This window comes from Streptomyces sp. NPDC051987, assembly GCF_040680735.1.
In the GTDB taxonomy this organism is placed as follows: Bacteria; Actinomycetota; Actinomycetes; order Streptomycetales; family Streptomycetaceae; genus Streptomyces.
The window spans coordinates 1-57,671 of record NZ_JBFAXI010000037.1 but is presented as its reverse complement, the minus strand read 5'-3'; the positions used below and the strand labels follow the sequence as shown (position 1 = coordinate 57,671).

Annotated in this window: 49 protein-coding genes and 1 pseudogene (1 of these 50 running past the window's edge); 31 read left to right on the top strand and 19 right to left on the bottom strand. The window is 72.0% G+C overall.

Translation table 11 applies throughout. The features are described from left to right. The 6 genes from AB0M11_RS21225 to AB0M11_RS21200 form a co-directional block, all read left to right on the top strand. Nucleotides 1–236: the 3' portion of an STAS domain-containing protein gene (locus tag AB0M11_RS21225; protein WP_365707637.1), read on the top strand. The gene continues 178 nt to the left of window position 1, outside the view; the window shows 236 of its 414 coding nt (coding positions 179–414); its start codon lies off the left edge, out of view; its stop codon occupies nt 234–236. Between the two features lie 180 nt (nt 237–416). Next, nucleotides 417–938 (top strand): ATP-binding protein, encoded by a 522-nt coding sequence (locus AB0M11_RS21220; protein WP_365707635.1) that lies wholly within the window; start codon nt 417–419, stop codon nt 936–938. 249 nt (nt 939–1,187) lie between these two features. Then, complete coding sequence (locus AB0M11_RS21215) at nt 1,188–1,904, top strand: LPXTG cell wall anchor domain-containing protein (RefSeq protein WP_365707633.1); 717 nt, start codon at nt 1,188–1,190, stop codon at nt 1,902–1,904. 28 nt (nt 1,905–1,932) lie between these two features. Then, nucleotides 1,933–2,808 (top strand): hypothetical protein, encoded by an 876-nt coding sequence (locus tag AB0M11_RS21210; RefSeq protein WP_365707631.1) that lies wholly within the window; start codon nt 1,933–1,935, stop codon nt 2,806–2,808. A 38-nt stretch (nt 2,809–2,846) separates the two neighbouring features. Next, nucleotides 2,847–3,893, top strand: a complete 1,047-nt coding sequence (locus tag AB0M11_RS21205) for a hypothetical protein (protein WP_365707694.1) — start codon at nt 2,847–2,849, stop codon at nt 3,891–3,893. Nucleotides 3,894–3,895: 2 nt separating this feature from the next. Next, the gene (locus AB0M11_RS21200; protein ID WP_365707629.1) at nt 3,896–5,200 is read left to right on the top strand and encodes a hypothetical protein; all 1,305 of its coding nucleotides are present in this window, start codon (nt 3,896–3,898) and stop codon (nt 5,198–5,200) included. A gap of 110 nt (nt 5,201–5,310) precedes the next feature. Here AB0M11_RS21200 and AB0M11_RS21195 read toward each other — a convergent pair whose 3' ends face one another. Then, nucleotides 5,311–6,807, bottom strand: coding sequence for an oligopeptide:H+ symporter (locus tag AB0M11_RS21195; protein WP_365707627.1), 1,497 nt, complete (start codon nt 6,805–6,807; stop codon nt 5,311–5,313). 490 nt (nt 6,808–7,297) lie between these two features. Here AB0M11_RS21195 and AB0M11_RS21190 point away from each other — a divergent pair, with 490 nt between their 5' ends. Both AB0M11_RS21190 and AB0M11_RS21185 read left to right on the top strand, forming a co-directional pair. Continuing rightward, nucleotides 7,298–7,975 carry a response regulator transcription factor gene (locus AB0M11_RS21190; protein WP_365707625.1) on the top strand — a complete coding sequence of 226 codons (678 nt, stop codon included), beginning with the start codon at nt 7,298–7,300 and terminating at the stop codon, nt 7,973–7,975. A 44-nt stretch (nt 7,976–8,019) separates the two neighbouring features. Beyond that, on the top strand, nt 8,020–9,291 hold the full coding sequence (locus tag AB0M11_RS21185) for an ATP-binding protein (protein ID WP_365707623.1): 1,272 nt from the start codon (nt 8,020–8,022) through the stop codon (nt 9,289–9,291). 45 nt (nt 9,292–9,336) lie between these two features. Here AB0M11_RS21185 and AB0M11_RS21180 read toward each other — a convergent pair whose 3' ends face one another. Then, entirely contained in the window at nt 9,337–9,840 is a 504-nt protein-coding gene (locus AB0M11_RS21180) for a GtrA family protein (RefSeq protein ID WP_365707621.1), read from the bottom strand. Between the two features lie 217 nt (nt 9,841–10,057). Between AB0M11_RS21180 and AB0M11_RS21175 the strand changes: the two genes are divergently transcribed. The 4 genes and pseudogenes from AB0M11_RS21175 (at nt 10,058) to AB0M11_RS21160 (ending at nt 14,219) form a co-directional block, all read left to right on the top strand. Next, entirely contained in the window at nt 10,058–11,197 is a 1,140-nt protein-coding gene (locus AB0M11_RS21175) for a 5-(carboxyamino)imidazole ribonucleotide synthase (RefSeq protein WP_365707620.1), read from the top strand. Continuing rightward, a complete protein-coding gene (purE, locus tag AB0M11_RS21170) occupies nt 11,194–11,715 on the top strand; it encodes a 5-(carboxyamino)imidazole ribonucleotide mutase (RefSeq protein WP_365707618.1) in 522 nt (173 codons plus the stop codon). The genes AB0M11_RS21175 and purE overlap by 4 nt, the downstream gene beginning before the upstream one ends. A gap of 21 nt (nt 11,716–11,736) precedes the next feature. Then, nucleotides 11,737–12,912 (top strand): annotated as a pseudogene (locus AB0M11_RS21165) (dipeptidase); the annotation flags it as partial. Between the two features lie 209 nt (nt 12,913–13,121). Next, the gene (locus AB0M11_RS21160) at nt 13,122–14,219 is read left to right on the top strand and encodes a dipeptidase (RefSeq protein WP_365707616.1); all 1,098 of its coding nucleotides are present in this window, start codon (nt 13,122–13,124) and stop codon (nt 14,217–14,219) included. A gap of 81 nt (nt 14,220–14,300) precedes the next feature. Here AB0M11_RS21160 and AB0M11_RS21155 read toward each other — a convergent pair whose 3' ends face one another. Then, nucleotides 14,301–14,687 carry a VOC family protein gene (locus AB0M11_RS21155; protein WP_365707614.1) on the bottom strand — a complete coding sequence of 129 codons (387 nt, stop codon included), beginning with the start codon at nt 14,685–14,687 and terminating at the stop codon, nt 14,301–14,303. A 16-nt stretch (nt 14,688–14,703) separates the two neighbouring features. Continuing rightward, nucleotides 14,704–15,063: a VOC family protein gene (locus AB0M11_RS21150; RefSeq protein ID WP_365707612.1), complete on the bottom strand. Its 360-nt coding sequence runs from the start codon at nt 15,061–15,063 to the stop codon at nt 14,704–14,706. 117 nt (nt 15,064–15,180) lie between these two features. Here AB0M11_RS21150 and AB0M11_RS21145 point away from each other — a divergent pair, with 117 nt between their 5' ends. Next, nucleotides 15,181–15,687 carry a CGNR zinc finger domain-containing protein gene (locus AB0M11_RS21145; RefSeq protein WP_365707610.1) on the top strand — a complete coding sequence of 169 codons (507 nt, stop codon included), beginning with the start codon at nt 15,181–15,183 and terminating at the stop codon, nt 15,685–15,687. A 245-nt stretch (nt 15,688–15,932) separates the two neighbouring features. Here AB0M11_RS21145 and AB0M11_RS21140 read toward each other — a convergent pair whose 3' ends face one another. Then, a complete protein-coding gene (locus AB0M11_RS21140; RefSeq protein WP_365707608.1) occupies nt 15,933–17,276 on the bottom strand; it encodes a UDP-glucose/GDP-mannose dehydrogenase family protein in 1,344 nt (447 codons plus the stop codon). A gap of 178 nt (nt 17,277–17,454) precedes the next feature. On the opposite strand from AB0M11_RS21140, the gene AB0M11_RS21135 reads away from it, so the two are divergent. After that, complete coding sequence (locus AB0M11_RS21135; RefSeq protein WP_365707606.1) at nt 17,455–18,612, top strand: acyl-CoA dehydrogenase; 1,158 nt, start codon at nt 17,455–17,457, stop codon at nt 18,610–18,612. A 137-nt stretch (nt 18,613–18,749) separates the two neighbouring features. Then, complete coding sequence (locus tag AB0M11_RS21130) at nt 18,750–19,115, top strand: four-helix bundle copper-binding protein (protein ID WP_365707604.1); 366 nt, start codon at nt 18,750–18,752, stop codon at nt 19,113–19,115. 89 nt (nt 19,116–19,204) lie between these two features. Here the strand turns inward: AB0M11_RS21130 and AB0M11_RS21125 are convergent, their stop codons facing one another. Beyond that, nucleotides 19,205–20,506: an LCP family protein gene (locus AB0M11_RS21125; protein ID WP_365707602.1), complete on the bottom strand. Its 1,302-nt coding sequence runs from the start codon at nt 20,504–20,506 to the stop codon at nt 19,205–19,207. A 120-nt stretch (nt 20,507–20,626) separates the two neighbouring features. Between AB0M11_RS21125 and AB0M11_RS21120 the strand changes: the two genes are divergently transcribed. After that, nucleotides 20,627–21,175, top strand: coding sequence for an acyl-CoA thioesterase (locus AB0M11_RS21120; RefSeq protein ID WP_365707600.1), 549 nt, complete (start codon nt 20,627–20,629; stop codon nt 21,173–21,175). A gap of 148 nt (nt 21,176–21,323) precedes the next feature. Here AB0M11_RS21120 and AB0M11_RS21115 read toward each other — a convergent pair whose 3' ends face one another. After that, complete coding sequence (locus AB0M11_RS21115) at nt 21,324–22,745, bottom strand: LCP family protein (RefSeq protein WP_365707598.1); 1,422 nt, start codon at nt 22,743–22,745, stop codon at nt 21,324–21,326. Between the two features lie 249 nt (nt 22,746–22,994). Here AB0M11_RS21115 and AB0M11_RS21110 point away from each other — a divergent pair, with 249 nt between their 5' ends. Beyond that, nucleotides 22,995–24,029, top strand: coding sequence for a glycosyltransferase family 2 protein (locus AB0M11_RS21110; RefSeq protein ID WP_365707596.1), 1,035 nt, complete (start codon nt 22,995–22,997; stop codon nt 24,027–24,029). 54 nt (nt 24,030–24,083) lie between these two features. Here AB0M11_RS21110 and AB0M11_RS21105 read toward each other — a convergent pair whose 3' ends face one another. From AB0M11_RS21105 to AB0M11_RS21085, 5 genes are all read right to left on the bottom strand, one after another. After that, on the bottom strand, nt 24,084–25,664 hold the full coding sequence (locus AB0M11_RS21105) for an LCP family protein (RefSeq protein ID WP_365707692.1): 1,581 nt from the start codon (nt 25,662–25,664) through the stop codon (nt 24,084–24,086). A 183-nt stretch (nt 25,665–25,847) separates the two neighbouring features. Further along, a complete protein-coding gene (locus AB0M11_RS21100) occupies nt 25,848–27,506 on the bottom strand; it encodes an LCP family protein (protein ID WP_365707690.1) in 1,659 nt (552 codons plus the stop codon). Between the two features lie 231 nt (nt 27,507–27,737). Beyond that, nucleotides 27,738–29,450 carry an LCP family protein gene (locus tag AB0M11_RS21095; protein WP_365707594.1) on the bottom strand — a complete coding sequence of 571 codons (1,713 nt, stop codon included), beginning with the start codon at nt 29,448–29,450 and terminating at the stop codon, nt 27,738–27,740. 242 nt (nt 29,451–29,692) lie between these two features. Continuing rightward, complete coding sequence (locus tag AB0M11_RS21090; RefSeq protein ID WP_365707592.1) at nt 29,693–30,814, bottom strand: LCP family protein; 1,122 nt, start codon at nt 30,812–30,814, stop codon at nt 29,693–29,695. Nucleotides 30,815–31,111: 297 nt separating this feature from the next. Then, on the bottom strand, nt 31,112–31,867 hold the full coding sequence (locus AB0M11_RS21085; protein WP_365707591.1) for a TIGR03089 family protein: 756 nt from the start codon (nt 31,865–31,867) through the stop codon (nt 31,112–31,114). Nucleotides 31,868–31,996: 129 nt separating this feature from the next. Here AB0M11_RS21085 and AB0M11_RS21080 point away from each other — a divergent pair, with 129 nt between their 5' ends. Continuing rightward, nucleotides 31,997–33,493, top strand: coding sequence for a peptidoglycan recognition protein (locus AB0M11_RS21080; RefSeq protein ID WP_365707589.1), 1,497 nt, complete (start codon nt 31,997–31,999; stop codon nt 33,491–33,493). 161 nt (nt 33,494–33,654) lie between these two features. After that, the gene (locus AB0M11_RS21075; RefSeq protein WP_365707587.1) at nt 33,655–34,737 is read left to right on the top strand and encodes an NDP-sugar synthase; all 1,083 of its coding nucleotides are present in this window, start codon (nt 33,655–33,657) and stop codon (nt 34,735–34,737) included. Nucleotides 34,738–35,117: 380 nt separating this feature from the next. Here the strand turns inward: AB0M11_RS21075 and AB0M11_RS21070 are convergent, their stop codons facing one another. The 4 genes from AB0M11_RS21070 to AB0M11_RS21055 form a co-directional block, all read right to left on the bottom strand. Further along, nucleotides 35,118–36,128: a DNA-3-methyladenine glycosylase 2 family protein gene (locus AB0M11_RS21070; protein ID WP_365707585.1), complete on the bottom strand. Its 1,011-nt coding sequence runs from the start codon at nt 36,126–36,128 to the stop codon at nt 35,118–35,120. Nucleotides 36,129–36,211: 83 nt separating this feature from the next. Beyond that, on the bottom strand, nt 36,212–37,513 hold the full coding sequence (locus AB0M11_RS21065) for a coenzyme F420-0:L-glutamate ligase (RefSeq protein WP_365707688.1): 1,302 nt from the start codon (nt 37,511–37,513) through the stop codon (nt 36,212–36,214). A gap of 65 nt (nt 37,514–37,578) precedes the next feature. Beyond that, nucleotides 37,579–38,538, bottom strand: coding sequence for a 2-phospho-L-lactate transferase (gene cofD / locus AB0M11_RS21060; protein ID WP_365707583.1), 960 nt, complete (start codon nt 38,536–38,538; stop codon nt 37,579–37,581). A gap of 33 nt (nt 38,539–38,571) precedes the next feature. Continuing rightward, on the bottom strand, nt 38,572–39,072 hold the full coding sequence (locus AB0M11_RS21055; RefSeq protein WP_365707581.1) for a cysteine dioxygenase family protein: 501 nt from the start codon (nt 39,070–39,072) through the stop codon (nt 38,572–38,574). A 623-nt stretch (nt 39,073–39,695) separates the two neighbouring features. Between AB0M11_RS21055 and AB0M11_RS21050 the strand changes: the two genes are divergently transcribed. The 3 genes from AB0M11_RS21050 (at nt 39,696) to AB0M11_RS21040 (ending at nt 45,380) form a co-directional block, all read left to right on the top strand. After that, complete coding sequence (locus tag AB0M11_RS21050; protein ID WP_003975777.1) at nt 39,696–39,959, top strand: WhiB family transcriptional regulator; 264 nt, start codon at nt 39,696–39,698, stop codon at nt 39,957–39,959. A gap of 220 nt (nt 39,960–40,179) precedes the next feature. Beyond that, on the top strand, nt 40,180–43,887 hold the full coding sequence (locus AB0M11_RS21045; RefSeq protein WP_365707579.1) for a glycosyltransferase: 3,708 nt from the start codon (nt 40,180–40,182) through the stop codon (nt 43,885–43,887). Further along, the gene (locus tag AB0M11_RS21040) at nt 43,884–45,380 is read left to right on the top strand and encodes a DUF5719 family protein (protein WP_365707577.1); all 1,497 of its coding nucleotides are present in this window, start codon (nt 43,884–43,886) and stop codon (nt 45,378–45,380) included. The genes AB0M11_RS21045 and AB0M11_RS21040 overlap by 4 nt, the downstream gene beginning before the upstream one ends. Before the next feature lie 48 nt (nt 45,381–45,428). Here the strand turns inward: AB0M11_RS21040 and AB0M11_RS21035 are convergent, their stop codons facing one another. After that, nucleotides 45,429–45,881: a metallopeptidase family protein gene (locus AB0M11_RS21035; RefSeq protein ID WP_365707686.1), complete on the bottom strand. Its 453-nt coding sequence runs from the start codon at nt 45,879–45,881 to the stop codon at nt 45,429–45,431. Between the two features lie 278 nt (nt 45,882–46,159). Between AB0M11_RS21035 and AB0M11_RS21030 the strand changes: the two genes are divergently transcribed. From AB0M11_RS21030 to AB0M11_RS20995, 8 genes are all read left to right on the top strand, one after another. Next, nucleotides 46,160–46,582 (top strand): DUF3499 domain-containing protein, encoded by a 423-nt coding sequence (locus AB0M11_RS21030; protein WP_365707684.1) that lies wholly within the window; start codon nt 46,160–46,162, stop codon nt 46,580–46,582. Between the two features lie 413 nt (nt 46,583–46,995). Beyond that, nucleotides 46,996–48,363 (top strand): phosphomannomutase/phosphoglucomutase, encoded by a 1,368-nt coding sequence (locus AB0M11_RS21025; protein WP_365707575.1) that lies wholly within the window; start codon nt 46,996–46,998, stop codon nt 48,361–48,363. Between the two features lie 217 nt (nt 48,364–48,580). Then, nucleotides 48,581–48,751 (top strand): Trm112 family protein, encoded by a 171-nt coding sequence (locus AB0M11_RS21020; RefSeq protein ID WP_020940431.1) that lies wholly within the window; start codon nt 48,581–48,583, stop codon nt 48,749–48,751. A gap of 72 nt (nt 48,752–48,823) precedes the next feature. Beyond that, entirely contained in the window at nt 48,824–49,951 is a 1,128-nt protein-coding gene (locus AB0M11_RS21015; RefSeq protein WP_365707573.1) for an SIS domain-containing protein, read from the top strand. A 240-nt stretch (nt 49,952–50,191) separates the two neighbouring features. Then, on the top strand, nt 50,192–51,343 hold the full coding sequence (gene manA, locus AB0M11_RS21010; RefSeq protein WP_365707571.1) for a mannose-6-phosphate isomerase, class I: 1,152 nt from the start codon (nt 50,192–50,194) through the stop codon (nt 51,341–51,343). A 170-nt stretch (nt 51,344–51,513) separates the two neighbouring features. Next, nucleotides 51,514–52,494 (top strand): cation diffusion facilitator family transporter, encoded by a 981-nt coding sequence (locus AB0M11_RS21005; protein ID WP_365707569.1) that lies wholly within the window; start codon nt 51,514–51,516, stop codon nt 52,492–52,494. Nucleotides 52,495–52,801: 307 nt separating this feature from the next. After that, nucleotides 52,802–54,259 carry an adenosylhomocysteinase gene (gene ahcY / locus AB0M11_RS21000; protein WP_365707567.1) on the top strand — a complete coding sequence of 486 codons (1,458 nt, stop codon included), beginning with the start codon at nt 52,802–52,804 and terminating at the stop codon, nt 54,257–54,259. Nucleotides 54,260–54,451: 192 nt separating this feature from the next. Next, on the top strand, nt 54,452–55,078 hold the full coding sequence (locus AB0M11_RS20995) for a hypothetical protein (protein ID WP_365707565.1): 627 nt from the start codon (nt 54,452–54,454) through the stop codon (nt 55,076–55,078). Between the two features lie 43 nt (nt 55,079–55,121). On the opposite strand, the gene AB0M11_RS20990 is transcribed toward AB0M11_RS20995, so the two are convergent. Continuing rightward, on the bottom strand, nt 55,122–56,069 hold the full coding sequence (locus tag AB0M11_RS20990) for an RDD family protein (protein ID WP_365707563.1): 948 nt from the start codon (nt 56,067–56,069) through the stop codon (nt 55,122–55,124). Nucleotides 56,070–56,220: 151 nt separating this feature from the next. Between AB0M11_RS20990 and AB0M11_RS20985 the strand changes: the two genes are divergently transcribed. Continuing rightward, nucleotides 56,221–57,228, top strand: a complete 1,008-nt coding sequence (locus tag AB0M11_RS20985) for a stage II sporulation protein M (RefSeq protein ID WP_365707561.1) — start codon at nt 56,221–56,223, stop codon at nt 57,226–57,228. 138 nt (nt 57,229–57,366) lie between these two features. Here the strand turns inward: AB0M11_RS20985 and AB0M11_RS20980 are convergent. Continuing rightward, the coding region (locus AB0M11_RS20980; RefSeq protein ID WP_365707559.1) for a hypothetical protein at nt 57,367–57,671 on the bottom strand (305 nt) is incomplete at its 5' end.

Sequence of the window (57,671 nt, the reverse complement as noted above, 5' to 3'; positions counted from 1 at the left end):
GCTCACGCCTCGAGTTCTGTGACTCCACCGGCCTGAACGTGCTGCTCGGCGCACGCCTGCGGGCCGAGGCCGCCGGGGGCGGGGTGCACCTCGCCGGAATGCTGCCCGTCGTGGCCCGGGTCTTCGAGATCACGGGGGCCGAGGCGGTCTTCTCCGTCCATGACACCGTCGAGGCGGCGCTGGCCGACGAGGACGGCGGGGGCGACGGAGCCGGCGCGACCGGTGGCGAGGGCTGAGCCCCGGACCGGCGTCCGGAACCGGGGGGTGTTCCCGTGGATCGCTCGGGCAGGAGAGATCCTGGATCTGCCGGAGCACGGCCCGGCCCCGTTCGAGTCGATTGCGCCCTCGGGCCCGTACGAACTGCAGCAACGCGAAATTTTTCATGTGAACCGGTGAATCGGTGAGGTGAAGCGCTGATGAGCACCACCCGGCCTTACCCGCCGGGCGACCGCGGCCCGGAGCCCAGCGGCGCTTCGGGGGTGTCCGAGGAGGCGGCGTCGTCCGACGTGCTGCCGGCCTCGACGGGGGGTCGTCAGGTCCGCAGGCTGCGCCTCGACGGGGAGAGCGGGGTCGTGCCGCTCGCCCGCGACTTCACCCGGCAGGCGCTCTACGCGTGGGGGTGGCTGCCGGCCGAGAGCGCCGACCGCAGAGCCGCCGCGGAGGACGTGCTGCTCGTCGTGTCCGAGCTGGTGACGAACGCGTGCCTGCATGCGGAGGGGCCGGACGAGCTGTTCCTGGCCTGCGACAAGAAGGTGATCCGGGTGGAGGTGTCGGACCGGGGGGCCGGGCAGCCGGCGCCGCGGACACCGCATCGGGCGGGGCGGCCGGGGGGGCACGGGATGTTCATCGTGCAGCGGTTGTGTCTGGACTGGGGGGTCCTGCGGACGGCGGGGGCGGCCGGGAAGACGGTGTGGGCGGAGCTGGGGGCCCCGGCGTAAGGGGAGACGCGGCGTAGGGGGGGCGCCGAGTGGGTTGTGTGTCGGCTTGCGGTCGGTGGGGGCCGGTCGCGCCCGCGCGGCGGCAGCCGCATATCAGGCACAGCCCCGCGCCCCTTGCGAGGCGTTGCACAGGGTGCCTCGGTATCCCCACACTTCCGGCACGCCCTTTCTCTTCCCTCCTCATGAGCCCCGGCGTACCTTGACGGCCGAATCTGATACCTCGTCAGTAGCGAATGGGGTGGACCGACCGTGTCGTCGTACCCGAAACGTACCGCCGTGCTCGCGTCCGCCGCCCTCGCCGGATCGGCGGTGCTGTTCGCCGCCCCCGCGGCGCACGCCACCGTCGTCGACGTCGACTACAAGTGCGTGACGCCGATCGGCCCGAAGAGCGCCGTCTCGCCGATCGACATCACGAGCGTCAAGAGCGGCAGCGGCTACAAGATCACGATGTCCTGGCAGAAGGGCGTCTCCTCCAGCCCGGTCGAGCTCGGCAAGGGCGCGATGAACCCGAGCGCCACCATCAAGCTCGGCGGCGCCGACAGCGGCACCCTGAACGTCACCGGCGCCGCCAACCAGGCCGCGATCCCCGCCAACACCCCCATCAAGATCAACGACCTGAGCGGCACCTACACCCCGGAGAAGTCCGGCAAGGTGACGTTCACGGCGGGCACGCTCACCATCAAGGCGCTCGGTACGACGACCACCTGCACCCCCACCAACAACCCCGGCCCGTCGCTGACCCTGGACGTGACCGCGGCGGGCGGCGGGTCCAGCGGCTCCGGCGGTTCCGGCTCGTCGTCGTCCGGCAGTACCGGCAGCACCGGCAGCGACTCCGGCGGCACCCTCCCGAAGACCGGCCCCGAGGACTCCTTCGTCGCGCTCGGCACCCTCGGCGGCACCGTGCTGCTCGCGGGCGCCGCCGGCACGCTCTGGCTGACCCGGCGGAACCAGACCGCACGCCGCTGACCTCCGGGTCCGACAGCTGGAGCCGCCCATGCCGCCCGCCCAGTCAGCCGCCCGCGCCGCTCGGTCCGCCGCCCGGGGCCTCGGCCTCGGCGCGCTGGTCCTGCTCGCCGCCGCCCCGCGCGCGTCGGCCGCCGAGGGCTGGTCCCTCGCGCCCGCGGGCGGCGGCCGCCCCTCCTTCTACGCCGAGGGCGCCCCCGGGGCGGTCCTCCAGGACAGCGTGTCGGTGACCAACCCCGGCGGGCGCCCGGTCACGGTACGACTGGCCGGCACCGGCGTTCCCGTCACCTTCGCCGAGCCGACCGTCCGGGTGCCCGCCCGCACCCGTGCCGACGTCCCCTTCACCCTGACCGTCCCGGCCGGCGCGGCCCCCGGCGACCGCCCCGCCACGCTCGTCGCGAAGGACACCGGAGGCCGTACCGTCACCGCCCGGGTCCGCCTGCGCGTCGGCGGTCCCGCACTGTCCGCGCTGACGGTCGAACACCTCGCCGTCCACGGTGACCGCATCACGTACGAGCTGGTCAACCGGGGGACGACCGTGCTCGCACCGAAGCTCGCGGTGCGCGCGCACGGCATCTTCGGCCGCGTCCTGCTAGACCGGCCCCCGCGCACCCTCCCGGTCCGGCTCGCCCCCGGCACCCGCACCGCACTCAGCGAGCCCTGGCCCGGCCACCCCGCCCTCGACGCGGTCGACGTCCGGCTGACGGCGACGGCGGCGGGCGGCGCGCACGACACGGCGGACACCGAGGCACGGTTCGTGCCCTGGGGCGCGGTCGCGGGAGCCGGGGGCGCGCTCGTGGCGGGCGCCGCCGTGACGGTCGTACGACGGCGCGGGCGCCGGAGCCGTGCCGACCGGCCGGCCGAACCCCTGTCCGAGGAGGTCGAGTTGACGGGAGCAGCGAGGTGAGAGTGCGTGCGGTCCCGGTACTGGCGGTGCTGACGTCGCTGGCGGCGTTGTTCTCGCTGTTCCTCGTGCCCAGGGCGGCGGCCGCCGGCGGGCCGTCCGTCAAGGTCTCCACGTCCCAGGCGGGGACCGGCGGTTCGGTCACCGTCAGCGGCACCGGCTGGCGGCCGCACACCCTGCTGATGATGCTGGTCTGCGGCCAGTCGAGCCCGGCCCGGGGCGTGATCGGCGGCACCAACTCCTGCGCCAACGCCGACGGCCGCGCCGTCACCACCGACGCGAACGGCGGGTTCAGCAAGCGGCTCCCGGTCGCCGAACCGCCGGTGCCCTGCCCCTGCGTGGTGCACGTGGCCACCGTGACGGGCACCAGCGCCGACGCGGACGCCGCCTTCCAGGTCGCCGGACACCCCGTCAAGGCGCTGCCCGCCGAGCCCACCGGCGGCAGTCTGTCGATGCTCACCGACGCCCGCCTCGACGGCTCCTCGGGCCTGCTGACCTGGTTCGGCGCGCCCCCGTCCCGCACTCTCGTGTTCACCATCGGCAACGCGGGATCGAGCACCCTCCGGGATCCGGTCTTCCAGGTCGGCACCGCGCACAGCGTGTTCGCTCCCCAGTGGGACGAGCAGCAGTGGCACGGCACCCTCGCACCCGGCCGGAAGGCACAGGTCAGACTGCCCGTCGAGCTCGCCGCCGGGGCGCACGGCGACTACACCGTCTCCCTCCGGTACGACGGCAGGGTCCTCGCCGAGGAGCCCTGGGGCGTCGGGCGTCCCTGGGGCGTGACCCTCTTCTGGATCCTGCTCTGCGTGGTCGTACCGGCGGCCGTCTTCCGCATCGGGATGGCGGTCGTGGACCGGGTGCGGCCGCCCCGGGCCGGCGGCATCCGGCACCGGGGAGTGCCCCGCCCGGTCTTCCGCGCGCCGTGGCCGCGCGCCGGGGAGCCCGCGCCCTCGACGACCGCGACCGCCTCGACCCTGCCGTGGTTCACCCCGGACTCCGGTCCGGGCGCGACGGCGGGTCGGCTCTCCGCACCGCACGACGACAGCTCCACGAGTCCTCCGACCCCGACCACGAAAGGACCGACGTGATCATGCGAAGGAGAGTGACACCGGTACCGGCCAGAGCGGGCGCGGCGGCGGCCGCGCTGGTCCTCGCCGGGGCGGGCGTCCTGCTCGGCGCGGCGGCCGGAACCGCCCAGGCGGCCGAGGTGTCGTACGCCACCCACTGCGTACCGCCCGCCGGGGTCGCCGACCCGATCGACGGGACCACCAAGGTCGAGATCACCGCGCCCGCCACGGCGAAGGTCGGCGACACCGTCGACGTGACCTGGAAGTTCGTCCAGGCCGCGTCCAAGAACCCGGACATCATCGACCTGCCCGCGAACACGGTCCAGCCGTCCGGCACGCTGAAGGCGGGCGGTGCCCAGACCGCCGACGTCGCCATGCAGGGGCCGCGTGAGAACCCGGCGATCCCCAAGGGCGGCGACATGGTGCTGTCCGACATGACCGGCACGCTGAAACTCACCTCGCCCGGCGAGGTGACGCTCACGCCGGACGCGTACACGGTCAACGCGTACGGGACGAACACCGTGTGCACCCCGAAGGGCACGGTGGAGAAGGCGGCCACGATCCAGGTCACCGGCAGCGGTCCGAGCGACTCGGCGAGCCCTTCGGCCTCCGCTTCGGCCTCCGCTTCCGCCTCCGCCTCGCCGTCGGTCTCCGCGAGCCCGTCCGGGTCGGCGTCGGCCTCCGCCTCGGCGTCCCCCTCCGACGGCACCGGGCAGACCGACTTCACCGGCAAGCAGGTCGACGTCCCCTACGCCTGCAAGACCCCCATCGGCGACAAGAGCGCGACCTCGCCGGTGCAGATCAACGCCAGGAAGGACGGCGGCAGCTTCGATCTGACGGTGCGGTTCAACGGGTCGGTGATGGACAGCCCCGCCGACATCCCGGCGGGCTCGGTGAAGCCGTCGATGGAGGTGGTCCTGGGAGGAGCCGACAAGGGCACGGTCCATGTCGAGGGTCCCACCAACTCCTCCGCGATCAAGTCCGGCGACCCGATAAAGATCCCGGACCTGACGGGCACCTACAAGCCGGGCGCGAGCGGCACGTCGACGCTGTCGCCGGGCGTCCTGACGGTCAAGGCCCTCGGTACGACCACGACGTGCACACCGACCAGGACCGAGGTCTCCCTGACCCTGGACACGACGCAGCAGGCCGGCGGGGCGTCGGGCAGCACCACGTCGGGAAGCAGCGGCTCCAGCAGCAGCGGCGGCCTCGCAGAGACCGGCGACAGCAGCAACGGCGCTCTGAAGGCACTGGGTCTGGTGGCGGGAACGGCCGTCCTGCTGGGCGGCGCCGTGTTCACCTTCATGCCCAAGCGAAGGACGCGATGAGAAGGTCAGGGGCGCGAGGAACTGCGCGACCAGCCACATCCGGCGGATAGCCGGAACCCGACGAGGGCCACCCCATCCGAAGGATGCGGTGGCCCTCTGTCAGAAGACGATCAGTGCACGTCGCCCATGAGCTCCCGGACCTTCTTCCGGTACAGCCACACGGCCGCACCGGCGACCACGGCGAGCGCCGCCTGGAACGCCACGATCCCCGTCTTGTTCAGGTCGACACCGGCGATGGACAGCAGACCCGTCGTCGCGTCGCCCGCGGTGACCGCCAGGAACCACACGCCCATCATCTGGGACGCGTACTTCGCCGGCGCCATCTTCGTCGTCACGGACAGACCCACCGGGGACAGCATCAGCTCACCGACGGTCTGCACGAAGTAGATCCCGACCAGCCACATCGCCGCGGCCTTGTGACCGCCGTCGGCGATCGACAGCGGCGCGAGGAACAGGAAGAACGACGCACCGATCAGCACCAGACCACCGGCGAACTTCACGGCCGTGCTCGGTTCCTTGCCGCGCCGCGCCATCGCCAGCCACGCCCAGGCGAAGACCGGCGCGAGCGCCATGATCATGACCGGGTTGACGGACTGGTACCAGGAGACCGGGAAGTTCCAGCCGAAGATCGTGTTCTTCGCGGACGCGTCGGCGAACAGGGAGACGGTCGAGCCGCCCTGGTCGTAGATCATCCAGAAGACGGCGGCGGCCACGAAGAACCAGATGTACGCACTCATCTTGGACTGCTCGGCGCGGTCCAGGTCCTTGTCCCGCTTGATGCGGGCGATGACGACGACCGGGATCAGCAGACCGGCGATCGTGATCGGCACCAGCAGCCAGTTCAGCGTGTAGACGCCGGAGACACCGACGACGACGTAGAACACCGCGGCGACCGCGGCCCAGAAGCCGGCCTTCGTCAGCGTCGCCTTCTTCTCCGCGGCGGACAGCGGCGTCGGGACGATGTCCGAGCGCGAGCTCAGGTGGCGGGTGCCGAGCAGGAACTGGGCGAGACCCAGTGCCATGCCGACCGCGGCCAGCGCGAAGCCCAGGTGCCAGTTGTAGTTCTCGCCGACCGTGCCGATCACCAGCGGCGCGGCGAACGCGCCCAGGTTGATGCCGATGTAGAAGAGGGTGAAGCCACCGTCGCGGCGCGGGTCGTCCGGACCGTCGTACAGGTGGCCGACCATCGTGGAGATGTTGGCCTTCAGCAGACCGGAACCGATCGCGACCAGGCCGAGGCCCGCGAAGAAGGTGCCGGCGCTGGGCAGCGCCAGCGTCAGGTGGCCGAGCATGATGACCGTGCCCGCGACGGCGACCGTCTTGCGGGGGCCGAGGACGCGGTCGGCGAACCAGCCGCCTGGCAGGGCGAGCAGGTACACGAGCGACAGGTACACGGAGTAGATGGCCGTCGCCGTGGCCGCGCTCATGTGCAGGCCGCCGGGAGCGACCAGGTACAGCGGGAGCAGGGCCTTCATGCCGTAGTAGGAGAACCGCTCCCACATCTCGGTCATGAAGAGGGTGGCCAGTCCGCGGGGGTGGCCGAAGAAGGTCTTCTCGGAACCGGGGGTGCCCGGTCGGACCGAGTCCTTCGTCAGGCTGGACGCCATGGTCGTTCCTTGCTGGTCGGAGCGCGCGGTGGGGCTCTGCGCGCCCGTGGGGGGAGGGTGGCCGGCACCGGCGGGGTCCGCCCGTCCACCCCACGCCCACAGGGTTCCGCCCCGGGTCGCGGGGCGGTGGACGGCGACCACCGGGATCCACGTTCCGTCACGCTGCGTCGCGTCCGGAGCCCGGCCAGAGGTCATTCCTTTCAAGGCTGGCAGGCCAGCCCGCACACAAAAGAGACCCTCAGTGTCAAGATGCCCACCAAAGGTCACAGGGTGTACTACAGGCGTTCACGTCACTGTACGTCAGGACACTGCCGGATATGGAAGGACTTGAGACGCGGATCACAGGTGTGGGAGGAACCGTGCGCCGGTTTCGAAGGTCCTGCCACCCTCTCACCTCTCGCTCACAGGTTCGCACCACTGTGCCCCAAGGTAAGAATCCCGCGTGCCGATCACACCCCAGCACTGCGCGTAATCGGACTACCATCACCTCATGACCCGTGTACTGCTCGCCGAGGACGACGCGTCCATCTCGGAGCCGCTGGCCCGCGCCCTGCGCCGGGAAGGTTACGAGGTGGAGGTGCGCGAGGACGGACCCACCGCGCTCGACGCCGGAATGCAGGGCGGCGTCGATCTGGTCGTGCTGGACCTCGGGCTGCCCGGCATGGACGGCCTGGAGGTGGCGCGTCGGCTGCGTGCCGAGGGTCACGCCGTGCCGATCCTCATCCTGACCGCGCGGGCCGACGAGGTGGACACCGTCGTCGGCCTGGACGCGGGCGCCGACGACTACGTGACCAAGCCGTTCCGTCTCGCCGAGCTGCTCGCCCGGGTGCGGGCGCTGCTGCGGCGCGGTGCCACGGAGCCGACGCAGCCGCCGGCCACGCACGGGGTGCGGATCGACGTCGAGTCGCACCGGGCGTGGATGGGCGACGAGGAGCTCCAGCTCACGGCGAAGGAGTTCGACCTGCTGCGGGTGCTGGTGCGGGACGCGGGGCGGGTCGTCACGCGCGACCAGCTGATGCGGGAGGTCTGGGACACCACGTGGTGGTCGTCGACCAAGACGCTCGACATGCACATCTCCTGGCTGCGCAAGAAGCTCGGCGACGACGCGGCCAACCCCCGGTACATCGCCACCGTGCGCGGTGTCGGGTTCCGGTTCGAGAAGAGCTGAGCGGTGGGCGGTACCTCACAGGGCGCGACTGACGGGGCACTGACGTGCGGCGTCGGCTGATTCAGTCCACGTTGGCCGTCGTCCTCGTCGTCATCGCGGTCTTCGGCGTCTCCCTCGTCATCGTCGAGTCGCGGACCATCAGCAACAGTGCCCAGGAACGCGTCGACTCCGAGGCGCTGCGCCTCGCCAGCATCGTGGACAGCCGGATCCTCGAAGACGAGGACGTCACCGCCGAGATACTGCGCAGCCAGGTCGGCAAGGAGCAGTACGCCGTCATCCGGATCCCGGGCAAGGCGCCGATCGAGCTGGGTGTGAAGCCCGAGGGCGATGTCATCCACTACACGGCCGACGGCGAGGAGGGCGAGACGGTCACCGTCCAGGAGCCGCGGTCGACCGTGACCCGGGAGGTCGGCCGCACGCTGCTGATCATCGGGGCCGTCGCGCTGCTCGCCGTGATCGCCGCCGTGCTGCTCGCCATCCGGCAGGCCAACCGGCTCGCCTCCCCGCTCACCGACCTCGCGGAGACCGCGGAGCGGCTCGGCTCGGGCGATCCGCGGCCCCGGCACAAGCGCTACGGCGTTCCGGAGCTGGACCGGGTCGCCGACGTGCTGGACGCCTCCGCCGAGCGGATCGGGCGCATGCTCACCGCCGAGCGGCGGCTCGCCGCCGACGCCTCCCACCAGCTGCGCACGCCCCTGACCGCGCTGTCCATGCGGCTTGAGGAGATCACCCTCACCGATGACCCGGACATCGTGAAGGAGGAGGCGAATGTGGCGCTCACGCAGGTGGAGCGGCTGACGGACGTCGTCGAGCGGCTGCTGACGAACTCCAGGGACCCGCGCACCGGCTCGGCCGTCTCCTTCGACCTCGACGAGGTCATCCAGCAGCAGCTCGCCGAATGGCGGCCCGCCTACCGCAGTGCGGGCCGGGCGATCGTCAGCTCCGGCAAGCGGCACCTGCGGGCGGTCGGCACGCCGGGCGCGGTGGCGCAGGTGCTGGCCGCGCTGATCGAGAACTCCCTGATGCACGGCGGTGGCACGGTCGCCCTGCGCACCAGGGTGACCGGCAACCAGGCGGTGGTCGAGGTCACCGACGAGGGCGCCGGGGTACCGGCCGACCTGGGCAACCGGATCTTCGAGCGGACCATCAGCGGCCGCAACTCCACCGGGATCGGGCTGGCCGTCGCGCGGGATCTCGCGGAGGCCGACGGGGGCCGCCTGGAACTGCTCCAGGCCCAGCCGCCGGTGTTCGGTCTCTTCCTGTCCCGCACCCCGCCGCCGCACAAGCCGGCCGACGACCGGCCGACGGTCCGCTAGGACGTCCGCCGGGAGCCGGGAGCCGGGAGCCGGGAGCCGAGGGCGCTAGCGCACCCGCTGCCAGGGCTTCTCGGTGTCGGCGGCCCGCTCCAGGAGAGCCTCCGCGTTCGCGACCGTCTCGCGGGCCGGGAGCGCCTTGAACACCCAGGTGCGGTACGACCAGAAGCGGAACAGCGTCGCCACGCCGATGCCGACGAACTTGAAGACGTTGCTCTGCAGCGGGCTGTCCCAGCCGAACCCGTACGTGGCCAGATACAGCAGACCGTTCTCGATCACCAGGCCGACCGCGCTGAACAGCAGGAACAGGGTGAGTTCCTTGGTGCGGCCGTGCTTGTCGCGGTCCCGGTAGGTCCAGTACCGGAACCCCAGGTAGTTGAAGACGATGGCGACGACCGTCGCTATGACGCTCGCTCGCACCACCGGCAGGTCGGTGACGTGCCGGACCAGGTTGAAGACGCCGAGGTTCACGAGAATGCCGGCACCGCCGACCGCGCCGAACTTGGCGACTTCCCGTACGAGCCGTTGCAGCCCCGAGGAACCACGTTCCATGGTTGTGCGGGCTCCCGTCCGTAGGTATTGCGACCCAGCCACTCTAACGACCCAGTCTCCCCGACGCCTGTGGATGGCGACACAGGACGGGAACGGCTTGGAAAGAACACCGGAAAACCGCGGGAAAAGCGGGGCAAGAGGCGGCGAAGCGGCTGGTAAGAGCCCTGGTCGAGGGAGCGGAAACCGGCCACCCCGGTATGGCCGATACCCTAGGGGCGTGACGTTCCCGGTAGTCGGCATGGTCGGCGGGGGCCAGCTCGCGCGTATGACGCACGAGGCGGGCATCCCGCTGGGCATCAGGTTCAAGCTTCTCAGCGACACCCCCCAGGATTCCGCGGCCCAGGTGGTGAGCGATGTCGTCGTCGGCGACTACCGCGACCTGGAGACGCTGCGCGCCTTCGCGCACGGCTGCGATGTGATCACCTTCGATCACGAGCACGTGCCCACCGAGCACCTGCGGGCCCTGGAGGCGGACGGCATCCCCGTGCGTCCCGGCCCGGACGCCCTGGTGCACGCCCAGGACAAGGGCGTGATGCGGGCGAAGCTCGACGCGCTCGGCATCCCGTGCCCCCGCCACCGCATCGTGGCCGACCCGGAGGACGTGGTCCGGTTCGCGGCCGAGGGCGACGGCTTCCCCGTCGTGCTCAAGACGGTCCGCGGCGGCTACGACGGCAAGGGCGTGTGGGTCGTGGAGACCGCCGAGGAGGCCTCCGACCCCTTCCGGGCCGGGGTGCCGGTCCTGGCGGAGGAGAAGGTCGACTATGTCCGCGAGCTCGCCGCCAACGTCGTACGCTCCCCGCACGGCCAGGCCGTCGCCTACCCCGTGGTCGAGTCCCAGCAGGTGGGCGGCGTCTGCGACACCGTGATCGCGCCCGCCCCGGACCTCGACGAGTCGCTCGCCCTGCAGGCCGAGGAGATGGCCCTGCGCATCGCCAAGGAGCTGGGCGTCGTCGGCCACCTGGCCGTCGAGCTGTTCCAGACCCGCGACGGCCGCATCCTCGTCAACGAGCTGGCGATGCGCCCGCACAACTCCGGCCACTGGAGCCAGGACGGCGCGATCACCAGCCAGTTCGCCAACCACGTGCGGGCCGTTCTCGACCTGCCCCTGGGCGACCCGCGGCCCCGCGCCAGGTGGACGGTCATGGTCAACGTCCTCGGCGGCGACTACCCGGACATGTACTCCGCGTACCTGCACTGCATGGCCCGCGACCCCAAACTGAAGATCCACATGTACGGCAAGGACGTGAAGCCCGGCCGCAAGGTCGGTCACGTCAACACCTACGGCGACGACCTGGACGACGTTCTCGAGCGCGCACGTCACGCTGCCGGCTACCTGAGAGGCACGATCACCGAATGAGCCCTGTTGTTGGCATCGTCATGGGTTCGGACTCCGACTGGCCCGTCATGGAGGCCGCCGCCAAGGCCCTGGACGAGTTCGAGATCGCGTACGAGGTCGACGTCGTCTCCGCGCACCGCATGCCGCGCGAGATGGTCACCTACGGCGAGCAGGCGGCGGAGCGCGGCCTGAAGGTGATCATCGCCGGTGCCGGGGGTGCCGCCCACCTCCCGGGCATGCTCGCCTCCGTCACGCCCCTGCCGGTCATCGGCGTCCCGGTCCCGCTGAAGTACCTGGACGGCATGGACAGCCTGCTCTCCATCGTGCAGATGCCGGCCGGCGTCCCGGTCGCCACCGTCTCCGTCGCCGGCGCCCGCAACGCCGGCCTGCTGGCCGCCCGTATCCTCGCCACCCACGACGAGGAACTGCTCGGCCGGATGCGCGACTTCCAGCAGGACCTCAACGACCAGGCCACCGAGAAGGGCAAGCGGCTGCGCGCCAAGGTCGAGGGGCCGAGCGGCTTCGGCTTCGGCAAGTAGGACTCCGGGAAGCAATACGCAATGACGTCCCTCGATGAAGCCCGGTCCCTGCTGCGTGACTTCCCGGTCGTCGACGGCCACAACGACCTGCCCTACGCACTGCGCGAGCAGGTCCGCTACGACCTCGACGCCCGCGACATCGCCACGCACCAGAACGCACACCTGCACACCGACATCCCGCGCCTGCGGGAAGGCGGCGTCGGCGCGCAGTACTGGTCGGTGTACGTCCGCTCGGACCTGCCGGGCGCGGTCCCGGCGACCCTCGAACAGATCGACTGCGTACGGCAGCTGATCGCCCGTTACCCGGGCGACCTGCGGGCCGCGCTGACCGCCGCCGACATGGAGGCGGCGCGCGCCGAGGGCCGTATCGCCTCCCTGATGGGCGCGGAGGGCGGCCACTCGATCGACAACTCGCTGGGCACCCTGCGCGGTCTGTACGAGCTGGGCGTGCGCTACATGACGCTCACCCACAACGACAACAACGACTGGGCGGACTCCGCGACCGACGAGCCGAACGTGGGCGGTCTGTCGGCCTTCGGCCACGAGGTGGTCCGGGAGATGAACCGCCTGGGCATGCTGGTCGACCTCTCCCACGTGGCGGCCACGACCATGCACGCCGCCCTCGACACCTCCACCGCCCCGGTGATCTTCTCCCACTCCTCCTCCCGGGCCGTCTGCGACCACCCCCGCAACATCCCGGACGACGTCCTCGAACGCCTCCCCGGCAACGGCGGCCTGGCGATGGTGACGTTCGTGCCGAAGTTCGTGCTCCAGGCGGCGGTCGACTGGACGGCGGCCGCCGACGACAACATGCGCGCCCACGGCTTCCACCACCTCGACACCACCGAGGCGGCGATGAAGGTCCACCACGCCTTCGAGGAGACCAACCCCCGGCCGGTCGCCACGGTCGCCACGGTCGCCGACCACCTCGACCACATGCGCGAGGTCGCCGGCATCGACCACCTCGGCATCGGCGGCGACTACGACGGCACCGCCTTCACCCCCGACGGCCTGGGCGACGTCTCCGGCTACCCCAACCTGATCGCCGAGCTGCTGGACCGCGGCTGGTCCCGGGCCGACCTGGCCAAGCTGACCTGGCAGAACGCGGTCCGCGTGCTGGGCGCCGCGGAGGACGTGGCCCGCGGCCTGCGGGGGACCCGGGGGCCGTCGAACGCGACCATCGCCCTTCTGGCGGGCGGCGCGGGCGGGGGGGCGGTGGGGGTGGGGGGGGTGTGGGGGGGGGGCGGCTGCGGGGCCCGGCCCCCCCGCCGGGGCGGCGGGGAGCTGGGGGGGGGGGGGGGCGCCCCCCCCACCCCCCCGTCCACCAGGAACCCTCCCGGGCAGGCGTGCGACGGTGAGCTACAGCCCCTTCACGACGTAGCTCACGACGACGTACGGAGCCCTCCATGGCCGACCTCCAGCACGACACCCCCGCCACGACCGAGGTCGGCAGGGAGGACTGCCTCCCGGACGACCCCTTCCCGGTGGAGTCCGGCGCCGCGTTCCTGGAACGGGCCCACGCGCTGCTGGAGGCGTATCCGGTCGCGGACGGCTACAGCGGGCTGCCCCGGGCGCTCGGGTCGCTGCCCTGGTACGACCTGGAGCTGGGCGAGACGGCGGTCGACACGGACGTGCCGCGGCTCCGTGAGGGACATGTGGGCGCGCTGTTCTGGTCCCTGCAGGTGCCGGAGGCCGACCGGGGCGGCCGGGCCGTGGGAGCCACGCTGGAACAGCTGGACCTGGTGCGCCGGGTGGTCGAGACGCACCCGGAGGGGCTCCGGCTGGTGCGCACCGCGGGGCAGGTCATCGACGCCCGCAACTGCGGCCGGGTCGCCGTGGTGCTCGGCCCCGCCTCCGCCGCGGCCCTCGACGACTCCCTCGGCATCCTGCGGGTCCTGCACTCCCTGGGCCTGCGCGTGCTCTCGCTGGCCGGCGCCGCCTGGGCGGGGGAGGCGGGACTGACCCGGTTCGGCGAGGAGGTGGTCCGGGAGATGAACCGGCTCGGGGTGCTCGCCGACCTGTCGGGCGCCCCGGCGGCCGCCCTCGCCCGGACCCTCGCGCTCTCCAAGACACCGGTCCTGTGCACCCGCTCCGCCGCCGCGGCCGTGCGCCCGCACCCCGCCAACCTCTCCGACGACCTGCTCGCGCGGCTGGGGGAGCAGAAGGGCGTGTGCATGGTGCCGCTGGCCGCCGAGCAGGCCGGGCCGGCCGTCGCGGACGTCGCCGACCACCTCGACCACGTCCGCGTGGTCGCGGGGCCCGAGTGCGTCGCCCTGTCCGGCACCTACGACTCGGGCGCCGCCCACCCCCGCGACCTCGACGACACCTCCCGCTACCCCCACCTGATCGCCGAACTGCTCCGCCGCGGCTGGTCCGAGACCGAGCTGTCCCTGCTGACCTGGGGGAACATCCAACGGGCCCTGCGCAGCGCCGACTTCACCGCCCGCGCGACCCAGCGCCGCAGGGACCCCACCCCGCCCCGCCCGGCGGACGCGGAGTCCTGAGACCCACCTGGTCTTCGCGGACGGGGCGAGCGGACCGGTTCGGTTGGCCGGGGTCGGCCGACCTCGGTGCACAAGACCGGTTCAGGAGATCCGGCACAGGCAGAACGGATGGCCGGCCGGGTCGGCGTACACCCGGAAGTCCTCCGCGACCGGATCGGCCTCCCGCCGCAGCAGCCGCGCCCCCAGCGCCAGCACCTTCTCCTCCGCCACGTCGACGTCCGCCCACGTCGGCCCCGCGTCGAAGTCGAGATGGAACTGCTGGGAGTTGAGGTCGGCCCGCGGCCACTCGGGCGGGGTGTACCCCTCCGCCAGCTGGAAGCACAGCCGCGGCCCGTCGGGGAGCTTCAGCACGACCCAGTCGGCCTCCTCGGCCACCAGGGTGCCACCGGCCACGGCGGCGTAGAAGCCGGCCAGCGCGGCCGGGTCGGGACAGTCGAGCACGACGTTGCGCAGACGCGCCACGGACATCGGGAGCCTCCTCAGCTCAGCCGGCACAGAGACAGAACGGGTGCCCCGCGGGGTCGGCGTACACCCGGAAACTGCGCTCCCGGTCCGCCGCGTCCAGCGGCTTCGCGCCCAGCTCCAGCACCCCCTTCTCGGCCGCGTCCAGGTCGTCCACCACCAGGTCCAGGTGGAACTGCTGCGAGTCGTCGGGCGCGGGCCACTTCGGCGCCACGAATCCGGGCGCCTTCTGGAACGCCAGCGCCTGCCCGCCGGGCACCGCCAGGTCCACCCAGTCCCCGTCCCCCTCGACACTGCCGCCCAGCACCCCGGCGTAGAAGCCGGCGAGCGCGGCCGGGTCGGGACAGTCCAGGACGACGACACCGAGCTTGGCGAGAGCCATGACTTCCTCCTCGAAGTCGGAGTTACCTGCAAAGCCGTTCAACCAGTAACTGCCGTTACCGCATGCTCCCGCATCGGTGGTAACGCCGCAACCGGATTCCGGAGGTACCGTGCAGGGATGAGTGAGAGATCGCCCGCGCCGGGCGGCCTGGCCCTGGTCGAGGCCCTGGTCAACACGCTGGACCTGGAGTCGGGCACCGACACGCTCGACACGGCGGACGGCAGGGCACGCCTCGGCATCACGGAAGCCGAGCTCTCACCCGCCCGCGCCCTGCGCGAGTCCCTGCGCGCCTCCCTGCTCGCCCACGCCGGGTACCCTCCGCACCGCGAGGTCATCCCCCTGAGCGACCTGCTGGCACAGGCCCCGCTGTACGTCGCCGTCGACCCCGCCGACGGCTCGGCTGCCCTCACCCCCGCCGACCCGGCCCCCCTCCTCTCCCGGATCGCCGCCGCCGTCGCCATGGCCCTGGTCGAGGGCACCTGGACCCGCCTCAAGGCCTGCGAGGCCGACACCTGCCACTGGGCCTACTACGACCGCAGCCCCGCCGGCCGCGGCCGCTGGTGCTCCATGCAGGTGTGCGGGGCACGCCAGAAAATGCGCCGTTACCGGGCCAAGGAGCGGTAGACCACAGCCCGTTCACCGGAAAAGCGTGTGCCGCGTGGTGCAGAATGCAACAAGACACCGGTTCGGCCGACTGAGCCTCGGCCGAACCGGTGTCGCCTTTCTGCCCTCTGCCCTCTGCCCTCTACCGTGGGCGGATGCCCTGTGGACGAAGCGCCCCGCACGGGAGCGCCCCGAACGGGGCGCGGGGCGGTATCACTGTGCGGCTCCGCCGCGCGGGCGCGCTCGGCCCCCACGCACCCGCAGCCTCACGCGGTCGGCCGCCCCATGGCGCGATACGTCCACCCGGCTCGCCGCCAGGCCTCCGGCTCCAGCGCGTTCCGCCCGTCGAGGATCACCTTCGCCGCGGCCACCTCTCCCAACGCCGCCGGATCCAGCTCCCTGAACTCCCGCCACTCGGTCAGGTGCAGCACCACGTCAGCCCCCCGCACACACTCCTCGGCGCTGCCGGCGTAGCCGAGCGTCGGGAACAGCTTCCGCGCGTTCCCCATCCCCTTCGGGTCGTACACCGTCACCTGCCCGCCCTGCAGATGGATCTGCCCCGCCACGTTCAGCGCCGGCGAGTCCCGGACGTCGTCCGAGTCCGGCTTGAACGTCGCACCGAGCACCGCCACCCGCTTCCCGAGGAAGGACCCGCCGCCGAGCGCGTCCCGGGCCATCTCGACCATCTGCCCCCGGCGCCGCATGTTGATGGAGTCGATCTCGCGCAGGAAGGTCAGCGCCTGGTCGGCACCGAGCTCACCGGCCCGCGCCATGAACGCACGGATGTCCTTCGGCAGACAGCCACCGCCGAACCCGATCCCGGCACGCAGGAACTTCTTCCCGATCCGGTCGTCGTACCCGATCGCCTCCGCCAGCTTGGCCACGTCGCCGCCCGCGGCCTCGCACACCTCCGCCATCGCGTTGATGAAGGAGATCTTGGTCGCGAGGAAGGAGTTCGCCGCGGTCTTCACCAGCTCCGCGGTCGGGAAGTCCGTCACCACGAACGGCGTCCCCTCGCCGACCGGCGTCGCGTACACCTCCCGCAGCAGCTTCTCGGCCCGCTCGCTGCGCACCCCGACCACGATCCGGTCGGGACGCAGCGTGTCCTGGACGGCGAAGCCCTCGCGCAGGAACTCCGGGTTCCAGGCCAGTTCGGCCTCGGCCCCGGCCGGCGCGTGCTCGGCGAGGTAGGCGGCCAGCCGCTCCGCGGAACCCACCGGCACCGTCGACTTGCCGACGACCAGCGCGGGCCCGGTCAGGTGCGGGGCCAGCGACGCGACCGCGGAGTCGACGTACGACATGTCGCAGGCGTACTCGCCGTGCTTCTGCGGGGTGTTGACACAGACGAAGTGCACGTCACCGAAGGCACCGACCTCGGCCCAGTCGGTGGTGAAGCGCAGCCGCCCGCTGGAGCCCTCGAACCCGGCCACATGCCGGCGCAGCAGCTCGTCGAGCCCCGGTTCGTACATCGGGGTCTCGCCGCGCTCCAGCATCGCGATCTTCTCGGGCACGACGTCCAGCCCGAGCACCTCGAAGCCCAGCTCGGCCATGGCCGCGGCATGCGTGGCGCCGAGGTAGCCGGTGCCGATCACAGTGATCTTGAGGCTCATGAATGCTCCAGCTCGGGGACGGTCGGTGCGGGCTGCGGCCCGAGCATAACCGGGCCGTGTTCCGGGCAACTTTCCCGCTGTCGCCAAGCTCACGTGCCCTATCCGTGGGCCGCGCTCTAAACTTTGAGTTACTTAACAGTAATTAGCGTCAGCACCACTGCGTCTGGAGTGAGAGACCTTGGCCGGATCGGCTGACTTCGACCTGTACCGCCCGTCCGAGGAGCACGACATGCTCCGGGACGTCGTCCGCGCGCTGGTCGAGGCGAAGATCGCCCCGTACGCAGCCGCGGTGGACGAGGAGGCCCGCTTCCCGCAGGAGGCGCTCGACGCCCTGGTCGCCAACGACCTGCACGCCGTCCACGTCCCCGAGGAGTACGGCGGCTCCGGTGCCGACGCGCTCGCCACGGTCATCGTGATCGAGGAGGTGGCCCGCGCCTGCGTCTCCTCCTCCCTCATCCCGGCCGTGAACAAGCTGGGTTCGCTCCCGGTGATCCTCTCCGGCTCCGAGGACCTGAAGAAGAAGTACCTCGCGCCGCTGGCCAAGGGCGACGCCATGTTCTCGTACTGCCTCTCCGAGCCGGACGCGGGCTCCGACGCCGGCGGCATGAAGACGAAGGCGGTCCGCGACGGCGACCACTACGTCCTCAACGGCGTGAAGCGCTGGATCACCAACGCCGGCGTCTCCGACTACTACACCGTCATGGCGGTCACCGACCCGGCCAAGCGCACCAAGGGCATCTCCGCCTTCGTCGTCGAGAAGGCCGACGAGGGCGTCTCCTTCGGCGCCCCGGAGAAGAAGCTCGGCATCAAGGGCTCGCCGACCCGCGAGGTCTACCTGGACAACGTCCGCATCCCCGCCGACCGCATGATCGGCGCGGAGGGCACCGGCTTCGCCACCGCGATGAAGACCCTGGACCACACCCGGATCACCATCGCCGCCCAGGCCCTCGGCGTCGCCCAGGGCGCCCTCGACTACGCCAAGGGCTACGTCCAGGAGCGCAAGCAGTTCGGCAAGCCGATCGCCGACTTCCAGGGCATCCAGTTCATGCTCGCCGACATGGCCATGAAGATCGCCGCCGCCCGCGCCCTCACCTACCAGGCCGCGGCCGCCTCCGAGCGCGGCGACGCCGACCTCACCTTCCAGGGCGCCGCCGCCAAGTGCTACGCCTCCGACGTCGCCATGGAGGTCACCACCGACGCCGTCCAACTCCTCGGCGGCTACGGCTACACCCGCGACTACCCGGTCGAGCGCATGATGCGCGACGCGAAGATCACCCAGATTTACGAAGGCACGAACCAAGTTCAGCGGATCGTGATGGCCCGCAACCTGCCGTAGCGGCAGGCGGGTCAGGTGAGGCGCCCCCCGGGGCGCCTTCACCGTTGGCGCTCTCGAATGGCACTACCGGAGGGTCGGGCTTAGGACGGGAAGCACACAGGGACCACCCCGGACCCCGCCCCCCACCTGGAGGAGCCATGACCCAGACCGGACCCATGACGGCCATGTCCAAGCAGATGCAGGAGTGCGTCAACATGTGCATGGCCACGCACACGATGTGCGAGGAGACCCTGAGCTCCTGCATGTCGATGGAGGGCGGCCAGGCCCCCATGCGCATCATCCGCGCCCTGATGGACTGCTCGGAGACGACCCGCATGTGCGCCGACATGATGATGCGGCGCTCGCCGCTGTCGCCCGAGATGTGTGCGATGTGCGCGAAGGCGTGCGACATGTGCGCCGAGGCGTGTATGTCGATGCCCGACGACCCCCAGCTGAAGCGCTGCGCGGAGGCGTGTCGCCGCTGCGCCGAGATGTGCCGCTCCATGGCGACCATGCCCATGTGACACCCGCCGCAAGGCCGCCCAGGGGCCTCCGGCCGGAGGCCCCTGGTGTCCGCCTAGGGGGACGCGGTGGCTGCTGCCGCCGGGCGGGCTCAGTTGCCGGAGACGGTGACCTTCTCGTCGTTCTTCAGTTCGTCCACCAGGGTCTTCATCTTCGCCTTGTCCCAGACGAGGTTCCCGTTGACGGAGCCGGAGATCGGCATGTTCATGGACACGCCGTCGCCGCCGTTGACGTCCTTCATCGCGAAGAACATCGACGCCAGGTCCCACAGGCTCATGTCCTTGTCGACGGTGAGGGAGTCGAGGCCCGCGCCGAGGGTCGGGTAGAGCTTGAAGGGGTTCAGGATCGTCGACGGGGTGGCCACCTGGTGGGCCAGGGCCGCCAGGAACTTCTGCTGGTTCTTGGTGCGTTGCAGGTCGGACGCGGCGAAGGCGTGCCGGGTGCGGACGAAGGCCAGCGCCTCCTCGCCGTTCAGGGTCTGCTTGCCGGCCTTGAAGTTCGCGCCCGAGTAACTGTCCTTGAAGCCCTTGTCGATGGTGATCGTGACACCGCCGACCGCGTCCACGATGTCCGCGAAGCCGGCGAAGCCGATCTCCACGTAGTGGTCGATGTGCAGACCGGTGTTGAACTCGACCGTGCGGACGAGGAGGGTCGGGCCGTCCTCGGCGTAGGCCGCGTTCAGCTTCGTGTACCGGCCGGTGTTCGGGTAGACCTTGCCGGACGTCGACCCCTTGTAGGAGGGGATCTCCACGTTCGAGTCACGGGGGAGCGAGACCAGCGTGTCGCCGTTGTCGCCGACGTGCAGGATCATCATCGAGTCGGTGCGCTGGCCCTCGGCCGACCCGGTGTGCAGCTTCTTCTTCTCCTCGGCCGACATGCCCTTGCGGCTGTCGGAGCCGACGATCAGGTAGTTGGTGCCCTTGCCCGCCGCGGGCCGGTCGATGACCTTGGACAGGTCGACGTCCCGGTGCAGCTTGGAGTCGGCCCAGAAGTAGGTCGAGACGGATGTGACGATCAGCACGCTGACGACGACGATCGCCGTCCACTTGATCCGCTTGCGCCAGTTGGCGGCCGGGCGCGGACCGCGCTCCTGGGTGCCGCCGGGGCCCCCGCCGCCGGGGCCGCCGCCGTAGACCTGGCCGGTGTTGTACCCGCTGTCGTAGCCGTCGTACCCGGCACCGCCGTCGTAGCCGCCGTCGTACGACTGCTGCTGCGGGACCCCGGCGTAGTAACCGCCGCCGCCCTGCTGCGGGGCGCCGTACGGCGGTGCCGACGGCTCCCCGCGCCGTACCTGGCGCATCACGCGGGCGCCCTCAGGCTGCGCGCTCGCGCTTCCGCGTCCGTACCGGTCGCCGCGGTTGTCGTCCGACCATCCCTGGGGCCATTCGCTCATGGGCCCCAGTGTGCAGGCAGCGGCCATGCCTCTTACAAGGGTCGTCGGAAAATCAGGGCACCCCTGTTGCGAAGCCGACACAAAATTCCGGGATTGTCGCCTCGGCATAAGGTGGGGGCCATGACAGACCAGGCCCCCGAGGCGGAATCCGACATACCCGGCAAGCCGACGTCCGCGTCCCGGACCACGCTGAGCCACATCATGACCCACAACGACACCAACCTTCTCGGCACGGTGCACGGCGGTGTGATCATGAAGCTCGTGGACGACGCGGCGGGCGCGGTCGCCGGCCGCCACTCGGGCGGTCCCGCGGTCACCGCGTCCATGGACGAGATGGCGTTCCTGGAGCCGGTCCGCGTCGGTGACCTCGTCCACGTCAAGGCCCAGGTCAACTGGACCGGCCGGACGTCGATGGAGGTGGGGGTGCGGGTCCTCGCCGAGCGCTGGAACGAGTCGGCGCCCGCCACCCAGGTCGGCTCGGCCTACCTGGTCTTCGCGGCGGTCGACGCGGACGGCAAGCCGCGCCGGGTGCCGCCGGTGCTCCCGGAGACCGACCGGGACCGCCGCCGCTACCAGGAGGCCCAGATCAGGCGCACGCACCGGCTGGCGAGACGCCGGGAGATCCGCGAGCTGCGCGAGCGCAGGGTGGCGGAGGGTTACGTGGACTAGGACGACGGCGGCCGGTCGGGCGCGGCGCTGTCGTGGCTGGTCGGACAGCTCCCCGCGCCCCTGAAAAAAGGGGGCTGCAGTGCGCCCCTTCAGGGGCGCGGGGAACTGCGCGACCAGCCCCCACCGGCCGGTACCCGGCACACAACCGTCAGCACACCTTCTCGTCGCCGCGGATGACAGAAGCCTCTCCCCGCGGCGCCGGCTCGTCCACCCGCACCTTCCGCACCGCCCCCGTGAAGTCCGCCCCCACCGTCACCCGCAGCACCGGCCCCAGCCCCGGCACGGCCCGCAGGACGCTGCCCGGCAGGGCCGCGGCCAGCGAGCGGGCCGAGCGGTCCCAGCGCGGGTCGAAGGAGACCACCGTCCGCCTCAGGTCGCGCCGGGCGGCACCCACCGGCCGGTGGTTCGTCGCGAAGCCCGCCGCTGCCAGCGCCGCGTCCATCCGCCGGGCCAGCCCCGCCGTGGTCGTGCCGTTCTCCACCTGGACCCGGATCCCGGCGGGCGCCACCTCCACCGTCGCCGGCGGTGGCCCCTGCGGCTGCGGCTGCGGCTGCGGCTGCGGCTGCGGCGGGTGTGTGGGCGCATGCGCCGGCGCGGGCGGCGCGATCGGCTGGTCGTCGCGCAGGGACCGGAACAGCCGGTCCGCCCCGGCCCGGTCCCACTTCAGCGTCGAGCCGACGCCCTTCACGGCGTACCCCATCTGCGCGACGGGGACGGTCGTGAACTCGGACGAGGACGGCGAGAAGTTGCGCATGGCCCGGCCGAGGTCCAGCAGCTCGTCCGTGCCGAAGCCCGTGTCGGCCCGTACCGACCCGAGCACCGCCCGCGTCACGTCCCGGAACCTGATCGGGTTGAGCAGCACCCCGCTCGACGTGGCCCGCTCGATCAGCGACGCCAGGAACCGCTGCTGCCGCTTCATCCGGCCCAGGTCGCTCGCCGCGTCGACGTGCCGGGCGCGGACGTACTGCAGTGCCTGGCCGCCGTGCAGGACGTGGGTGCCGGGGGAGAGGTTCAGGCCGGTGTAGGAGTCCTTCAGGGGCTGTGCGGTGCAGACCTGGACCCCGCCGAGCACGTCGACGGTGCGCATGAACGTGATGAAGTCGACCTCCAGGTAGTGGTCGATCTTCAGATGGGTCAGGTCCTCGACGGTGCGGACGGTCAGCTGCGGGCCGCCCTCCGCGTAGGCCGCGTTCAGCTTGATGGGGTGGGCCGGGCGCGGGCGGTGCGTGGTCTCGTCGACGCGGGCGGGCACCTCGGCGTACGAGTCGCGCGGCAGGCTGACCACCGTGGCGCGCTCCCGGTCCGCCGAGATGTGCACGATCATGATCGTGTCGGTGCAGTGGCAGGGCGCTCCCCCCAGCCGGTACCTGCGCCGCTCCCGCTCGGTGATCCTGTCGCGGCCGTCGGTGCCGACCAGCAGCACGTTCATGCCGTGGCCCGCGGCGGGACGGTTCTTCATGTCCTTGAAGGGGTCCACCCGGGTGATGTCCGCGTCCAGCCCGGCCATCACCGAGTGACCGATCCCGGCCGAGGCCAGCACCACCACCGAGAGTGTGCTGACCGCCCGCATGGCCCAGCGCGGCCGCCGGGGCCTTCGGGGTCGTACCGGCGGCCGCGGGGCCTGACGGGTGGGTTGTGCGGGGCGCTGCGGCCGGGCGGGCCGGACGGGGGACCGGGGCGGGCTGGCGGACAAAGGACACCTCCGGACGAGGCCGTACGTGGGATCCGTGAGCACGGTAGGCCGATACGACCTTCAGCCCGCCCCGCCGCCCATGCGGCGCGCACCCGTGTCCCCCGTTCGCGGTAACGTGAGCCCCCTATGAACGCCAAGCCCGACGTGCGGCACCCCGCTGTTTCTGTGATCATGCCCGTCCTCGACGAGGAGCGGCATCTGCGCGGGGCCGTCCAAGCGATCCTCGCGCAGGAGTACGCCGGCGAGCTGGAGGTCGTCATCGCCCTCGGTCCCTCCAAGGACCGTACGGACGAGATCGCGGCCGAGCTCGTGGCCGAAGATCCCCGCGTGCACACCGTCCCGAACCCGACCGGGCGCACCCCGGCCGCGCTGAACGCCGCGATCAAGGCCTCCCGGCATCCGATCGTGGTCCGCGTCGACGGCCACGGCATGCTCTCGCCGGACTACATCGCGACCGCCGTACGGCTCCTGGCGGAGACCGGCGCGCAGAACGTCGGCGGCATCATGCACGCCGAGGGCGAGACCGCCTGGGAGCAGGCGGTCGCGGCGGCCATGACCTCGAAGATCGGCGTGGGGAACGCGGCCTTCCACACGGGTGGTGCGGCCGGTCCCGCCGAGACGGTCTACCTGGGCGTCTTCCGGCGCGAGGCGCTGGAGCAACAGGGCGGCTACAACGAGGAGTTCATCCGCGCCCAGGACTGGGAGCTGAACTTCCGGATCCGCGAGGCCGGCGGGCTGATCTGGTTCTCGCCGGAGCTGCGGGTGTCGTACCGGCCGCGGCCGAGCGTGAAGGCGCTCGCCAAGCAGTACAAGGACTACGGGCGTTGGCGGCACGTCGTCGCCCGCTACCACGAGGGCTCCATCAACCTGCGCTACCTCGCCCCGCCGACCGCGGTGTGCGCGATAGCCGCGGGGATCGTCGTGGGGGCGCTGGTCACCCCGTTCGGGTTCGTCGTCCCCGGCGGCTACCTCGCGGCGATCGCCGCCGGGTCCCTCCCGGCCGGAAAGGGGCTGTCGCTGAAGGCGCGGCTGCAGATCCCCGTCGCCCTCGCCACCATGCACATGTCGTGGGGGTACGGCTTCCTGACCAGCCCCAGGTCGCTGGCGAAGCGGGTCATCGCGTCCCGGCGCCCCGCGGTGCTCAGCCCCTCCTCGAACTGAGCACCGGCGTCTCGGACGCTTCGGGTGCCTTGGGTGCCTCGGGCGGCGTGGGCGTCACCAGGAGTAGTCCGGGTCGACGTGCATGCACGCCGTGGTGTCCGCGGCGTTGAGGGCGTTCGCCGAGGCCGGGGTGGTGTCGTCGTCGGCGGTGGCGGTGTACGTGGCGCCCGAGCGCCAGTCGGCGCCGACGACCAGGGTGACGCCGTCGGCGGAGGTCGACTTCCGCACCTGGGCGGCCGGGATGCCGAGCGCCTCGGCGACCCGCCGGGCGTCGCCCGCCAGGTCCGCGCTCGGGTAGCGGACCAGTGTCCGTTCCTCGCCCCGCGACGCCGAGCCGTCGGCCGCCGCCCTGGTGAAGCCCTTGCCGGCCAGCAGCTCGGCGACGGCGGCGGCCCGGCCGGTGACGGCAGACTCGGTGCCGCTCCGGGTGCCGTTCTGCACCCGCACGGCGATCCTGTCGTCGGCCGCGGCCTTGTCGCTGACCTTCGTCGCGGTCGTGGTCGTCTTCGGTGTCTTCGTCGTCTTCGTAGTCTTCTTCTCGTCCTTGCCGTCCAGCGCGATGTCTTCGCGGACCAGCCGCCACAGCTTGGCGGCGTCGGCGGGCTTGGGCAGGACACGGTTGCCGTCGGAGGAGTACACGTACGGCATCGTCGTCATGGTGATGCGGTCGGTGGGGACCTTCTTCAGCTCCTTGCTCAGGTCGTAGAGCTTGGTGACCGAGCCGAGGCCGGTGTCGACAGTGAGCGCTCTGGTGGCCGTCTCGGCGAGCGCCAGCAGCCTGTCCGGGTTGCTCAGGGTGGCGTTGGACCGCAGCTGGCGGACCATCGAGTTCATGTACATGTGCTGGGCCTTGGTCCGGGCTATGTCGCTGCCGTCCTCGAAGCCGTAGCGGGTGCGCAGCCACTGCAGGGCCTGCTTTCCCTTGACCGAGGTCGTGCCCTTTCTGAGCTTCAGACCTGAGCCGTGGCCCGAGGAGGTGTGCGAGTAGATGTCGGCGTCCACGCAGACCGGGACCCCGCCGATCGCGTCCGCCATGGACACCACGCCCGAGAAGTCGACCATCATGAAGTGGTCGATGTGGATGTCGGTCAGCTTCTCCCAGGTGGCCACCGTGCAGCCGGGCCCGCCGCGTTCTAGGGACGCGTTGGTCATGGTGCCGGTGGTGGCCGGGTACACCGTGCCGGTGTCGGGGTCGGTGCACTTGGGGATGGAGACCAGGGTGTCGCGCGGCATGGACACCACCGACATGTTGGTGCGGTCGGCGGAGAGGTGCAGCAGCATCTGGACGTCGGCGCGGGCGGCGGTGCCGATGTCCCTGGCCCCGCCGAGCTTCACGTTCTCCGCGGTGTTCCGGGCGTCGGAGCCGATCAGCAGGATGTTCAGCGCGGTCTGGCCGGCCGCGTTCGCCTTCGTGGCGGTGGCCCGGTCCTTGGCGTCGGCGTTGGTGAGGTTCTCCTTCTTGATGTTGCCGTTGAGGTGTTCGTAGTACAGGTATCCGGCGGTGGCCGTGCCGGCCATGGCCAGCGCCAGGAGCGCGGCCGACCAGCGGACGATCCGGCGGCCGCGGCGTCCGCGGTCGCCGTCCGCGCCGGGTCTGTCCGGCCGGCCGTCACCGTCCTGTGGGGTGAGGGGCATGGTGTCCGCGACCGTGGACAGCACCTCGGACACCTCCCCCCGCACACTGCTGCGCACCACGTCGCCCGCCCTCCCGATCGCCCTGGCACCACACCCGGAACGTCCGGGCACCTGACACGGCGGCAGTGTCGTGCAGCGGCTTAGGAGTCACCTGTGTCCGCCTGTGCGGACCTGTGCGCCGCGCTACCAGCGGTAGGGCGCGTATACGTCCATGCACTGCTTGGTGTCCGAGCCGTTGATCGCGTCGGCGTTGTCCGGCAGGTCACCGGCCTTCGGCGCGGACTGCTTCGGGTACGTCGTCCCGTCCCGCCAGTCGGTGCCCACGACCAGCGTGACCCCTGACACGTCGGTGGTCTGCTGCACCTGGCTCACCGGGATGCCCAGGGCCTCGGCGACCGCCTGGGCGTCGCCGGCAAGGTCCGCGCTCGGGTACTGGACGACCGTCTTCTCCGCCGACTCCGCGGCGACCGAGGTGTCCGCCGCCGCCCTGCCGTAGCCCTTGGCGACCAGTTTCTGGGCCAGCGCCCGCGCGCGGCCGCTGACCGGGGCCTCGGTGGCGCTGCCGGTGGCGTTGCGCACCAGCACCCCCAGGCTGCCCGCGGCGACGGACGGCGCCTTGGTGGGCCGGGCGCTCGCCGTGGCCTTCTTCTTGCCGCTCTCCGCGGCGGAGCCGTTCTTGTCGAGTGCCACGTCGTCGCGCAGCATCTGCCAGATCCGGTCGGCGCCGGCGGTCTCCGGCACCACGTGGTCCCTGTTCTGCGGGTCCTGGACGTTCGGCATCGTCAGGCTGGTGACACGGTTGGTCGGCACCGACTTCAGCTGCATGCCCAGGTCGTAGAGCTTCTTGGGGGTGCCGATCTCCTCGGAGACCGTCAGGGACTTGGTGGCCGCCTCGGCCAGGTCCATCAGCCTGCCGGTGTCGGTGAAGACGTTCTGCCCCTTCAGTGTCCGGATCATCGAGTTCAGGTACATGTGCTGGGCGCGGGCCCGCATCAGGTCGCTGCCCCAGGCGTGCCGGGTGCGCAGCCACTGCAGGGCCTTCTCGCCCTTCACCTTGTGCGTGCCGGCCGTCATCTTCAGCCCGGAGCCGCCGGGCACCGCGGCCGTCGGCCGGTCCCACACGTTCTGCTTCACACAGACGTCGACGCCGCCGATGGCGTCCGCCATGTTCACCACGCCCGAGAAGTCGATCGTGATCCAGTGGTCGATGTAGACCCCGGTGAGGTTCTCCCAGGTGGCCAGCGTGCAGCCGGCGCCGCCGCGGGCCAGCGACTCGTTGATGATGGTGTTGGTCGCCGGGTACACCTTGCCGGTCTTGGGGTCCGTGCACTTGGGTATGTCGACCCTGGTGTCCCGGGGGATGCTCACCATGGCGGCGCTCTTGCGGTCCGCCGACAGGTGGATCAGCATCTGCACGTCACCGAGCGGCGGGCTGCCCCGGTCGTACTTGGCGCCGCCGAGCTTCACGTTCTCGTCGGAGTTACGGCTGTCGGAGCCGATCAGCAGGATGTTCATCGGCGTCTGACCGGCCGCGTTGGCCGCGGTCTTGCGCGCCTTGGCGTCACCGCTGCTGCGCTCGCCCTTGTGGATGTTGCCGTTCAGGTGCTGGTAGTACAGGTAGCCGGCCCCGGCCGTGCCGAGGACCACCACCGAGAGCACGGTCGCCGACCAGCGCAGCACTCGCCGGCCGCGCCCGCCCCGCCCGGTCCGGCCGTCACTCCGGCCGCCGTTCGGCCCGTCGGACGAGGCGCCGCCCGGTCCGCCCGCCGAGCCGCCCTTGCGGCGCGCGCCGCCGGGCCCGGGTCTGCCCGTGGTCCCGGATGCCTTCGGTGCGAGGGACATCGTGTCCTCGACCGCAGGCACCTCCCCCCGCACATCGCTCTGCGTCAACGCCCTGCCCTCCCCACCCTGCGCCCTGCGCGCACCGGTCCGCCGTCACGCCCCCCCGTCGGACGTCACACGGACCACGCGGGTCCGCCCCGCGCCCGGTTAGACGCACGACGGACCCATAGGGTTACCTGCTTGTTCGCGGTTACTTGGTGGTCGTGTCGCGTGACTCTTCGTCGCCGCGCCCTACTTGGCGCAGGTCACCTTGTCCGCCGTCGTCTTGCTGTCCACGTCCGGCGCCTTCGTCGGGGTGGTGAGGGAGACTCCCGCTCCCTGGAAGTCCTTGCCCAGCGTCAGGGTGATCGCGGGCAGACCCTGGGAGTTGATCACGCTCTTGCCGGGCTTCATCGCGGAGCCGGACAGCCCCATGAGACTGGCCAGTTCACGCGCCTGGGCGGCCTGGTCGGGCGCGTACTCCAGGGTGGTCCTGCCGAGTTCGGCGGGCGCGTTGCCGGCGTTCTCCGACTTGAGGACGCCCTGCTGGTTCTGCAGCCAGCTGAGGGTCTCCTGGGCGCTGCCGGCCGGAGCCCCGCCGTTGAGGATCCGCACCCGCACCTCGGAGGCCGCCGACTTGCTGCCCTCCAGGCGGGCGGCCGCCGCGTCCTTGCTGGCCTGGGCCTGCTTCTTCTTGACGGCCGTGAAGGAGACGTCGTCCTTGATCGCCTGGAAGACGGCGGGGGCCTTGGTCTCGTTGAGCACGACGGTCGCCTTCACCTTCTCCGCCGGGTTGTCCAGCACCGGGACGGTGGTGAAGGTCAGGTTCTTCGGGTTGAGCTTGCCGAGCTCCAGACCGAGGTCCTTCAGCTTGCCGATGCTGTCCAGCTGGGAGTCGACGGTGAGCGCCTTGGTGCCGACCTCGGCCAGCTTCAGCAGCTTGGTCGGGCTGGTGAGCGTCGAGTTGGAGCTGAGTTTGCGCATCAGGGCGCTCAGGAACTGCTGTTGCAGCTGGATCCGGCTCAGGTCGCCGCCGAAGCCGACCGAGTGCCGAGTGCGCACGAACGCCAGCGCGGTCTCGCCGGAGATCTTGTGGGTGCCCTTGGACAGCTTCAGGTGCGACTGCTTGTCGTCGATGTCCTTGCCGAGGCAGACCTCCACCCCGCCGACCGCGTCGGTCAGCGTCTTGACCGCGTTGAAGTCGGCCACCATGAAGTTGTCGGCCTGGATCCCGGTCAGCTCGGTCACCGTGCGCACGGTGCAGCTGGCGGTACGGCCGTCCTGGCCGAGGCTGGTGTTGAAGCGGACGTTCTCGGTGCCCGCGATCACCTTCTCGGTCCCGTCCGACTGCTGCGTCTGGCAGTCGGGCACGTCGACGATCAGGTCACGCGGAATGCTCAACGCGGTGGCGTTCGAGCGGTCCTTGGAGATGTGCAGCAGGATCGTGGTGTCGGCGTGCCCGACGCTGCCGGCGTCGCCGTAGCCCTCGTTGCCGGCGCCCGTCCGCTTGTCGGTGCCGATGATCAGCAGGTTGATCGCCTTGTCCTTGCTGAAACCACCGGTGCTCGCGCCGTCGTCGGAGACGGACGTGATGTTGTCGTTGAGGTGCTTGATGTAGAGGTAGCCGGCGGCCGAGACGGCGACCAGGACGAAGGCCATCGACCCGCCGGTCCACAGCAGGGCCTTCTTCGCCTTCGACTTCTTCTTCACCGGCCGCCGCGAACGCCGCCCCGCGGGCGGCTCCGGCTCGGCCCGCCGCCTGCGCTGCGCCGGCACGTCCGGGCTCACGGTCTCCCGCCTGCCGCCCGCGCCGACGCCCGGCGAGGCCGGTCTGCGCGGCCCGGGGACCGACGACTGCGGTGCGGAAGGTGTCAGTCGCAGTTCGTATTCGCCGGTGTTCGGATTGAGCACCCACTGGTCTGCGGGATCGATGTTGTCCGCCCGCCCACGGCCTTGCGCGTCCACGGTTGTCCGAATCCTCCGTCGGGGCCACGCGGCGCCTTCCCCCCACCAAGGCGCTCGGTCACGTTTCGCGGTGCGCGACCCCAGGACGGACCTCGCGGCCGGATGCACCGGAGCGCTCACACTATCCGCCCAGTTCAGCGTCAAGTGACGCCAGTGACAAATTCATCCTCCCTACAAGCGGGCAATCCACCTCATTTAACTGACAACGAACGGCCCGGAAGTTCGCCGCCTTGGCGCGTGCTTTACGCGCAACTGTCCTCGGCGGCGGTTTTACCGCGGAACGTGGGCGTCGAGGAGTTCTCGGAGGAGGCGTTCTTCTTGGCGATCCGCACCGGCCGGTCCGCCCGCAACAGGGCGAACAGGGCGTCCGCCCGGCCCGTCACCAACTGGTCCCGGTTGGAGTCGTACACGTACGGCTCCCGCGGCACGGTCAGGAACTGCACCTGGTCTGTGGGGATCTCCCGTATCCCGCGCACCAGCTGGTACAGCCCGCGCAGACTGGCCAGCTCCGGATCGGTGGTGAGCGCGGAGGTCGCCGCGTCCAGCAGCGGATAGAGCTTGGCCGGATTCAGCAGTACGTCACTGCTCCGCACCTTGTTGACGAGCGCGCCCAGGAACTGCTGCTGGCGCTCCATCCGCCCGGTGTCACTGCCGTCCCCGAGCGACTTGCGCGCCCGCACGTACCCCAGCGCCTGCTCCCCGTCGAGGGTGACCCGCCCGGCGGGCAGCCGCAGCTTCGCCGCCTTGTCGTCGATCGGCTTCTTCAGGCACACCTGCACCCCGTCGACCGCGTCCACCACGTTCTTGAACCCGCTGAAGTCGACGACCACGTGGTGATCGATCCGGATGTTCGTGAGCTTCTCTACGGTGCGGATGGTGCAGGCCGAACCCCCCACCTCGAAAGCCGAGTTGAACAGCGTGAACGAGGGCTCGCTGCGCCGTCCGTCGGCACGCAGGCAGCCGGGCACGTGCACCATCAGGTCCCGGGGCAGCGAGACGGCGGTGGCGCTGCGCCGGTCGCGGGCCAGATGCAGCAGGATCGTGGTGTCGGAGCGCTGGGTGCCCGAGTCCTTGCCGTAGCGGCCGTTGCCGTTCCCGGCGCGGGTGTCCGACCCGATGAGGAGGATGTTCTGCGCGTCCCGCACCAGCGCGGTGGGCCGTTCCCGCTCGTACCGGGCGAGCTCGGCCTCCGCCGCCTCGTCGGCGGTGATGTTGTGACTGAGCTTCGCGTACAGCGCCCAGCCGCCGCCGACGGCCCCCACGAGCAGCACGCCCGCACCGAGGGCCACCCCCCGCACCCAACACCGCCGACGCCGCCGGGCAAGCCCGTCCCCGGTGGCGGATGCCCCTACGACGTCGGTCACCCCTCAACAGTGCCTCGCCCCGGCCCCAGAAGCGGCGACAACTGCTCCACCCGTGTGACCCACCCGGCTCGACGGGCGCCCGCTGCTGCCGGGGCGCCTGTTCCGGCCTGGCTGGGCGGGCGTCGGTTGCTGCCGGGGGGTGTCTGGTTACGCCTGGCCGGGCGGGCGTCGGCTGCTGGCGGGGGGTGCCTGGTCCCACCGTCTTGGGGGCGCGGGGAACTGCGCGAACGGCCCCCACGCGGCCGCAGCCGAAACACGGCCTCACCGCGCCGACGCGGCCGCAGCCGAAACACGGCCTCACCGCGCCGACGCAGTCACCCGCTCACTCTCGATCCGCTTGGCGATCCCTTCCTCCCCCAGCTGATCCAGATGCCGGCACAACACCACCGACCCGCCCACCACCAGCGGCGCGTACAACCCCGCGCTCAACCCCTCCCACGTGTCGTACCCCAGCCCCGACAGCAACCGCGACCCCGGCCCGGTCAGATCCAGCCCCGCCGCATCCCCGAGCGCCCGCTCCACGACCTCGGCCCCACTCAGCTCCGCCCCCGCCACGATCAGCGCGGCCTCCTCCGGATCCACCGGCGCGAACGGCACGAACCGGTCCCCCTGCCCCGGCACCTCGACGGCATAGTCGACGAATCCCTCCGGCGTCTGCGGGAACCGCCCACCCAGCGGCCGCAGCGCGAGAGCGACCCGCTCTCCCCGGCACGCCCGAGCCGCCTCCAGCGAGTCCGGCCCGCTGACGACCACGTCGGCCGCCCCCGGCTCCCCGGCCACGTCGGCGATCGCGCCCACCGACGAACAGGCCAGCAGCCACACCGCCGTCTGCCAGTGCGCCGGCAGCAGCAGGGCCACCCGGTCACCAGGCCCCGCCCCGAGGTCGCCCTGCAACAGATTCGCCGTCTTCGCCACCCAATTGGCGAAGGTGGCCACGGACAATTCGACGCGTTCGCCCGTCGCGTCGTCGTAGAAGGTCACCAGGGGGCGTCCGGGGTCCGCGGCGAGCGCGGAACGCAGCAGGTCGGCAGGGGTGCGATCGGTGGCGTTCACCCGCGCAAGCGTACGCCGCGCCCGGCGCCCGCACCGCCCGGCGGGGCCACCGGTTCGGCGTAACCGGACCCGACGGTGCGTCAGTTCCCGCATGGTCACTTCACTCTGACTGTGTTCAGTATCGGGGGCATGCGTGGATTCCTGACTTGCTCGATCGGCGTCACCTGCGCGGCGGCCCTCACCCTCCCGCCGGCCGTGCTGAACCTGCCGTCCGCGGCCGCCGCACCCGCGGAGCGGACCACGACGACCACCGGCCGCCCCACCGGGACGCCGGCCCTCCCCGGCAGCACCCAGTCGCTGCCCCTCACCCCCCTCGCCCCGCGCTCCCGCGAACGCGTCCTCGGCCAGGCCCCCGAACAGGGCGCGTACCGCGTCGGCGTACGGCACTTCTCGCTCCTCGGCGTCATCTGGGACGACCCCCGGAGAGAACTGCGTGGCACGGTCCAGGTACGCACCCGGTCCGCCGTCACCGGCCACTGGTCGGGCTGGCAGGACGTCGACACGCACAGCACCGACCACGGCGCCGACCCGGGCACGGCGGAGGCCGCTCCCGGCCGGGCGCACGGCGCCACCGCGCCCCTGTGGGTGGGCGACTCGAACGGCGTCGACGTACGCGTACGCGCCGACGCCGACGACAACCCGGGCGACGACCCGGGCGACGACTTCGGCGACGCCCCCGCTGACGACGTTTCCGCCGCCGACGTTTCCGCCGCCGGCGTCTCCACTGACGACGTTTCCACTGACGACGTCTCCGTCCCGCACGGCGCCGGTGCCTCCGGCGTCGGGCGGGACCTGCTCCCGGCGGGCCTGCGCCTCGAACTCGTCGACCCCGGCGACGACGCCCCGTCGGAGGACCCGCCCGCCGACACTCCCCGCAGCGACGTCGAGGCCGACGAGGCGGCCGCGGTCAACGCCGGCCTCGTGTCGTTCGCCGCCACCGAGATCCCCGCGCTGAGCAGGGAGGACACCGTAAGCGAGCTCCACGAACTGAACGGCGCCGACGCCCAGGCCGCCAAGCCGTACATCGGGCCGCGCCCGAGGATCGTCACCCGCCGCGGCTGGGGCGCCGACGAGTCACTGCGCGAGAAGGGGTTCGTCTACACGGGGAAGATCAAGGCGGCCTTCGTCCACCACACCGCCTCCGGCAACGGCTACCGCTGCTCCGAGGCGCCGTCCGTCATCCGCAGCATCTACCGCTACCACGTCGTGAGCATGGGCTGGCGGGACATCGGCTACAACTTCCTCGTCGACAAGTGCGGCACCATCTACGAGGGCCGCGCCGGGGGAGTGGCGAAGGCCGTCAGAGGCGCCCACACCCTCGGGTTCAACAACCACAGCATGGGCATCGCGGTGATCGGCACGTACGGCTCGCACAAGCCGTCCGCGGCCGCCGTGACCGCCGTCGCCCGGCTCACGGCGTGGAAGCTCGGCCTCTTCGGGGCCAATCCGGAGGGAAAGACATATCTGACCTCCGGGGGTGGCAATCTCTACCCAAAGGGGAAGAACGTACGACTGAACGTGATCTCCGGCCACAGGGACGGGTACGCCACCGAATGCCCAGGCGCCAAGCTCTACGCCAAGCTCGGCTCGGCCCGCACCAGCTCCGCGCGCCTGCAGGGACGCTGAGCACGGGGCCCGCGTTCACCGCCGTCGGGGGCAGTCGGGGGAAACCGCACACCCATGCCGCGTGGCACCGCGCGGCCGTCGAGGGCGCCGTCGCACGGTCTGCATACACTGGCCGGCCGACAGAGAGTTCGGCCGGTCCTGGCAGGAAGCAGAGACGACAGGTGACAGAAGCGATCCTCCTTGTCGGCGGCAAAGGCACCCGGCTGCGCCCGCTCACGGTCCACACGCCCAAGCCGATGGTCCCGGCGGCCGGCGTGCCGTTCCTGACCCACCAGCTGGCCAGAGCCAGAGCGGCCGGAGTGGAGCACATCGTCCTCGCGACGAGCTACCTGGCGGACGTCTTCGAACCGTACTTCGGCGACGGCGCGGCGCTCGGCCTGCACATCGAGTACGTCACCGAGGACGAACCGCTCGGCACCGGCGGCGCCATCCGCAACGTGGCCGCCCGGCTGCACTCCGGCCCGGACGACCCGGTCCTGGTCTTCAACGGCGACATCCTGACGGGCCTGGACATCAGCGCCCTGGTGGCCACCCACGAGTCGACCTCCGCCGACGTCTCCCTCCACCTCACCCAGGTGACGGACCCCCGCGCGTACGGCCTGGTGCCCACCGACGAGGCGGGCAGGGTCCTGGCCTTCCTGGAGAAGCCGCAGACCCCGGAGGAGATCGTCACCGACCAGATCAACGCGGGGGCGTACGTCTTCCGCCGCTCGGTCATCGACACGATCCCGGCGGGCCGCCCGGTGTCCGTGGAACGCGAGACCTTCCCCGAACTGCTCGCGGCCGGCGCCCACCTCCAGGGCATGGTGGACTCCACGTACTGGCTGGACCTCGGCACCCCCGCGGCCTTCGTCCGCGGCTCGGCGGACCTCGTGCTGGGCCGTGCCCCGTCGCCCGCGGTCCCCGGCCGCTGCGGCGACCGCCTCGTCCTCCCGACGGCCCGGGTGGCGGCGGACGCGAAGCTGACGGGGGGCACGGTGGTGGGCGAGGGCGCGTTCGTGGCGGAGGGCGCCCGGGTCTTCGGCTCGACCATCCTCCCCGGCGCCGTGATCGAACCCGGGGCCGTCATCACCGACTCCCTCATCGGCAACCGCGCCCGCGTCGGCGAACGTTCGGTCCTCACGGGCACCGTGATCGGCGACGGGGCGGTCATCGGCGCCGACAACGAACTCCGCGAGGGCGCCAGGGTGTGGTGCGACGCGATGATCCCGGCGAGAGCGGTGCGGTTCTCTTCCGACCAGTAGGGGTGGTGCGGTCCGCTTCCACCAGTTGGGGTGGTGCGGTCGCCTTTCGCCCGCAGGCGCGCGGGGGCTGATCGCGCAGTTCCCCGCGCCCCTGACGGGGCGCTGCACCCACCGCCTCTCCCTAACTCAGCCGCGGCCAGCCGCGCCACCGAGCCCCGCTCAGCTGCGGACAGTCGTGCCGCTGAGGCGGTACAGGTAGGCGAGTTCTCAGCCGCGGGCAGTCGTGCCGCTGGGGCGGCAGGGCTGGGCGATTTTCAGCCGCGGGCAGTCGTGCCGCTGGGGCGGCACGGGTGGGCGCTGGGGGTCCCCCCGGCCGAAGGCTGGGGGAGGCACCGTGCCAGCGCCGGTAAGCGTCCCCACCCCTCGGCCCCAGCCCCCCGTCACAACCGGCCGATGTCACCCCGCGACATCCGCGGCGCCCGCCTCGCCGGCGTATGCCCACTCAGCAGGATCAGCCGAGCCGCCCGATGCCGCTGCCCCGCATACGGCTCCAGCAGCCGCAGCATCGCCTCGTCATCGGCATACCGGTCCCCGGCCAGCGCAAACCCGACGATCCCCGGCAGGTGCAGGTCCCCGACGGTCACCGCGTCCGCCGCCCCATGACTGCGCTGGACGGTCTCCGCCGACGTCCACGGCCCCACCCCCGGCACCACCTCAAGCCGCTCCTGCGCCGCCTCCGCCGCCATCCCCACGGCCTGCTCCAGCCGCGCGGCGACCCGCACCGCCCGCAGAATCGTCGAGGCCCGCTTGTCGTCGACCCCCGCCTTGTGCCACTCCCAGGACGGGATCAGCGCCCAGGTGCGCGGCGCCGGCATCACCCACATCGGCCGCTCGCCCACCCCCGCGGGGCCCGGCGCCCGCTCCCCGAACCTCCGCACCAGCAGCCGCCAGGCCCGGTACGCCTCGTCGGTGGTGACCTTCTGCTCCAGGACGGACGGGATCAGCGACTCCAGCACCAGCCCGGTCCGTGTCAGCCGCAGCCCCGGCCGCCGATGCCGGGCCGCCGCCACGACCCGGTGCCGGGGCACGAACACGGAGGGGTCATCGGCGGAACCGAGCAGCTCCGGCAACTGCTCCAGCAGCCACTCGCCCCCCGGCCCCCAGGCCTCTCCTCGCACCTCACCGCCGTACACCGCGACCCGCAGCGTCCCCGGCCCGACGGGCGTCAGACTGGCCCGCCACACGGACCCGTCACGGGTGGCCCGGAAGGTCGGATCGCCGGGCCCCCGCCGCAGCGGCCCCAGCACCAGCCCCAGATCAAGGGCCCCGTCGGGTTTCCACCGCCGGACCCGCCCCGGCATGGTCGCCTGCCTCGGAACCCCGGCAGGCACGACGACCTGCCCACCCCGCACCGTCGTACGCGTGGGCTTGGGAGCAAACCGACCAGCCACTCAACGCATCCTAGGGCCTCAAGCGCCCCCTCTTTCAGGGCCGCCCCACGACGTGCACCGGCCGACGATCACCGCAAAGCAGCTCACCGCACCTCGATGAAGTCCCCGACCTCCCTCGGCGCCCTCTCCCGCGGAGCCTCCGCGGCCTGCCCCACCGCGACCGCCCCCATCGGCTCCCAGTCGGCCGGAAGCCCGAGCACATCCCGCACCACGTCCCGGCAGAACATGGTGGACGACACCCACGCCGACCCCAGTTGCTCCCCGGCCAGCGCGACCAGGAAGTTCTGCACCGCGGCCCCCATCGAGACCACGAACATCTCCCGCTCGGCGCCGTCGCGCCGCGGATCCCCGTACGTGTGCGAGCCGTCCCTCACCAGACAGGGCACGACCAGGTACGGCGCGTTCCGCAGCACGTCCCCCCGCCGTACCCGCTTGGCGATGGACTCCTCCGACTTGCCGTCCCTCCTCAGGTCGGCGATCCACGCGTCCCGCATCGCGTCCAGCAGCCGCACGCGCGCCTCGGCCGACTCCAGCAGCACGAACCGCCACGGTGTCGTGTGATGCGGGGCCGGTGCGGTCACGGCCGCGGCGACCGCCCGCCGGACGGCCGCGGGGTCGACGGGCTCGTCGGTGAACGCCCGCACCGTCCGCCGCAGCGTCACCGCCTCCCGGACCGCCTCGGACGTGCCGAGCCGGAACATGTCGCTGCCCGCGTCCCGGACCAGTGCCCGCGCGCCCTCCCCGTCGGCGCCGGCGTCCGCCACGACGTGGGCGAGGCCCCGCACCACGGCGACCGGCAGCCCCGTCGCCTTGCCCTTCACCAGGTCACCGGCGGCCGCGAGTTCGTCGGCCGTGGCGACGACCGTGGCGACCAGCGGATTGCCGTACGCGTCCACGCCCCCGCGCAGATCGTCCAGCACCGCCACGCCCGCGGCGCCGATGCCGACGTCCGTCAGTCCCGAGCGCCAGGGCCGCCCGAAGGTGTCCGTGACGATCACCCCGACGTTGACGCCCAGCGCGTCCCGCAGGCCCGCGCGGACGGCGCGGGCCGAGGCGTCCGGGTCTTCGGGCAGCAGCAGCACCGTCCCGGAGGGGGTGTTGGACGCGTCCACTCCGGCCGCCGCCATGACCAGACCCTGCCGGTTCTCCACGATCCGCAGCGCCCCGCGCCGGGCCACCACCCGGACGGTCTCGGCGTCAATGGCAGCCTCCCGGTCGGCCGCCCGGACGATCCGTCCCTCCGCCTTGGAGACGATCTTGGAGGTGACGATCACCACGTCGCCGTCGGCCAGCCCCGGTTCCGCCGCGGCGATCAGCTTCGCCAGGTCGTCGCCCTGCCGCACCTCGGGGATCCCGGGCAGCGCCCACACCCGGTACCCGGGCACCGCGTCGGCCGTGCCGGTCGCGTCGGCGGCCCCCGGCGTGCCGGTCGTGTCGTCGGTCGCGTCCCTCACGCCCCGCGCACCTCCTCGGCCAGCGCGAGCGCCTCCCGGGCCATCTGCGCGGCCGCGTCCAGGTCGGTCATCATCAGGGGTACGGCCCGGCAGCGGATGCCGGCCGCCTCCACGCGCGCGACGCTGCCCGCGTCCACGGAGTCGACCAGCCAGCCGTCCAGCAGTCCGGAGCCGTAGTGCTCGGCGACCGCCGCCGCCGTCGACTCCACGCCCACCGCGGCGAGCACCTTGTCGGCCATCCCGCGCACCGGCGCGTCCCCGACGATGGGGGAGAGGCCGACCACCGGCACCCCGGCCTCCGCGATCGCCTCCCGGATGCCGGGCACCGCGAGGATCGTGCCGACGGAGACCACCGGGTTGGACGGCGGGAAGAGGATCACGTCCGCCTCCGCGATGGCCTCCAGGACGCCGGGCGCGGGCTTGGACTGCTCGGCGCCGACGGGGACCACCGCCTCGGCCGGCACACCTGCCCGCAGCCGCACCCAGTACTCCTGGAAGTGCACGGCCTTGCGCTCGCCGTCGACCTCGACGGCGACATGGGTCTCGACCCGGTCGTCGGTCATCGGGATCAGCTTCACGCCCGGCTTCCAGCGGTCGCACAGCGCCTCGGTCACCGCGCTGAGCGGATATCCGGCGCCCAGCATCTGGGTGCGCACGATGTGTGTCGCGAAGTCACGGTCGCCGAGCCCGAACCAGTCCGGTCCCACCCCGTAGGCGGCGAGTTCCTCCTTGAGGTGGAAGGTCTCGTCCGACCGCCCCCAGCCTTGCTCCTCGTCGATGCCCCCACCGAGCGTGTACATCACCGTGTCGAGGTCCGGGCACACCTTCAGCCCGAAGAGGTGGATGTCGTCCCCGGTGTTGCCGATGACGGTCACCTCGGCGTCCGGCACGGCCCGCTTCAGACCGCGCAGGAACCGGGCACCGCCGATGCCGCCTGCCAGAACCACAATGCGCATGGGCCAAGTCTCGCAGGCGGGTCCGACAACGCGTCACGCAGTCACGGGACCGGCCTCGCAGGCGGCCGCCGCCTCCGTGTGCATCGGCATCTCGGTCAGCCCGGGGTAGTAGACGTGCAGGCTCACCGCCGGCTCCAGCGCGTCGTTCACCACCTCGTGCGCGTACCCCGGCGCGAACACCCGTTGCGCGCCGGCGGACAGGGAGCGCGTGCCGCGTTCGGTGCGTTCGGTGAGCGCGCCCTCCAGGACCGTCAGCACGCCCGAGGAGCGGCCGTGGTCGTGCAGTCCGCTGCCCTGTCCGGGCACCCAGGACAGCAGCCACACCTCGTACCCCGGTCCGGTGCGCAGCCGGTGGTACCAGCGGCTGGTCGCGTCGTACCGGACGAGGTGCTCCCACTGCGGGCGGTCGTCGGCGATCGCGCGGGCGAGCCCGACGAACTCGGCCACCGTGACCGGGTGCTCGCGCGGGGGCTGCAGCAGGTGCGCGACTTCGAGGATGTCGCCGGCGATCTGGAGGTCGTTGTCGCTGTTCATGGGGGGCGGTGGTTCCTCAGTGAAGAAGGTCAGCGGGGAACGAAAAGCGAAGACCGAGTCCGGGGGACTCGGTCGGCAGCTGGAGCGGGAGCGGTCGGATACGGCTACGGCTCAACAGCTGGAACAGCGACAGCTACAGCGAGCACGGGCAGCACCGTGGGACCCGGCGGTGCGGGTCGAGGTGAGTGCCAAGTTCGCGAGCATGCCCACAAGGACATCGGTTCACACCTCGCGTGTCAACTCGACGCCCGGTATGTGGGACACGGTTCACCTCATCCGGTCGATCTCGCTGCCGAAAGGTTTGCTCAGGGGGTACCCGGGACACATGGCGCACAACCGGGCGCGCGAGCCACTTCGGAACGCGATCGAACGTCTGGGCGTCCTTCTCCGTACAACCTCTGTATGGGGTCGGGGGCCCGCACGGGGTCTCGTCTGCATGTCAAGGTTTATGGCGATTTGAACACTTTCCGCACGGCCTTGGTTCCGCAGAGTGAATAACGGGCCCAATAGCAGATCTCGGCTTGACTCGCCCGGAGCAGCACACTTGTAATTTCACTCGTGTCGTTCAGCCGAAATCGGTAACGGCCAGGCACGGGGACGTGAAAGACAGACGAGGGGCGCACATGACCGAGCTGGTGCAGCAACTGCTGGTCGACGACGCGGACGAGGAACTCGGCTGGCAGGAGCGCGCGCTGTGCGCCCAGACCGACCCCGAGTCCTTCTTCCCCGAGAAGGGCGGCTCCACCAGAGAGGCCAAGAAGGTCTGCCTCGCCTGCGAGGTGCGCTCCGAGTGCCTCGAGTACGCCCTCGCCAACGACGAGCGGTTCGGTATCTGGGGCGGGCTCTCCGAGCGGGAGCGCCGCCGCCTGAAGAAGGCCGCCGTCTGAAACGGCGGCCGAAACCGGCGCCGAGCCGGGTGCCCGAACCGGACGTCCACACAACGCACACATCTGAGCTGCGCGAACGGCCCGTCGCCGGTGGGTTATCCACAGGCGGCGGGCCGTCGACATGCCCAGCCGATAGTGTGGTCGCTCGTCCGAGACGCCTCGCCGCCACCAGCGGGCGCAGGAGTCCACCGCAGTCCATCGAACCGGGGCCCGTACCTCGATGTCCGTGCACAGCCACACGGCAGCCCAAGACACCGCTGCCACACCAGAGTTTCCGCGTCATGTGGTGACCGCGGTGCTCGTCTCCCACGACGGCGCCCGCTGGCTGCCCGACGCGCTCGCCGGGCTGCTCGGCCAGGAGCGCCCCGTCCAGTACGCGGTGGCGGCCGACACCGGCAGCGCGGACGACTCCGCCCAGCAGCTCACCGCGTCCCTCGGCGACGCCAACGTCCTGCACCTCGCCCGCCGCACCGGCTTCGGCCAGGCCGTCGAGGAGGCGAGTCGCACCGCGCCCGTCCTCACCCCGGACGACCTGCCGTACCTGAAGCGGCCCAGCGGCTGGGACCCGGTCACCCGCCAGTGGCGCGACGACGCCTACGACATGCCCGAGCTGCCGTACGGCGAGCCGGTCCAGTGGCTGTGGCTGCTGCACGACGACTGCGCCCCGGAACCCGACGCCCTGGCCCAGCTGCTGCGGGTCGTGGACAACGAGCTGGAGCTGGGCCGCGACGACGTGGCGGTCGTCGGCCCCAAGCTGCGCGGCTGGTACGACCGCCGGCAGCTGCTGGAGGTCGGCGTCACCATCGCCAACTCCGGCCGCCGCTGGACCGGCCTGGACCGTCGCGAGCAGGACCAGGGCCAGCACGACCACGTCCGGCCCGTGCTCTCCGTCTCCACCGCCGGCATGCTGATCCGCCGCGACGTCTTCGAGGAGCTCGGCGGCTTCGACCGCCGGCTGCCCCTGATGCGCGACGACGTCGACCTGTGCTGGCGCGCGCACAACGCCGGTCACCGCGTCCTGGTCGCCCCGGAGGCCGTCGTACGGCACGCCGAGGCGGCCTCCCGCGAGCGCCGCACCGTCGACTGCGCCGGCCGCACCAGCGCCTCCCCGCACAAGGTCGACAAGGCCGGCGCCATCTACACCCTGCTGGTCAACGCGCGCGCCGCGGCGTTGCCCTGGATCCTGCTCCGCCTGGTCCTCGGCACCGTGCTGCGCACCGTCGCCTACCTCGTCGGCAAGGTCCCGGGACAGGCCCTCGACGAGATCCGCGGTCTGCTGGGCACCCTGCTGCGCCCCGAGCGGATCATCGCCGGGCGGCGCAGGCGCGGCCGCTCCCAGCTCGACAAGGGCGAGTTGCGCCCCCTGTTCCCGCCGCCCGGCGCCACCGTCCGGGCCACCGTCGAGCAGTTCGCGGGCAACCTCTTCGGCGGCGACGACGAGATCTCCGCGGCCGGCCGGCACGGCGGCGCCGTCGAGTCCGGGCCCGGCGGCGACGACGCCGACTTCCTGGAGATCGAGCAGTTCGCCCGCCTCAAGCGCGTCGCCCGCAAACCGGGCCCGGTCCTCTTCCTGGTGCTGCTGCTGATCTCGCTGGCCGCCTGCCGCGCCCTGCTCGGCTCCGGCGCGCTCGCGGGCGGCGCCCTGCTGCCCGCCCCGGACACCGCCGGCGAGCTGTGGTCGCGCTACCTGGACGCCTGGCACGCGGTCGGCGCCGGCGGCACCCCGGCCGCGCCGCCGTACCTCGCGATCGTCGCCTCCCTGGCCTCCCTGCTGTTCGGCTCGACCGGGCTCGCGGTCACCGTCCTGCTGGTCGCCTCGGTACCGCTCGCCGGATTCACCGCCTACTTCGCCTCCCGCCCGCTGGTCACCTCGCGCCTGCTGCGGGCCTGGGCGGCCATCGCCTACGCCTTCCTGCCCGCCGCCACCGGCGCCCTCGCGGGCGGCCGGATCGGCACCGCCGTCCTGGCGATCCTGCTGCCGCTGATCGCCCGCGCCGGCATCGCGGCCGGCGGCCTCGCGCACCCCTCCGGCGCACGGGGCAGCTGGCGCGCCACCTGGGCGTACGCGCTGCTGCTGACCATCACCACCGCGTTCACCCCCATCGTCTGGCCGATCGCCCTCGTCCTCGGCCTCGCCGTGCTCGCCGTCCGCCGCTCTGACCTGGTCGCCTCCGGCCTGCGGCTGCTGGCCCAGATCGGCACCCCGCTGCTGGTCCTCGCCCCCTGGTCGCTGACCCTGCTGCCGTCCGGCTTCTTCACGGAGGCCGGGCTGGAGTACGGCCCCTCGGCCGCCTCCGCCCTGGATCTGCTCGGCGCCAGTCCGGGCGGCCCCGGCACGCTCGACGGGCTGATGCTCATCGGCATCGTCCTGGCCGCGCTCGCCGCCCTGCTGCGCTCCGAGCGCCAGGCGGCGGTCCGCACCGCCTGGGCGGTCGCCCTGGTCGGCCTGGTCTTCGCGGCCCTGTCCAACAAGTCCGCCTGGGCCGGCCCCGCGACCCTCGTCTACGGCATCGCCATCCTGTCCGCCGCCGCGCTCGGCGCCGACGGGGCACGTGCGCGGGTCGCCGAACAGAGCTTCGGCTGGCGCCAGCCGGTGGCCGCGCTCATCGCGTTCGCCTCCGCCGCGGGCCCGCTGCTGCTCGCCGCCGGCTGGATGATCGCGGGCGCCGACGGCCCGGTCGAGCGGCGCGACCCGAGCCAGGTGCCCGCGTTCGTCGCGGAGGACAGCACCACCAGCGACCAGGTCCGCACCCTCGTCCTCGACAGCGACAGCACCGCGCGCGTGAGCTACATGCTGGTCCGCGGCGCCGGCGCACGCATGGGAGACGCCGAGGCGGCCGCGGCCGACGGCGAGAACGCCAAGCTCGACAAGGTCGTCGCCAACCTGGTCGCCGGCTCCGGCGCCGACCAGGCCGAACAGCTCGGCGGATTCGCGGTGCGCTACGTCCTCGTCCACAAGGGCGCGCCGCGTGACATCACGCGCGTGCTGGACGCGACGCCCGGCCTGTCCCGGCTCAGCCAGCAGGACGGCAGCGCCCTGTGGCGCGTCGACCAGCAGGTCTCCCGCGCGAGCATCGTCCTGGCGAACGGCTCGGGCACGCCCGACCCGGTGCCCGCCGGACCCGTCGACATCCACACCACCATCCCGACCGGTGCCGACGGCCGCGTCCTGCGCCTGGCCGACTCGGCCTCCCCGGACTGGACGGCCACCCTGGACGGCAAGCCGCTCACCCGCACCACCGTCGACGGCTGGGCCCAGGGCTTCGAACTCCCCGCTGCCGGCGGGAAGCTGGACGTCACCTACGACACGCCGTTCACGCACACCGCCTGGCTGTGGGCGCAGGGCGCGCTCGCCGTCGTCCTGGTCGTCCTCGCCCTCCCCGGCCGCCGCCGCGACGTCGACGACGACCTCCCCGAGGAGCAGCCCGTCCCCGCCCAGGCCGTCGAGGGCGAGGGCCGCCGTGCCCGCCGCCTGCGCGCCCAGGCGGAGGCCGAGGAGGAGCTCGCCCCGGAGGACGGCACCGACGGCACCGACGTCGTCCCTGCGGCCGCTCCGGCGCCGTCGGAGGACCAGCCCCCGGTCACGGTCCCGCACCAGCAGTCGTACGACATGGGGGTGCCCCCGGGCGAGGAGGTTCGAGCCTGGGAGAGGGATCCCGCCTCCTACCCGCAGGCCGACGGCTACGACACCGGCTACGCCGACCAGTACCAGGGCGCCGGCTCCGGCCAGTACCAGACCGGCGGCTACGACCAGCAGACGTACGACCCGTACCAGACCGGCCAGTACGACCCGTACGCCTACGGCGGGCAGCAGGGGCAGGCGGCGTACGACCCGACGTACCAGCAGGGCTACGACCCCGCCTACGACCCGGCCGCCCCGCACCACCACGGCACCGGCGGCGAGCACCACGACGGGAGCCAGCAGTGAACCGCACCACCCTGTCCCTGCTCGCCGGTACGGCCGCCCTCGCGGCGGTCACCGGGTTCGCCGCGCTCGACCAGCCGGCCACCACCTCGGCGCACACCGCCGAAGCGGCCGCCCAACTGCCCGTGGAGCGCACCACGCTGGTGTGCCCGGCGCCCAGCATCTCCGACATCGCCGACACCTCGTACACGTCGTTCACGCCCGTCACCCAGGGCACCACGAGCGACGGCAAGGCCCAACTCCGGCCCGCCACCGAGCAGTCGGCGGACGGGACCGGCGGCAGCGGCGGCAAGAAGAAGGCCGCCAAGCCGGTCCTGACCCCCAAGGCGCCCGGCACCCCGGCCACCGCGGACACCTCCGGCGCCGACGGGCCCGCCTATGTGGGCACCGCCGAGGGCAAGTACGCCCCGGGCTGGACGGTGCAGGAGACCACCGAGGTGGCCGCGGGCACCGGACGCGGTCTCCAGGGGGTCAACTGCACCCCGGCCGACACCGAGTTCTGGTTCCCGGGCGCCAGCACCGCCACCGGCCGCACCGACTACGTGCACCTCACCAACCCCGACGACAGCGCCGCCGTCGTCGACATCGAGCTGTACGGCAAGGACGGCCAGCTCAAGTCCTCGGTGGGAGAGGGCATCACGGTCCAGCCGCACGCAAGTGAGCCGGTCCTGCTGTCCACGCTCAGCGACGAGAAGCAGACCGACCTGACCGTGCACGTGAGCGTGCGCAGCGGCCGGGTCGGCGCCAGCGTGCAGGCCCTGGACGACAAGTCGGGCGGCGACTGGCTGGCCGCCTCCGCCGACCCGTCCGGCAGCCTGGTGCTGCCCGGCATCCCCAAGGACGCCACCGACGTCCGGCTGGTCGCCTTCACCACCGGCGACAGCGACGCGGACCTGAAGGTGCGCCTGGCCTCCCCGGACGGCACGATCACCCCGGCTGGCAACGAGACGCTGCACGTGAAGTCGGGCATGACCACCGCGACCGACCTCGGCGACGTCACGCGCGGCGAGGCAGGCTCGCTGATCCTCACGCCGAGCGACCAGTCCGTGCCGGTGGTGGCCGCCCTGCGGGTCACCCGCGCCAAGGGAGGCAAGCAGGAGACCGCGTACATCCCGGCGACCGCGCCGGTCGGCACGCGCGCGACGTCCGCCGACAACAGCGGCAAGGGCACCACCCTCTCGCTGACCGCGCCCACCGCGACCGCCCAGGTCAAGGTCACGGCGTCGGCGGGCAGCGAGGGCGGCACGGCGGTGTCCAAGACGTTCACGATCAAGGCCGGCACCACTCAGAACGTCGACGCCCCGGTCCCCTCCGGTCTGAAGGGCACCTACGCCCTGACCGTGGAGACGGTCTCCGGCGGCCCGGTCTACGGCGCCCGCACCCTGGCGGCCACCGAGGAGGGCGTCCCGGGATTCACGATCCAGACCCTCCCGGACGACCGCGGCACGGTGGCCGTGCCGGAGGCGGACCAGGACGTGGCGGTCCTGCAGAAATGAGAATCCCCGCAGACACGAGAAGCAGTGGCGGGCCGGACCGCCGGGGGCTCAGTCCTCGCCGTAGCGGGGATCGACCGTCTCCGGAGTGAGGCCGAGCAGCTCGGCGACCTGCTCCACCACGACCTCGTGCACCAGCGCGGCCCGCTCGTCGCGCCCCTTGGTGCGGATCTCGACCGGCCGCCGGTAGACGACCACCCGCGCCGGGCGGCCCTCGCGTGCGGGAATGACGCCGCCGAGCGGTACCGCCTCGTCGCTCCAGGTCTCCGCGTGCCGGTCCTGGAGCCGGGGCACCTCAAGGACCAGGAAATCGATGTCCGCGAGCTGGGGCCAGCGGCGCTCCAGGCGCTCCACGGAGTCCTGCACCAGGTCCGCGAACACGTCGGCGCGGCTCGCGGCCAGCGGCACCTGGGGTGGCGCGATCGGTCCGCGCATGCCCCGACCGTGGCGATCGCGTCGACGAGGCCCGGAGCCGGCGGCACGGGGCGGTACACGGTTGTCCATCACTGGTGAAGCGTAGTCCTCGCGGGCTCCGGCCGCGCCGTCGCACGCACCGACGCGGCCTGGCCCGGCATGTCGCAGGTTGACCATTCCAGCCAAGGTTGGGCTCGTTTCCGTATCTCCACAAGACCGGCGAGCTCAAGGCAATTGACGGTGTTTGTACTGACCCGTGACCGGATGCGATGTCGGCCATGACCTCCGGCAGCGTCTTCCACGCAGGTCAACGAGGCGGGTCCGAGAGGGCGTGTGGGGCGTTTCACAGTACGACACGGTGGAGTGACCTGGGGGAGAGTCGTCGCGGCCCGCTCAAGAGTGCGGTACCGTCCAACGTCGTGAGCCCTGTACGTCGCTGTTCGCGAACCGCCTGCGGCCGACCCGCCGTCGCGACGCTGACGTACGTCTACGCCGACTCGACCGCGGTCCTCGGCCCGCTCGCCACTTACGCCGAACCCCACTGCTATGACCTGTGCGCCGAGCACTCCGAGCGCCTCACCGCCCCGCGCGGCTGGGAGGTCGTCCGGCTCCTCGACGGCTCCGCCCCCGCGCGGCCCAGCGGGGACGACCTGGAAGCGCTGGCCAACGCGGTGCGCGAGGCGGCTCGCCCCCGGGAGCGGGCGGCCGAAGCGGGCGGCGGCCGCGGCGCGGATCCGATGGAGGTCGCCCGCCGCGGCCACCTGCGGGTACTGCGCTCACCCGACAACTGACGGCGCGACGGTCAGCCGACGTCCCGTCGAGCGGTGTCCCATCGACCGGCGAATCGTTCCTGCACGGGTCCGCACCCGCGCGTGCGGACGTCCGTCAACCCGGAGGGCGAACCGGTCGGAGGAAATCCCCCCGCCCTGCCCGACCGTCACCGGGCAGCCGTCCTGCCCGCCCACGCGCGGGAATCCCTGAAAGAACCGCGTGTGCAGGGCAGTTGCGGCCACCGGCGGCGGCGGGCCGGGAACGGCCCACGACCGCCCGGCCCTCGTCTCCCGCCGACCGCCGTCGACCCGACCGGATCGCCGCAGATCAGAGCCAGGAGCCGGCCGGACCGTCCGCCGGGGGCTCCCGCGTCCGACCCGCACCCGGGACAGGTAGTTTGGGGCGACCGTGAGGACTCCAGGAGGGTTGGCTTGTGGCTGTTGCGGATCTGTCGCAGATCGTGAAGGCGTACGACGTACGCGGAGTGGTCCCGGACCAGTGGGACGAGGCCCTCGCCGAGCTGTTCGGCGCCGCGTTCGTCCAGGTGACCGGCGCCGCAGCGATCGTCGTCGGCCACGACATGCGGCCCTCCTCGCCCGGTCTGTCCCGCGCCTTCGCGCGCGGCGCGGCGGCCCGGGGCGTCGACGTCACCGAGATCGGCCTGTGCTCGACCGACCAGCTGTACTACGCCTCGGGCGCCCTCGGCCTGCCCGGCGCGATGTTCACGGCCTCGCACAACCCGGCGCAGTACAACGGCATCAAGATGTGCCGCGCGGGAGCGGCGCCGGTGGGCCAGGACACCGGCCTGGCGGAGATCAGGGAGCTGGCCGAGCGCTGGTCGCGGGAGGGCGCCCCCGCGCCGGCCGCCGCACCCGGAACCCTCACCGCCCGCGAGACGTTGTCGGACTACGCGGCCCACCTGCGCTCGCTTGTGGACCTGACCTCCATCCGCCCGCTGAAGGTCGTGGTCGACGCGGGCAACGGCATGGGCGGCCACACGGTCCCCACGGTCTTCGAGGGCCTGCCGCTGACCCTGGTCCCGATGTACTTCGAGCTGGACGGCACCTTCCCGAACCACGAGGCCAACCCGCTCGACCCCGCCAACCTCGTGGACCTCCAGCAGCGCGTGCGCGCCGAGTCCGCCGACCTCGGCCTGGCCTTCGACGGCGACGCGGACCGCTGCTTCGTCGTGGACGAGAACGGCGACCCGGTCTCCCCGTCGGCGATCACCGCCCTCGTCGCCGCGCGCGAGCTGGCGAGGAACGGCGGCAAGGGCACCGTCATCCACAACCTGATCACGTCCTGGACCGTCCCCGAGGTCGTCCGCGAGAACGGCGGCACCCCCGTCCGCACCCGCGTCGGCCACTCCTTCATCAAGGCCGAGATGGCCAGGTCCGGCGCGATCTTCGGCGGTGAGCACTCGGCCCACTACTACTTCAAGGACTTCTGGAACGCCGACACGGGCATGCTGGCCGCCCTGCACGTCCTCGCGGCCCTCGGCGGCCAGCCCGCCCCCCTCTCCTCCCTCGTCGCCCAGTACGACCGCTACACCGGCTCCGGCGAGATCAACTCCACCGTCACCGACCAGCAGGCCAGCCTCACCGCGATCCGCGCGGCCTACGGCGACCGCGGCGACGTCACCCTCGACGACCTCGACGGCCTCACCGTCACCGCCGCCGACTGGTGGTTCAACGTCCGCCCCTCCAACACGGAACCCCTCCTGCGCCTCAACGCGGAGGCGAGGGACGAGGCGACGATGACGAAGATCCGGGACGAGGTACTGGCGATCATCAGAGCGTGACCCTGCCGCCCTGGCCGACCCTGCCGCCCTGCCCGCCCTCGCCTTTCGACCGACCGAGTCGGGTGGTGGGCGGGCGAAGGTCTCGGGGGGGCCAGGGGACGGAGCCCCCTGGGCGGTCACCCCGGCGGACGGTCACCACGCGCCGGCGGCCAGCCCAACCCACCCCACCGGCGGTAACCTGACCGCACGCGAACATTCCACCTCGAAGGGAACCCCCATGCCGCTCGAAGCCGGCCTCCTGGAGATCCTCGCCTGCCCGGCCTGCCACGCCCCCCTCAAGGAGCAGGACGCGGAGCTGATCTGCACCGGCCAGGACTGCGGCCTGGCGTACCCCGTCCGCGACGGCATCCCCGTCCTCCTCGTCGACGAGGCCCGCCGACCGGCGTAACCGCCACCACGGCGCCCCGAACCAAGACCAGGTCAGGATCAGGACAGGACCCCGGCACCCGGAGGCCGCTCCATGCTCGACGAATCGCTGCTCGACACCTCGGAGGCCCTCGCCCAGGCCGACCGCCGAGGTCTGCTGCGCGGTGCGGCCGAGGCCGGCGCCCGCGTCCGTACGGCCGCCCGGTACGCCACCGAGGCCGGTGTCCAGGAGCTGAAGCCCGACGGCCGCCCGCGCGCCGTCCTGATCGCGGGCCCCGGCGTCGCCGCCACCCACGCCGCCGACCTCCTCGGCACGCTGGCCGGCCCCGGCAGCCCCGTCACCCGCCTGGCCCCCACCGGCGTCGCCCCGGCCGCCGGTGCCCTGCGCTGGGAGCTCCCCGGCTGGGCCGGCTCCGTCGACCTGCTGCTGATCGCCACCCCGGACGGCACCGAGCCCAGCCTCTCCCTCCTCGCCGACCAGGCCTACCGGCGCGGCTGCTCCGTGGCCGCGGTGGCCCCCGCCGGCACTCCGCTCGCCGAGGCGGTGGCCGGCGCCCACGGCTTGTTCATGCCGATGGCGACGGCCCCGTACGACCACGGCGAGCCGCTCGCCGGTTCCTCCCCGGGCGTCCTGTGGGCGCTGCTCACCCCGCTGCTCGCGCTCCTCGACCGCATCGGGCTGCTCACCGCCCCGCCGGACGCCCTGGAGAAGGTCGCCGACCGCCTCGACCACATCGCCGAGCGCTGCGGCCCGGCCATCGTGACGTACAGCAATCCGGCCAAGACACTCGCCGCCGAACTCGCCGACGCGCTCCCGGTGGTCTGGACGGAGGGCGACTCGGCGGGTCCGGCCGGCCGCCGCTTCGCCGCCGCCCTCGCCGAACTGGCCGGCCGCCCCGCCCTGGTCGCGGAACTGCCCGAGGCCCTGGCGGCCCACGCCGCCCTGCTCGCCGGCCCGCTCGCCGCCAGCGCCGACCCGGACGACTTCTTCCGCGACCGCGTGGAGGAGCCGCCCGCGCTGCACGCGCGCGTGGTGCTGCTCCGCGACCGCCCCATCGGCGGCCTCACCGCCGCCCCCGCCGCCCGCGACCTCGCCCTCAGCCACGACACCCCGATCAGCGAGCTGGAGCCCGAGGCGGGCGGCGAGCTGGAGACCCTGGCGGAACTGATCGCCGTCACGGATTTCGCCGCCGTTTACCTGGCGCTCGCTTCGAGGGCCTGAGGTGGACACCGGCACCGGACCCGCCGCACGAGGCACGACCTGAGGGCCGTCCCGCGGGCGAACCGGTGGCGGAACACCCGGTGCACACAGGCGCAGTGCACCGTCGCACAGCGTCGTACGGCGCGTTCGACGTGTTCGACGTGTTCGACGTGTTCGACGCACCGCGGGCGTGCCCCGGCGTGCCCCGTGTGCCTGCCCCCGATCGGCCCCGCCCGCAGAGAGAACCCGTAGAGAGAAGTCATGGATCTCCTCGACAACACCGTCCGCCCCTACGCCTGGGGTTCCCCGACCGCCATCCCGAAGCTGCTCGGGGTCGAGCCGAGCGGCGAGCCGCAGGCGGAGATGTGGATGGGCGCGCACCCGGGCGCCCCGTCGCGCACCGCGCGCGGCACGCTCGTCGAGGTGATCGACGCGGACCCGAAGGCCGCACTGGGCGAGGAGGCCGTGGCAAGGTTCGGCCCGCGGCTGCCCTTCCTGCTCAAGATCCTCGCCGCGGGCGCCCCGCTCTCCCTCCAGGTGCACCCCGACCTCGAACAGGCCAGGGAGGGTTACGAGGACGAGGAGCGGCGCGGTATCCCGGTCGACGCCCCGCACCGCAACTACAAGGACGCCAACCACAAGCCCGAACTGATCTGCGCGCTCACCGAGTTCGACGGCCTGTGCGGCTTCCGCGCACCGGAGGAGTCGGCCGAACTCCTCGACGGCCTCGGCGTGGACTCCCTCAAGCCGTACGTCGACGCGCTGCGCGCCCACCCCGAGGACGCCGCCCTGCGCGAGGTCCTCACCGCGATCCTCAGCGCCGACCGCGAGGAGATGGCCCGCACGGTGGCGGAGGCAACGGCCGCCTGCCGCCGCCTCGGTGGCGACTACGCGCCCTACGCCGACATCGCCCACCACTACCCCGGCGACCCCGGCGTGATCGCCGCCATGCTCCTCAACCACGTCCGCCTGCAGCCCGGCGAGGCACTCTTCCTGGGAGCCGGCATCCCGCACGCCTACCTCAGCGGCCTGGGCGTCGAGATCATGGCCAACTCCGACAACGTGCTGCGCTGCGGCCTGACGCCCAAGCACGTCGACGTCCCCGAACTCCTGCGCGTCGTCCGCTTCGAGGCAGGCGACGCGGGCGTGCTGCGTCCCGAGGCGGCCCCGGACGGCGAGGAGGTCTACGAGACGCCCATCGACGAGTTCCGGCTCTCCCGGTACGTGCTGCCCGACGGTGCCGGCGCCCATGACCTGGCCCTGCCGACCCCGCAGATCCTGCTCTGCACGGCCGGCACGGTCCGCGTCGGCGAGTACGACCTGACCCCGGGCCGCTCGGTGTTCGTCCCGGCCGCCGAGAAGGCCGAGGTGTCGGGCGCGGGCACGGTGTTCCGCGCCACAGTGATCGTCTGATGATCGCCTGAGGGGTCGGTACTTCTCGCGGAGTCCGGTCAAGTCTGATTGTCCTACCGGGGGTGTGGATACCTGACGAGTCGCTCCCGGACCGGGCTGCAAGAATGACCCACCGGCAAAGCACGGGCAAAGCGAGTACCGGTGAGAACGAGAAGGGACAACGCGAACACATGAGCGCGTCAGGCGGCACCAGGGCGATCGTGGCGGCACTCGGCGCGAACCTCGCGATCGCGGCATCGAAGTTCGTGGCGTTCGCGTTCAGCGGCTCCTCGTCGATGCTCGCCGAGGGCGTCCACTCGCTCGCCGACTCCGGCAACCAGTTCCTGCTGCTCATCGGCGGCAAGAAGGCCCAGCGCGAGGCGACCCCCCAGCACCCCTTCGGCTACGGCCGCGAGCGGTACATCTACGCCTTCCTCGTCTCCATCGTGCTCTTCTCGGTCGGCGGCATGTTCGCCATCTACGAGGGCTACGAGAAGATCAGCCACCCCCACCAGGTGGAGCACTGGTACTGGCCGGTGGGCGTCCTCCTCTTCGCGATCATCGCCGAGGGGTTCTCCTTCAGGACGGCCATCAAGGAGTCCAACGAACTGCGCGGCAAGCTGTCCTGGTCGCAGTTCATCCGCCGCGCCAAGGCCCCCGAACTGCCCGTCGTCCTCCTTGAGGACTTCGGCGCGCTGATCGGCCTCGCCCTCGCCCTCGGCGGCGTCGGCCTCGCCCTGCTCACCGGCGACGGCGTCTGGGACGGCATCGGCACGGTCTGCATCGGTGTCCTGCTCGTCTCGATCGCCCTCGTCCTCGCCGCCGAGACCAAGTCGCTCCTGCTCGGCGAGGCCGCGGGCGTCGAGGAGGTCCGGAAGATCGAGGCAGCGATCGTCGACGGCGACACGGTCACCGGCATCATCCACATGCGCACGCTCCACCTCGGCCCCGAGGAACTCCTCATCGCCGCCAAGATCGCCGTCCAGCACGACGACACGGCCGCCGAGGTCGCCAGGGCCATCAACGCCGCAGAGGCCCGGATCCGCGCCGCGGTCCCCATCGCCCGCGTGATCTACCTGGAACCGGACATCTACAGCGAGGCGGAGGCCGCCAAGGGCCCCGACCCGGAAGCCACCCCCGGCGGCCCCACCCCCCACCCCGCCGGCCACTGATCCCGCCCGACTCCCCGCACACCGCCCCGTCACCGACCGCTCCCACCGCCCTCGAACGGCGTGATCCGTTCGGAGGCGGACTGGGGGCGGCCCGCTCCTCCGGTGTAGCTTGGGACGAAGCCAGACGTCGCTGCTGATGGCGGTCGGGCGGTCCCACACGGACCGACCGAGGGAGAGAGGGCCTCCGACGGACTGCGCTGCGCGTACGTGTGGGCATGCCTGTGTCCTCTTCTCGGGCACCCCTGTGTCCGCCGCCGCGCAGACCAGCCGTACCCACCCTCGACCCAACCCCGAGGAGCAGCTCGCAATGACGACTGTCGACAACCGACAGGACTTCAAGGTCGCCGACCTCTCCCTGGCCGAGTTCGGCCGCAAGGAGATCACCCTCGCCGAGCACGAGATGCCCGGCCTGATGGCGATCCGCAAGGAGTACGCCGAGACCCAGCCGCTGGCCGGCGCCCGCGTCACCGGCTCCCTGCACATGACCGTGCAGACCGCCGTCCTGATCGAGACCCTGGTCGCCCTGGGCGCGCAGGTCCGCTGGGCGTCCTGCAACATCTTCTCCACCCAGGACCACGCGGCCGCCGCCATCGCCGTCGGCCCGAACGGCACGCCCGACAACCCGCAGGGCATCCCGGTCTTCGCGTGGAAGGGCGAGACCCTGGAGGAGTACTGGTGGTGCACCGAGCAGGCGCTGACCTGGCCGGACAGCCCCACCGGCGGCCCCAACATGATCCTCGACGACGGCGGTGACGCCACCCTCCTCGTCCACAAGGGCGTCGAGTACGAGAAGGACGGCAAGGTCCCCTCGGTCGACACCGCCGAGTCCGACGAGCACCGCGTCATCCTCGAACTCCTGCACCGCACCATCACGGACGGCTCGCAGAAGTGGACCCAGCTGGCCTCCGAGATCCGCGGCGTGACGGAGGAGACCACCACCGGCGTCCACCGTCTCTACGAGATGCAGCGCGACGGCGTCCTCCTCTTCCCGGCGATCAACGTCAACGACGCCGTCACCAAGTCGAAGTTCGACAACAAGTACGGCTGCCGCCACTCCCTGATCGACGGCATCAACCGCGCCACCGACGTCCTCATCGGTGGCAAGACCGCGGTCGTCTGCGGCTACGGCGACGTGGGCAAGGGCTGCGCGGAGTCCCTGCGCGGCCAGGGCGCCCGCGTGATCGTCACCGAGATCGACCCGATCTGCGCCCTGCAGGCCGCGATGGACGGCTACCAGGTCACGACCCTCGACGAGGTCATCGACAAGGCCGACATCTTCGTCACCACGACCGGCAACAAGGACATCATCATGGCCTCGGACATGGCCAAGATGAAGCACCAGGCCATCGTCGGCAACATCGGCCACTTCGACAACGAGATCGACATGGCCGGTCTCGCCAAGGTCCCCGGCATCGTCAAGGACGAGGTCAAGCCGCAGGTCCACACCTGGACCTTCCCCGACGGCAAGGTGATCATCGTCCTCTCCGAGGGCCGCCTGCTGAACCTGGGCAACGCCACCGGCCACCCCTCGTTCGTGATGTCCAACTCGTTCGCGGACCAGACCCTGGCCCAGATCGAGCTGTTCACCAAGCCCGACGAGTACCCGGTCGGCGTCTACACGCTGCCCAAGCACCTCGACGAGAAGGTCGCCCGCCTGCACCTGGACTCGCTCGGCGTGAAGCTCACGACGCTGCGCCCCGAGCAGGCCGCGTACATCGGCGTGAAGGTCGAGGGACCGTACAAGTCGGACCACTACCGCTACTGAGTCCCGGCCCCGCCCACCGGGAAGCACGCCCGTGCACGGACGCGCTCTCCCGGTGACAGGTCCTCCGGTCCACCGAGGCAGGCCCCCGCACCCCCGTGCCGGGGGCCTGCCCCTTTGGTCCGCCGGCCACCTACCCGGCCGAACGGCCGGACCGGCACCGGACTCCCACCCCGTTCAAGCCCCAGGACCCCCATGCCCCGCGGCCGCTATTCGCTCCACGATCCGCACGATCACACCCCCCTCGGCGAAGAACTCTTCCAATGCGCCCCCGGCCCCTCCGGCTGGCGTTACGTCTCCCAGGTGACCACCTCCTCCGGTGACCACGGCGGCTCGGTCGATCTCACCCTCGACGACCTCGGCCGCCCCCTCCGCCTCGAACTCCATGCCGGGAGCTGGCAGGTGCGCGGCGCCGCCCTGGACGGCGTCACCTGGGTCCGCACGGACCCCACCGGCACTCATGCCACCGAAGGCAATGCGCGCGCCCACGCCTTCACCGGCACGTCACCCGCGTTCCTGGTCGCCACCGCCCGTCTCCTGCGCCTCACCCCTTCCGCCGCCGCGACCCGCGTACGCCTCGTGGCCTTCACGGACCCGGTCCTCGCCCCGCGGACCGTGGACCAGTCCTGGGCCTTGCTGAGAAGAGAAACACACGCCACTGACAACGGCCCGCTGACCGTGGACGAATACCAGGTCACAGCCCTGGACACCGGCGAACAGCACAGCGTGCACCTCGCCGGCGACGTGGTCCTGGCGGCTCCTGGAGTCGAGCTGGAGGACCTGAGGTCGCCGCCGACGGTCTTCACCGATCCCGACGACTGAACCGCCACCCGACGGCCCGGCGGTCCGGCCGGCCCGCCCGCGCCTAGGCCGGCGGCACGAACCCGGTGGCGGGCCGCTCGGCCGATGCCGCAGGCGGAGCCACGGGCACTGCCTGCGGCTGCTGCACATGAGTGGGCGCGGCGAAGGACGTGGAAGTGGGAGTGGCGAAGGACGTGGGAGCAGGGGCCGCGCCGGACACCGGGGGCGCGTAGGCGCCGAGGGGGGTGGGGGAGGGTGCGGCACGGTCGGCGAACGCCCTCCGGGCCTCGCGAGCCTGTCGCTCCTGTACCACTGCCGCCAGATAGGCCGCCGGCGGAATGTCAGGCGGCGCCGGGGTCCCCGTCCGGGTCGCGACGTCGCCCGCCAGCTGTACGGACATCGCCCACGACACCTGCGGATCGAGCTGCTGCATCCGCGTCAGGTACTGCCGGACCGCGAGCCACAGCCCGTCCGGAACGGCTGAGAGGTCGAGACCGGCGAAACGCCCCGCCAGCCAGGGCGGAGGCGGCGGAACGAAACCGGTCTGCCCCGCGGGCACCCGCTCCCGTACCACCAGGGTCCCCGCGAACACGTCCCCCAGCCGCCGCCCACGCGCCGAGAACAGCGAGGCGACACAGGCGACGACCCCGAAGGTCATCAGGATCTCGACCACGCCGAGCGCGCCCCGCACCAGCGCGTGCCGGAACCGGATGGGCCCGCCGTCGTCCCGCACGACCCGCAGCCCGCACGCCAGCTTCCCGAGCGAGCGTCCATGGCTCAGTGTCTCCACCGCGATCGGCGCCCCGACCAGCACCAGCAGAAAGGCCGCGATCGCGAGGGCGAGCTGCGCGGCGTCGTCGAGCGAGGCCGTGGCCGCCGCCAGGCCCAGCGACACAGCGATGTACACGGTGAAGGTCACGATCAGGTCGAGCAGCACGGCGAGTGCCCTGCTGGGCAGCCTCGCGGGACGCAGTTCGAGCGCCACCGCCTCACCCGTCACCAGCTCACTCACGCCCGCCGCCTTCCCTGGTCTGCCCTGTCCCGCGCAAGTCTGCCAAGCTGAGGGCGCATCGCGCCGCAGTACGACAAGCTGACAGCTGCGACATCGCTGCGACAGAGCCACGACAGACAGTCGACGACCAGCCGAGGAGCAGGCAGACCCGATGGACCTCGACGTCTTCGTCTCCGCACACCGAGCCGAGTGGGATCGTCTGGACACACTCCTGCGCCGCCAGCGGCGCCTCAGCGGAGCCGAGGCCGACGAACTCGTCGCGCTCTACCAGCGCACCGCCACCCACCTCTCACTGATCCAGTCCAGCGCTCCCGATCCCCAGCTCACCGGACGCCTCAGCCAGCTGGTGGCCCGCGCGCGCAGTGCCGTGACAGGCACCCGCCGCGCCTCCTGGCGCGATGTCGCCCGCTTCCTGGGCCAGGGATTCCCGGCCGCGGTCTACCGGTCCCGGCACTGGTGGGTCCCCACCGCCCTCGTCTCCACCGCGCTGGCGATCGTCCTGGGCTGGTGGATAGGCACCCACCCGGACGTGCAGTCGACCATCGCGGCACCCAGCCAGCTCCGCGAGCTGACACGCCCGGGTGGCGAGTACGAGACCTACTATTCCAGCCACCCCGCGGCGTCCTTCGCGGCCCAGGTGTGGACGAACAACGCCAGGGCCGCCGCGATGTGCCTGGTCCTGGGCGTCTTCCTCGGTCTTCCGGTCCTCTGGATCCTCTTCGAGAACATGCTCAACCTCGGCGTCGGCTTCGGCCTGATGTCCTCGGCCGGCCGCCTCGACACCTTCCTGGGCCTGGTCCTCCCCCATGGACTGCTGGAGCTCACCGCGGTTTTCGTGGCCGCCGGCACCGGACTCCGCCTCGGCTGGACGCTCATAGATCCCGGCCCGCGCAGCCGCCGCACGGCCCTGGCGGAAGAGGGACGCGCCGCCGTGGGCATGGCGATCGGCCTGGCCCTCGTCCTGTTCGTCTCCGGCGCGATCGAAGGCTTCGTCACCCCGTCGGGCCTGCCGACCTGGGCCCGCATAGGCATCGGAGTAGTGGCTGAGCTGGCCTTCCTGGCCTACGTCTTCCTCGTGGGCGGCCGTGCCGCTCGGGCCGGCGAGACGGGTGACCTCGGGGAGACCGAGCGCAGCGCGTCTGTCCCCACGGCCGCCTGATGTGCGGAGACCTCCCGTGAGCTGCTAGTCTCCTCTTCGCCCCGGAAGACCTGTTGACACGGCTCGGAGGGGGAGGTAGATTCAAACAGTTGCCTAGAACTGGACAGGTTCAGGGCCGATCGTTAGAATCGATCTGCTTCACAACGGAGAGTCCTCTCCGAACATCGAAGCCACCCCCGCTTTACTCAGAAATGAGTGGCCGGTCAGACCGGTCAGGAACTTCTGATAAAGTCGGAATCGCTGAAAGAGAGCCGAAAGGCAATCGAGAAGGCGACGGCCCTCCAACGGCCACCGGAAATGAATTCCGACCGGAAACGGAACGGAAAACGGATCTGGTAAGGTTGGAAACACCGAAGGGAAGCCCGGAGGAAAGCCCGAGAGGGTGAGTACAAAGGAAGCGACCGTTCCTTGAGAACTCAACAGCGTGCCAAAAGTCAACGCCA

What these genes read in the sequence shown, in the direction of transcription:
- AB0M11_RS21220 (WP_365707635.1), top strand. Translation starts at nt 417, where the DNA reads ATGAGCACCACCCGGCCTTACCCGCCGGGCGACCGCGGCCCGGAGCCC.
- AB0M11_RS21210 (WP_365707631.1), top strand. Translation starts at nt 1,933, where the DNA reads ATGCCGCCCGCCCAGTCAGCCGCCCGCGCCGCTCGGTCCGCCGCCCGG.
- AB0M11_RS21200 (WP_365707629.1), top strand. Translation starts at nt 3,896, where the DNA reads ATGCGAAGGAGAGTGACACCGGTACCGGCCAGAGCGGGCGCGGCGGCG.
- AB0M11_RS21195 (WP_365707627.1), bottom strand. Translation starts at nt 6,807, where the DNA reads ATGGCGTCCAGCCTGACGAAGGACTCGGTCCGACCGGGCACCCCCGGT.
- AB0M11_RS21190 (WP_365707625.1), top strand. Translation starts at nt 7,298, where the DNA reads ATGACCCGTGTACTGCTCGCCGAGGACGACGCGTCCATCTCGGAGCCG.
- AB0M11_RS21180 (WP_365707621.1), bottom strand. Translation starts at nt 9,840, where the DNA reads ATGGAACGTGGTTCCTCGGGGCTGCAACGGCTCGTACGGGAAGTCGCC.
- purE (WP_365707618.1), top strand. Translation starts at nt 11,194, where the DNA reads ATGAGCCCTGTTGTTGGCATCGTCATGGGTTCGGACTCCGACTGGCCC.
- AB0M11_RS21160 (WP_365707616.1), top strand. Translation starts at nt 13,122, where the DNA reads ATGGCCGACCTCCAGCACGACACCCCCGCCACGACCGAGGTCGGCAGG.
- AB0M11_RS21155 (WP_365707614.1), bottom strand. Translation starts at nt 14,687, where the DNA reads ATGTCCGTGGCGCGTCTGCGCAACGTCGTGCTCGACTGTCCCGACCCG.
- AB0M11_RS21150 (WP_365707612.1), bottom strand. Translation starts at nt 15,063, where the DNA reads ATGGCTCTCGCCAAGCTCGGTGTCGTCGTCCTGGACTGTCCCGACCCG.
- AB0M11_RS21145 (WP_365707610.1), top strand. Translation starts at nt 15,181, where the DNA reads ATGAGTGAGAGATCGCCCGCGCCGGGCGGCCTGGCCCTGGTCGAGGCC.
- AB0M11_RS21140 (WP_365707608.1), bottom strand. Translation starts at nt 17,276, where the DNA reads ATGAGCCTCAAGATCACTGTGATCGGCACCGGCTACCTCGGCGCCACG.
- AB0M11_RS21130 (WP_365707604.1), top strand. Translation starts at nt 18,750, where the DNA reads ATGACCCAGACCGGACCCATGACGGCCATGTCCAAGCAGATGCAGGAG.
- AB0M11_RS21125 (WP_365707602.1), bottom strand. Translation starts at nt 20,506, where the DNA reads ATGAGCGAATGGCCCCAGGGATGGTCGGACGACAACCGCGGCGACCGG.
- AB0M11_RS21120 (WP_365707600.1), top strand. Translation starts at nt 20,627, where the DNA reads ATGACAGACCAGGCCCCCGAGGCGGAATCCGACATACCCGGCAAGCCG.
- AB0M11_RS21115 (WP_365707598.1), bottom strand. Translation starts at nt 22,745, where the DNA reads ATGCGGGCGGTCAGCACACTCTCGGTGGTGGTGCTGGCCTCGGCCGGG.
- AB0M11_RS21110 (WP_365707596.1), top strand. Translation starts at nt 22,995, where the DNA reads ATGAACGCCAAGCCCGACGTGCGGCACCCCGCTGTTTCTGTGATCATG.
- AB0M11_RS21105 (WP_365707692.1), bottom strand. Translation starts at nt 25,664, where the DNA reads ATGCCCCTCACCCCACAGGACGGTGACGGCCGGCCGGACAGACCCGGC.
- AB0M11_RS21100 (WP_365707690.1), bottom strand. Translation starts at nt 27,506, where the DNA reads ATGTCCCTCGCACCGAAGGCATCCGGGACCACGGGCAGACCCGGGCCC.
- AB0M11_RS21080 (WP_365707589.1), top strand. Translation starts at nt 31,997, where the DNA reads ATGCGTGGATTCCTGACTTGCTCGATCGGCGTCACCTGCGCGGCGGCC.
- cofD (WP_365707583.1), bottom strand. Translation starts at nt 38,538, where the DNA reads ATGCGCATTGTGGTTCTGGCAGGCGGCATCGGCGGTGCCCGGTTCCTG.
- AB0M11_RS21055 (WP_365707581.1), bottom strand. Translation starts at nt 39,072, where the DNA reads ATGAACAGCGACAACGACCTCCAGATCGCCGGCGACATCCTCGAAGTC.
- AB0M11_RS21050 (WP_003975777.1), top strand. Translation starts at nt 39,696, where the DNA reads ATGACCGAGCTGGTGCAGCAACTGCTGGTCGACGACGCGGACGAGGAA.
- AB0M11_RS21045 (WP_365707579.1), top strand. Translation starts at nt 40,180, where the DNA reads ATGTCCGTGCACAGCCACACGGCAGCCCAAGACACCGCTGCCACACCA.
- AB0M11_RS21035 (WP_365707686.1), bottom strand. Translation starts at nt 45,881, where the DNA reads ATGGACAACCGTGTACCGCCCCGTGCCGCCGGCTCCGGGCCTCGTCGA.
- AB0M11_RS21020 (WP_020940431.1), top strand. Translation starts at nt 48,581, where the DNA reads ATGCCGCTCGAAGCCGGCCTCCTGGAGATCCTCGCCTGCCCGGCCTGC.
- AB0M11_RS21015 (WP_365707573.1), top strand. Translation starts at nt 48,824, where the DNA reads ATGCTCGACGAATCGCTGCTCGACACCTCGGAGGCCCTCGCCCAGGCC.
- manA (WP_365707571.1), top strand. Translation starts at nt 50,192, where the DNA reads ATGGATCTCCTCGACAACACCGTCCGCCCCTACGCCTGGGGTTCCCCG.
- AB0M11_RS21005 (WP_365707569.1), top strand. Translation starts at nt 51,514, where the DNA reads ATGAGCGCGTCAGGCGGCACCAGGGCGATCGTGGCGGCACTCGGCGCG.
- ahcY (WP_365707567.1), top strand. Translation starts at nt 52,802, where the DNA reads ATGACGACTGTCGACAACCGACAGGACTTCAAGGTCGCCGACCTCTCC.
- AB0M11_RS20995 (WP_365707565.1), top strand. Translation starts at nt 54,452, where the DNA reads ATGCCCCGCGGCCGCTATTCGCTCCACGATCCGCACGATCACACCCCC.
- AB0M11_RS20985 (WP_365707561.1), top strand. Translation starts at nt 56,221, where the DNA reads ATGGACCTCGACGTCTTCGTCTCCGCACACCGAGCCGAGTGGGATCGT.